This is a genomic window from Mesoflavibacter sp. CH_XMU1422-2, assembly GCF_037029245.1.
GTDB lineage: Bacteria > Bacteroidota > Bacteroidia > Flavobacteriales > Flavobacteriaceae > Mesoflavibacter > Mesoflavibacter zeaxanthinifaciens.
Map to the genome: position 1 here is coordinate 1 of NZ_JAYMEE010000095.1, position 57,671 is coordinate 57,671.

51 protein-coding genes and 1 tRNA gene (1 of these 52 running past the window's edge) are annotated in these 57,671 nt (G+C 33.3%); 20 read left to right on the forward strand and 32 right to left on the reverse strand.

Annotated features, from left to right (window positions below; all coding sequences use genetic code 11):
- The 8 genes from WA340_RS14785 to WA340_RS14820 all read right to left on the reverse strand — a co-directional run.
- Positions 1 to 5,678: PKD domain-containing protein (locus tag WA340_RS14785; protein WP_442920780.1), on the reverse strand; the 5,678-nt coding region annotated here is incomplete at its 3' end.
- A 400-nt stretch (positions 5,679 to 6,078) separates the two neighbouring features.
- Positions 6,079 to 7,299, reverse strand: coding sequence for a site-specific integrase (locus WA340_RS14790; protein WP_336129646.1), 1,221 nt, complete (start codon positions 7,297 to 7,299; stop codon positions 6,079 to 6,081).
- A gap of 230 nt (positions 7,300 to 7,529) precedes the next feature.
- Positions 7,530 to 7,603, reverse strand: a tRNA-Asp gene (locus tag WA340_RS14795).
- 66 nt (positions 7,604 to 7,669) lie between these two features.
- Positions 7,670 to 8,599 carry a DUF58 domain-containing protein gene (locus WA340_RS14800; RefSeq protein ID WP_336129647.1) on the reverse strand — a complete coding sequence of 310 codons (930 nt, stop codon included), beginning with the start codon at positions 8,597 to 8,599 and terminating at the stop codon, positions 7,670 to 7,672.
- 79 nt (positions 8,600 to 8,678) lie between these two features.
- Positions 8,679 to 8,996: a thioredoxin gene (trxA, locus tag WA340_RS14805; protein WP_027880907.1), complete on the reverse strand. Its 318-nt coding sequence runs from the start codon at positions 8,994 to 8,996 to the stop codon at positions 8,679 to 8,681.
- A gap of 122 nt (positions 8,997 to 9,118) precedes the next feature.
- Positions 9,119 to 13,504, reverse strand: coding sequence for a DNA polymerase III subunit alpha (gene dnaE, locus WA340_RS14810; RefSeq protein ID WP_336129648.1), 4,386 nt, complete (start codon positions 13,502 to 13,504; stop codon positions 9,119 to 9,121).
- A gap of 153 nt (positions 13,505 to 13,657) precedes the next feature.
- The gene (locus WA340_RS14815; protein WP_027880905.1) at positions 13,658 to 14,107 is read right to left on the reverse strand and encodes a ferritin-like domain-containing protein; all 450 of its coding nucleotides are present in this window, start codon (positions 14,105 to 14,107) and stop codon (positions 13,658 to 13,660) included.
- Positions 14,108 to 14,333: 226 nt separating this feature from the next.
- Positions 14,334 to 15,884: a DUF6252 family protein gene (locus tag WA340_RS14820; RefSeq protein WP_336129649.1), complete on the reverse strand. Its 1,551-nt coding sequence runs from the start codon at positions 15,882 to 15,884 to the stop codon at positions 14,334 to 14,336.
- 185 nt (positions 15,885 to 16,069) lie between these two features.
- Here WA340_RS14820 and WA340_RS14825 point away from each other — a divergent pair, with 185 nt between their 5' ends.
- The 7 genes from WA340_RS14825 to WA340_RS14855 all read left to right on the forward strand — a co-directional run bounded on the left by WA340_RS14825 (position 16,070) and on the right by WA340_RS14855 (position 21,641).
- Positions 16,070 to 16,558 carry a 30S ribosomal protein S16 gene (locus WA340_RS14825; RefSeq protein ID WP_223077563.1) on the forward strand — a complete coding sequence of 163 codons (489 nt, stop codon included), beginning with the start codon at positions 16,070 to 16,072 and terminating at the stop codon, positions 16,556 to 16,558.
- Positions 16,559 to 16,627: 69 nt separating this feature from the next.
- The gene (rimM, locus tag WA340_RS14830) at positions 16,628 to 17,158 is read left to right on the forward strand and encodes a ribosome maturation factor RimM (protein ID WP_336129650.1); all 531 of its coding nucleotides are present in this window, start codon (positions 16,628 to 16,630) and stop codon (positions 17,156 to 17,158) included.
- Positions 17,151 to 17,864 (forward strand): tRNA1(Val) (adenine(37)-N6)-methyltransferase, encoded by a 714-nt coding sequence (locus tag WA340_RS14835; protein WP_336129651.1) that lies wholly within the window; start codon positions 17,151 to 17,153, stop codon positions 17,862 to 17,864. Before rimM ends, WA340_RS14835 begins: the two co-directional genes overlap by 8 nt.
- Positions 17,865 to 17,973: 109 nt before the next feature.
- Entirely contained in the window at positions 17,974 to 19,152 is a 1,179-nt protein-coding gene (locus tag WA340_RS14840) for an acyl-CoA dehydrogenase family protein (RefSeq protein ID WP_336129652.1), read from the forward strand.
- Between the two features lie 96 nt (positions 19,153 to 19,248).
- Complete coding sequence (locus WA340_RS14845; protein ID WP_336129696.1) at positions 19,249 to 20,037, forward strand: DUF3050 domain-containing protein; 789 nt, start codon at positions 19,249 to 19,251, stop codon at positions 20,035 to 20,037.
- A 2-nt stretch (positions 20,038 to 20,039) separates the two neighbouring features.
- Entirely contained in the window at positions 20,040 to 20,738 is a 699-nt protein-coding gene (locus WA340_RS14850; protein WP_336129653.1) for an SGNH/GDSL hydrolase family protein, read from the forward strand.
- A gap of 9 nt (positions 20,739 to 20,747) precedes the next feature.
- Positions 20,748 to 21,641: a metallophosphoesterase gene (locus WA340_RS14855; RefSeq protein ID WP_336129654.1), complete on the forward strand. Its 894-nt coding sequence runs from the start codon at positions 20,748 to 20,750 to the stop codon at positions 21,639 to 21,641.
- 56 nt (positions 21,642 to 21,697) lie between these two features.
- On the opposite strand, the gene WA340_RS14860 is transcribed toward WA340_RS14855, so the two are convergent.
- The 8 genes from WA340_RS14860 to trmB form a co-directional block, all read right to left on the reverse strand.
- Entirely contained in the window at positions 21,698 to 22,033 is a 336-nt protein-coding gene (locus WA340_RS14860) for a ferredoxin (protein WP_336129655.1), read from the reverse strand.
- A 32-nt stretch (positions 22,034 to 22,065) separates the two neighbouring features.
- Entirely contained in the window at positions 22,066 to 22,416 is a 351-nt protein-coding gene (locus WA340_RS14865; protein ID WP_336068400.1) for a four helix bundle protein, read from the reverse strand.
- Between the two features lie 35 nt (positions 22,417 to 22,451).
- Positions 22,452 to 23,504 (reverse strand): NAD(P)/FAD-dependent oxidoreductase, encoded by a 1,053-nt coding sequence (locus tag WA340_RS14870; protein WP_027880894.1) that lies wholly within the window; start codon positions 23,502 to 23,504, stop codon positions 22,452 to 22,454.
- A gap of 183 nt (positions 23,505 to 23,687) precedes the next feature.
- Positions 23,688 to 23,927 (reverse strand): NifU family protein, encoded by a 240-nt coding sequence (locus WA340_RS14875; protein ID WP_027880893.1) that lies wholly within the window; start codon positions 23,925 to 23,927, stop codon positions 23,688 to 23,690.
- Positions 23,928 to 25,067 (reverse strand): Mrp/NBP35 family ATP-binding protein, encoded by a 1,140-nt coding sequence (locus WA340_RS14880; RefSeq protein WP_336129656.1) that lies wholly within the window; start codon positions 25,065 to 25,067, stop codon positions 23,928 to 23,930.
- Between the two features lie 135 nt (positions 25,068 to 25,202).
- Positions 25,203 to 25,532 carry an MGMT family protein gene (locus WA340_RS14885; RefSeq protein WP_106679793.1) on the reverse strand — a complete coding sequence of 110 codons (330 nt, stop codon included), beginning with the start codon at positions 25,530 to 25,532 and terminating at the stop codon, positions 25,203 to 25,205.
- The gene (locus WA340_RS14890) at positions 25,529 to 26,158 is read right to left on the reverse strand and encodes a LysE family transporter (RefSeq protein WP_223077574.1); all 630 of its coding nucleotides are present in this window, start codon (positions 26,156 to 26,158) and stop codon (positions 25,529 to 25,531) included. Before WA340_RS14890 ends, WA340_RS14885 begins: the two co-directional genes overlap by 4 nt.
- 3 nt (positions 26,159 to 26,161) lie before the next feature.
- Positions 26,162 to 26,836, reverse strand: a complete 675-nt coding sequence (gene trmB, locus WA340_RS14895; RefSeq protein WP_027880889.1) for a tRNA (guanosine(46)-N7)-methyltransferase TrmB — start codon at positions 26,834 to 26,836, stop codon at positions 26,162 to 26,164.
- 209 nt (positions 26,837 to 27,045) lie between these two features.
- On the opposite strand from trmB, the gene WA340_RS14900 reads away from it, so the two are divergent.
- Positions 27,046 to 28,101: a glycosyltransferase gene (locus WA340_RS14900; protein WP_336129657.1), complete on the forward strand. Its 1,056-nt coding sequence runs from the start codon at positions 27,046 to 27,048 to the stop codon at positions 28,099 to 28,101.
- Here the strand turns inward: WA340_RS14900 and WA340_RS14905 are convergent.
- Together WA340_RS14905 and WA340_RS14910 are read right to left on the reverse strand one after the other, a co-directional pair.
- Complete coding sequence (locus WA340_RS14905) at positions 28,082 to 29,116, reverse strand: sensor histidine kinase (protein WP_304142770.1); 1,035 nt, start codon at positions 29,114 to 29,116, stop codon at positions 28,082 to 28,084. The two genes, WA340_RS14900 and WA340_RS14905, sit on opposite strands and share 20 nt — an antisense overlap.
- A 7-nt stretch (positions 29,117 to 29,123) precedes the next feature.
- Complete coding sequence (locus WA340_RS14910) at positions 29,124 to 29,807, reverse strand: response regulator transcription factor (RefSeq protein WP_336129658.1); 684 nt, start codon at positions 29,805 to 29,807, stop codon at positions 29,124 to 29,126.
- Between the two features lie 270 nt (positions 29,808 to 30,077).
- On the opposite strand from WA340_RS14910, the gene WA340_RS14915 reads away from it, so the two are divergent.
- Positions 30,078 to 32,153: a T9SS type A sorting domain-containing protein gene (locus WA340_RS14915; RefSeq protein WP_336129659.1), complete on the forward strand. Its 2,076-nt coding sequence runs from the start codon at positions 30,078 to 30,080 to the stop codon at positions 32,151 to 32,153.
- Between the two features lie 73 nt (positions 32,154 to 32,226).
- On the forward strand, positions 32,227 to 33,207 hold the full coding sequence (locus WA340_RS14920) for an acyl transferase (protein WP_336129660.1): 981 nt from the start codon (positions 32,227 to 32,229) through the stop codon (positions 33,205 to 33,207).
- A 211-nt stretch (positions 33,208 to 33,418) separates the two neighbouring features.
- On the opposite strand, the gene tyrS is transcribed toward WA340_RS14920, so the two are convergent.
- The gene (gene tyrS / locus WA340_RS14925; RefSeq protein ID WP_106679783.1) at positions 33,419 to 34,729 is read right to left on the reverse strand and encodes a tyrosine--tRNA ligase; all 1,311 of its coding nucleotides are present in this window, start codon (positions 34,727 to 34,729) and stop codon (positions 33,419 to 33,421) included.
- An 87-nt stretch (positions 34,730 to 34,816) separates the two neighbouring features.
- Here tyrS and WA340_RS14930 point away from each other — a divergent pair, with 87 nt between their 5' ends.
- Positions 34,817 to 35,824 (forward strand): NAD-dependent epimerase/dehydratase family protein, encoded by a 1,008-nt coding sequence (locus tag WA340_RS14930; protein WP_336129661.1) that lies wholly within the window; start codon positions 34,817 to 34,819, stop codon positions 35,822 to 35,824.
- Positions 35,825 to 35,834: 10 nt separating this feature from the next.
- Here WA340_RS14930 and WA340_RS14935 read toward each other — a convergent pair whose 3' ends face one another.
- The 3 genes from WA340_RS14935 to WA340_RS14945 are packed head-to-tail and all read right to left on the reverse strand — an operon-like array spanning position 35,835 to position 38,360.
- On the reverse strand, positions 35,835 to 36,275 hold the full coding sequence (locus WA340_RS14935; protein ID WP_336129662.1) for a DUF4296 domain-containing protein: 441 nt from the start codon (positions 36,273 to 36,275) through the stop codon (positions 35,835 to 35,837).
- A 6-nt stretch (positions 36,276 to 36,281) separates the two neighbouring features.
- On the reverse strand, positions 36,282 to 37,628 hold the full coding sequence (locus WA340_RS14940; RefSeq protein ID WP_336129663.1) for a dihydroorotase: 1,347 nt from the start codon (positions 37,626 to 37,628) through the stop codon (positions 36,282 to 36,284).
- A 6-nt stretch (positions 37,629 to 37,634) separates the two neighbouring features.
- Positions 37,635 to 38,360, reverse strand: coding sequence for a polyprenol monophosphomannose synthase (locus tag WA340_RS14945; RefSeq protein ID WP_336129697.1), 726 nt, complete (start codon positions 38,358 to 38,360; stop codon positions 37,635 to 37,637).
- Between the two features lie 108 nt (positions 38,361 to 38,468).
- On the opposite strand from WA340_RS14945, the gene WA340_RS15290 reads away from it, so the two are divergent.
- Positions 38,469 to 39,113: a DUF4271 domain-containing protein gene (locus WA340_RS15290; protein ID WP_442920781.1), complete on the forward strand. Its 645-nt coding sequence runs from the start codon at positions 38,469 to 38,471 to the stop codon at positions 39,111 to 39,113.
- Between the two features lie 22 nt (positions 39,114 to 39,135).
- Positions 39,136 to 39,885, forward strand: a complete 750-nt coding sequence (locus tag WA340_RS14950; protein WP_336129664.1) for a uroporphyrinogen-III synthase — start codon at positions 39,136 to 39,138, stop codon at positions 39,883 to 39,885.
- A gap of 81 nt (positions 39,886 to 39,966) precedes the next feature.
- Here WA340_RS14950 and pckA read toward each other — a convergent pair whose 3' ends face one another.
- Positions 39,967 to 41,583, reverse strand: a complete 1,617-nt coding sequence (pckA, locus tag WA340_RS14955; RefSeq protein WP_336129665.1) for a phosphoenolpyruvate carboxykinase (ATP) — start codon at positions 41,581 to 41,583, stop codon at positions 39,967 to 39,969.
- A 66-nt stretch (positions 41,584 to 41,649) separates the two neighbouring features.
- Complete coding sequence (locus WA340_RS14960; protein ID WP_106679769.1) at positions 41,650 to 42,039, reverse strand: DUF423 domain-containing protein; 390 nt, start codon at positions 42,037 to 42,039, stop codon at positions 41,650 to 41,652.
- Between the two features lie 109 nt (positions 42,040 to 42,148).
- Here WA340_RS14960 and WA340_RS14965 point away from each other — a divergent pair, with 109 nt between their 5' ends.
- Together WA340_RS14965 and WA340_RS14970 are read left to right on the forward strand one after the other, a co-directional pair.
- The gene (locus WA340_RS14965) at positions 42,149 to 43,513 is read left to right on the forward strand and encodes a saccharopine dehydrogenase family protein (protein ID WP_336129666.1); all 1,365 of its coding nucleotides are present in this window, start codon (positions 42,149 to 42,151) and stop codon (positions 43,511 to 43,513) included.
- Positions 43,514 to 43,728: 215 nt separating this feature from the next.
- Entirely contained in the window at positions 43,729 to 44,199 is a 471-nt protein-coding gene (locus tag WA340_RS14970) for an Lrp/AsnC ligand binding domain-containing protein (RefSeq protein ID WP_027880874.1), read from the forward strand.
- A gap of 178 nt (positions 44,200 to 44,377) precedes the next feature.
- Here WA340_RS14970 and WA340_RS14975 read toward each other — a convergent pair whose 3' ends face one another.
- The 3 genes from WA340_RS14975 to ald form a co-directional block, all read right to left on the reverse strand.
- A complete protein-coding gene (locus tag WA340_RS14975; RefSeq protein ID WP_336129667.1) occupies positions 44,378 to 45,085 on the reverse strand; it encodes a Bax inhibitor-1/YccA family protein in 708 nt (235 codons plus the stop codon).
- A 94-nt stretch (positions 45,086 to 45,179) separates the two neighbouring features.
- Positions 45,180 to 45,890 (reverse strand): zinc metallopeptidase, encoded by a 711-nt coding sequence (locus tag WA340_RS14980; RefSeq protein WP_240471271.1) that lies wholly within the window; start codon positions 45,888 to 45,890, stop codon positions 45,180 to 45,182.
- Positions 45,891 to 45,985: 95 nt separating this feature from the next.
- A complete protein-coding gene (gene ald, locus WA340_RS14985; RefSeq protein ID WP_336129668.1) occupies positions 45,986 to 47,086 on the reverse strand; it encodes an alanine dehydrogenase in 1,101 nt (366 codons plus the stop codon).
- 264 nt (positions 47,087 to 47,350) lie between these two features.
- Here ald and WA340_RS14990 point away from each other — a divergent pair, with 264 nt between their 5' ends.
- Both WA340_RS14990 and WA340_RS14995 read left to right on the forward strand, forming a co-directional pair.
- Entirely contained in the window at positions 47,351 to 47,638 is a 288-nt protein-coding gene (locus WA340_RS14990; RefSeq protein ID WP_106679761.1) for a GIY-YIG nuclease family protein, read from the forward strand.
- Between the two features lie 133 nt (positions 47,639 to 47,771).
- Positions 47,772 to 48,062 carry a GIY-YIG nuclease family protein gene (locus WA340_RS14995; protein ID WP_336129669.1) on the forward strand — a complete coding sequence of 97 codons (291 nt, stop codon included), beginning with the start codon at positions 47,772 to 47,774 and terminating at the stop codon, positions 48,060 to 48,062.
- Between the two features lie 469 nt (positions 48,063 to 48,531).
- Here WA340_RS14995 and WA340_RS15000 read toward each other — a convergent pair whose 3' ends face one another.
- Positions 48,532 to 51,507 (reverse strand): leucine--tRNA ligase, encoded by a 2,976-nt coding sequence (locus WA340_RS15000; protein ID WP_336129670.1) that lies wholly within the window; start codon positions 51,505 to 51,507, stop codon positions 48,532 to 48,534.
- A gap of 127 nt (positions 51,508 to 51,634) precedes the next feature.
- Here WA340_RS15000 and WA340_RS15005 point away from each other — a divergent pair, with 127 nt between their 5' ends.
- From WA340_RS15005 to WA340_RS15015, 3 genes are all read left to right on the forward strand, one after another.
- Positions 51,635 to 52,510, forward strand: coding sequence for a cell division protein FtsX (locus WA340_RS15005; protein WP_027880869.1), 876 nt, complete (start codon positions 51,635 to 51,637; stop codon positions 52,508 to 52,510).
- Between the two features lie 138 nt (positions 52,511 to 52,648).
- Complete coding sequence (locus tag WA340_RS15010; RefSeq protein WP_155912670.1) at positions 52,649 to 52,792, forward strand: hypothetical protein; 144 nt, start codon at positions 52,649 to 52,651, stop codon at positions 52,790 to 52,792.
- A gap of 40 nt (positions 52,793 to 52,832) precedes the next feature.
- Entirely contained in the window at positions 52,833 to 53,090 is a 258-nt protein-coding gene (locus tag WA340_RS15015; protein ID WP_027880868.1) for a DUF3098 domain-containing protein, read from the forward strand.
- Positions 53,091 to 53,098: 8 nt separating this feature from the next.
- Here the strand turns inward: WA340_RS15015 and WA340_RS15020 are convergent, their stop codons facing one another.
- The 4 genes from WA340_RS15020 to WA340_RS15035 form a co-directional block, all read right to left on the reverse strand.
- Positions 53,099 to 54,223 carry a glycerate kinase gene (locus WA340_RS15020; protein ID WP_304142822.1) on the reverse strand — a complete coding sequence of 375 codons (1,125 nt, stop codon included), beginning with the start codon at positions 54,221 to 54,223 and terminating at the stop codon, positions 53,099 to 53,101.
- Between the two features lie 3 nt (positions 54,224 to 54,226).
- Positions 54,227 to 55,933: a sodium:solute symporter family transporter gene (locus WA340_RS15025; RefSeq protein ID WP_336129671.1), complete on the reverse strand. Its 1,707-nt coding sequence runs from the start codon at positions 55,931 to 55,933 to the stop codon at positions 54,227 to 54,229.
- An 11-nt stretch (positions 55,934 to 55,944) separates the two neighbouring features.
- Positions 55,945 to 57,255: an MGH1-like glycoside hydrolase domain-containing protein gene (locus tag WA340_RS15030; protein WP_106679750.1), complete on the reverse strand. Its 1,311-nt coding sequence runs from the start codon at positions 57,253 to 57,255 to the stop codon at positions 55,945 to 55,947.
- Between the two features lie 84 nt (positions 57,256 to 57,339).
- Positions 57,340 to 57,671, reverse strand: the 3' portion of a protein-coding gene (locus WA340_RS15035) for a TonB-dependent receptor domain-containing protein (protein WP_304140723.1). It continues 2,335 nt past the right edge of the window; only the last 332 of its 2,667 coding nucleotides appear in the window; the start codon falls outside the window, past its right edge; its stop codon occupies positions 57,340 to 57,342.

Genomic DNA, 57,671 nt, shown 5'->3' on the forward strand with positions numbered 1-57,671 from the left:
ACAACTTCAAAGGTTACCGTGTCACCCACATTTGGTGTTGAACTACTTGCCGCACTTATACCCTTAGTTAACTCTAAATCGGATGTTTCAATTATGAATGTAGTTGTATCTTCATCATCGTCATCACCATTGCCATCTCCATCTTCATCTACTGTATTATCGGTGTTTGGGTCGCTATCTGGATCATCAAGATCACTAGCTGTTACTTGAACGGAATTGGTGTAATTTCCTGAATTATTAACAACTGCATCATAAGTTAATGTCATTGAAGCTCCATTGGCAATAGTTAAATTATTCCATTCAATAGAATTATTTCCAAAAAAATAAACTCCTGAATTAGAAATTGTACCTGGTACCAAATCAAACCCGCTAGGAAGTATATCTTGAATATCAACTCCTGTGGCATTCCCTGGCCCATTGTTTTCGACAAGAACACTAAAAGATACTATATCGCCTACAGATCCTGAAAGAGGGTTAACTGATTTTGTTATTTCTAAATCTGCTTGCTCTAAAGTAATTTGTGCATTATCTTCATCATCTTCACTCTGGTCACCGTCATCGTTATTTGGGTTACTATCTGGATCTGCTTGATCACTAGACGTAATTTCTGTGATATTTAAATATTCGTTTGATGTCCCTGTCGGTGCATTTACTAAAGCTGTAATATTTAAGATTGCTGGTGAACTTGTAGTTATTGTACCAATATTCCAAATTCCAGTTCCAGAATTATAATTACCTCCTGAATCATCAGATTGATAGGTGTAACCATTTGGTAACTGATCTAAAACATTAACATTTGTAGCTGTGTTTGCTCCAGTATTTGTTACAGTTATTGTAAACGTAACTAAATCTCCAACACTTACATTAGTTGGAGACACCGTTTTTTGTAATGATAAATCCGCAGATTGTATAGTTACTGAAGCTGAATCCTCATCATCATCATCACCGTTACCGTCACCATCTTCATCCACCGTTTCATCTGTTGCTGGGTCACTGTCTGGGTCTTGATTATCGCTGGCAATAATTTGAGAAGTGTTTATATATGAACCTGAAGCATTTACAGTAGCATCAAATGTTAAATTTAATATTGCTCCATTTGCAATACTCAAATTAGTCCAAGTAATAGTTTGCGTTCCTAAATTGAAAGAGCCCCCATTGGATACTGTCCCTGTAACTAATGAATACCCTAAAGGCAATATGTCTTCAACACTAACACCAGTTGCATCAGAGTTTGTAGCACTAGCATCATTATTAAAAACTGAAATTGTAAATGTTACTATATCTCCAACATTCACACTACTAGGCGTGACACTTTTTGTTAGCTCTAAATCTGAAATTGGCAGAATTGTTATTGTTACTTGGTCAGAAGCACTATTACATGTTCCATTTGAAACTGTCCATTCAAAAACATAAGTACCAACAGTTGTTCCCGTTACTGAAGTATTTGGATTATTATTATCTATAAAATTAACTGGGGTTGGTCCAGATACTTGCGTCCATGTTCCTTGACCAGCTGAAGCTGGAGTAGCTCCCAAAGTTACTGTAGAAAATTCAGGTAAGGATTGGTCAGGACCTGCATTAGCGCTTATAGGGTCTGAATATATAAGGATTTCCATAGTATCTACCGAGGTACAACCTCCTCCAACTGCAGTCCACGTAAACTCATAAGTTCCTTGTGAAAGTCCTAACACTAGACTGTTAGGGTTATTAGGTGCTGTAATGTTTGCTGGATTTCCAGCAGTTTGTGTCCAAGTACCCACTCCTTCTGCTAAAGGTGTTGCCGCAAGAAAGGCTTGAGTATTATCACAATACTCTTGATCTGGGCCTGCAATAGCTTGAGAAGGTGGTGTGCCTGTATAGGTTAAAGTTACAGTATCTGATTGTGGTGCACATAATGAAGGGTTGGTAAAAGTTGTTCCAGAAGATGGAGGAGGGTCGTTTGATACCGTCCATGTTAACACATATACATCGTCTAATCCATCATTACCAACATCGTCTGGAATATTGGACAACGTTGTTTGAGGGTTATTTGGGCTATCAATTACTACAAGTCCTCCTGAGGGATCATCGCCAGGATTGGCAAAAGTCCATACACCAAGACCAACAGTTGGTGTTGTTGCATTTAATTGTGTATTTTGTTGACAAGCTAGTGGCTGGTCAGGACCTGCATCAATAGGACCAGGAGCTTCAAAAACCTCTACCCTAACTATATCTGCATTGTCTGTACAAAAGCCAGACGCAAAATTTAATTCAAAAATATAAATACCTGGAACAGTTAAACCATTTACATCTGTTGATGTGCTATTGTTTGGTGTTGTAAAGGTAATCGTTGCTCCACCAGGTTGGGACAACAATCTCCATTCTGAAGTTACATCAACAGGTATTGCTAAATTTCCTGCAGTTAATGTAGCTGTAGTTGTGTCAGCCATACAGATATATTGATCTGATCCAGCATCAGCATCTTCACTTGGTCCATTACTAACAGTTACCGTGACTTGGTCTGAATTGTTACAAGCTGCCCCAGAACCAGTATAATCCGTTGCAAACTGATAAACATATTCATAACCTGGTTCAACTGGCGCATTAGCCGTATTACTATTACTTGGTGATTGCGTTGGGCTAAATGAACCTATTCCTAATGGGTTTGTAGTTGAAACTATTGTCCAAGTCCCAGTAGTACCCGGAGTAGCCTGAAGAAAAGTACTATTAACTTGACATAATTGCTGATCTGCACCAGCAGATGAAGGTGCATAGACCTCTACATTAATTTCATCTGTAGAATTTGGACATAAAGGAGAGCCGCTTACAGTGGTCCATCTAAAAACATATGTTCCTGTTGTTAATCCCGTAACATTAATAGAATTACTCCCTGGATTATCAATGTTTGGTGTATTTGGACCAGATATTACTGTCCATGAACCACTTTCAGCATTTGGATTTAATAAAGGATCAGCTGTTATAACCGTATTTGTAGCTGCACATATTACTTGATCGCCTCCTTGAATATTAGCAGGTGTTGGTGGTATTCCAACCTCTATAGTAACTTGATCTGGCGTTGCCGTTGAAACACAATTACCATAAGAAATTACCCATTCAAAAACATAAGTGCCATCTAAAAGATTTGAAAAGGTTGCTGTTGGGCTGTTTATATCATCAACTGTATAACCTCCTAAACCAGACACTAAATTCCATGTTCCAATTCCACCTAACGGAACTGGATCGGTCGCATTCATAGTAAAAGACAACAACACTGGATCTAGACACAAACTTTGGTCTGGACCAGCATCTACATTGGCACCTGTATCTGCAACAACTACCTCAACAGTATCTGTTGTTGCTGGACATGAATTTGGAGCAGGAGCAGAATAAGCAATTTCCCATTGAAATTCGTATTGCCCGTCAACCAACCCTGTTACTTCTGATGTTGGACTGTTTGGATTAGTAAATGTTACCGCAGATGGCCCAGAGATTTGAGTCCAAGTTCCTGTTTCATCTACATCGGGTGAATTAGCATTCAAATTCGGTAGGGTTGTTACACCAGAGCTAAAACAAAAATCTACTCCTGCATTCGCTATTGTTGGAGATTCATCAGCAGTTGTAGTTATAATAACCGTATCTGTTGCGGCAGGTCCGCAATTAATATAATCATTTAATACAGACCAGGTTAACGTATATACAGTTGAAGGAGAAGAAAACCCTGTTGCTATTGCATTTGGATCATTTACATCAGAAAACGTAACTCCAGGATCTGATGACGACCAAGTTCCCGTTTGACTATCTGCAGGAGGATCTGCCGCCAATTGTACTGGAGCATTAAAACACACTGTTTGATCTACACCTGCATTTACAGGATTGTTATCTAAAGGGGACACAAAAATACTAGTATCTGAAGTAGCTGGTGGTGTGCAATTTGGTCCAGCAGTAACTGTATATCTAAACACGTATTCTCCTGGAATAAGCCCAGATAACGTTGTTGTTTGCGCATAAATATCATTAATAGTCGCAGTGTTTGGTCCGGAAATTTGTGACCAAACGGAAGTTTCACCAGGTAATATAGCACTACCTGCCAATGAGCCTGACGTTTGACCACAAATAAATGTTTGATCAGAACCAGCATTAGACCCAGAAATAGGGTTAGAAACTGCAATAACAATATCATCGTTAGCTTGATTACAGTTTCCTACAAAAAGGTTTCCAGTTCTTATTCTTCTAAAATTTACAGTATAATTACCTGGAACATCAAAACTATTAATTGTTGCAGTTCCATTATTAGCACTTCCCAAATTAACATATGGTGTAGGAAATGTTAATGCAGAAGCACTTGGCCCACTCACAATACTATATTGGGTTCTATTTCCACTTGTCGAGGTATAAGGAACGTTAAACGATGTTTGACCACAAGCACCAAGAATTAAATCGTTACCAGAATCTACTAAAATGCTGATTGGGCTTGTATTATATATTATGTTTACCGTTGCACTAGATGTGCAACCAGTAATACTATTAGTTATTGTATATCTGAATTGATAAGTATTTGGAGCAACAAGACCAGTAACTTGGGTTGTACTGCTTGTTGGATCAACTATCGTTACTGCTGGGTTTCCATCTATTTGTTCCCAAAGAACAGTTTCATTGGTAAAATCTGGAGGAGACCCAATTAATGTTGTTTCTGTTACCGAGGCATCGCAAAACCTTTGGTTGTTATTTGTAGTTGTAGCTTGTGTTACGTCTTGTGTAGCAGGTGGTACGGTTATTGTCACTGTATCACTTCCATTGGCACAAGGTCCAACAACATCCCATCTAAAGACATAAACACCTTCTACCAAACCACTAACACTAGTAGTATTATTATTTGGGTTAGCAATACTCGGATTGGCAGGTCCACTTACAAATATCCATGTACCAACTTGACCATTTAAATTAGCACCTCCAAAGCTCCCATTTAAGTTTGTACTTTGAGAAACCGTATAACAATTAGTTAATGTTTGATCGGGACCTGCGTCGACTGGATCTACTCCACCGTAATTAGTAATTGTAATTTCTGAAAAACTTTCACAATATTGACCAGGCGCATATTCTGGCCCAGTAATTGTCCAACGTAAAACTGTTGTCCCTGCACTACCTTCTGGCAATGTTATTGTTGATGTTGCTGAATTTGGTTGGTTAATCACAACACCTGCTCCGTTTCCTCCTTGAACTGACCATTGACCAACTTCTCCTGCATTTCCAGGAGTATTTGCATTAATAATTAATGAGCCTGAGCTATCTGGACAAGAAGCCATATCTGTTCCAGCATCAGCAATAGTTATAGGTTGTACAGTTACTGAAACTGTTTGTATTGGTGTATCGCCATTAAAGCAGGTTGCTGATAATTGAAACACATAAGTATTTCCACCGGAAAAACCAGTTATAATAGGATCATCGATAGATGGATCACTAATGACTACAGACGGTCCAGCTATTTGAGTCCATGTTGGTCCTTCGGCATAAGTATCAGGTGAGTTACCATCTAATTGAAATGTATCATTAACACAAATTGTCTGGTCTAAACCTGCATTTATGGTACAGGATTGAGCATTTACTGTAGTAAAACTAAACAACAGGAATAGTGTAAAAAAAATAAGAGCTATAAAATTACTCTTATTTGTCATTTTTTTGGTTAAGTAAGTATTGTACATTTATTATAATTTTGAGCGTTTTTTTATCAAATAACGAAAATAAAAATCCAAACATGATTTCTTATTTTGTAGCAAATATAATATATTTTTTCGATAAAAAGCAATTTTCGTCGATAAAATGTACATTTTATTAACAATTTAACTATCTTTTTTTAGTAATTAAATGAATAGATTGTACCAATTATAAAGACTAATATTAATCTAAGTGATTTTAACGTCTCTTTTGAAAACTAAAAGAGCGTAATAATTTCAATTTTAGAAAAACTCTACTAATTATTTAGAATTAAGACAAGAAAACATTATTAGATTTCATCGGGACTTAATTAATTAGCTTTAAATAATTTAAAACTTAAATGTGTGAAAATTAAAAATTCATTTTAAAAACACTTATAATTTAAAATCACTTCAATATTGATTTGAGTTTTGCCATATCTTGACTCACTTTTTTTTCCACAACTCTAGCATAGATTTGGGTTGTTGACAGTTTTGTATGTCCCAAAAGTTTTGAAACGGTTTCTAAAGGTACACCTTTACTTAATGTTACTGTTGTAGCAAAGGTGTGACGTGCCATATGAAAAGTAAGATTTTTCTTGACACCACACAGGTCGGCTATTTCTTTTAAATAACTATTTAGTTTTTGGTTTGAAAGCTTTGGGAGAAGATTTCTACTACTATGAGTTCTGAGGTGGTCTTTATACTTATCGATTAAGATTTGTGCTTGATTTAATAATGGAATTTTAAAAGGTGTACCTGTTTTAACCCTAGCTGCCATTATCCACGGTTTACCATCTATTCCTATTACAATGTTATCTTGGGTCAACTTTACAATATCACTATATGATATACCGGTATAACAACTAAAAACGAATAAATCTTTGACAACAACTAAACGTTCTATTGAAGAGCTCAAGTCCTCAACGCTCTTTAACTCTTCGCTTGTCAAGAACTCACGCTCTTTTTTATCAATCTTCATTTTAAAATTGATAAAGGGATCTCTATCCAACCATTCCATTCGATATGCGAGGGTTACCATTCTACGAAGACGTTTTATATGTTTCATAGCGGTGTTATTACCAATTTTACTATGTCCTGGTTTCGGAATATAAGAGCGCAGAAAATCTTCAAAGCCAATAACAAAACTATAATCTAGTTTAGAAAGAAAAATATCAGTCTCCTTGTATTCTTTTATAATATACTCTAACATATATCTTTGGCTAGTTTTATATTGACCCAATGTATTTTTATGCAGTTTGTGCTGCATCTTTTCATTATAATAATCAATAAGATTTTGAAATGAAAAACGTTTTTTGTCTTCGCCCAAAAATCTGGCTTTGACCATTTGAGAAGTAAATGGTTTTTCTTCCTTTTGTAAGTCCTCGTATATTCTATAAATCTTTGATTGTACCTCGTTCAAATAAAGATTGAGAATACGTGAATCTTTACCTGTTCCGTTGGCTCTTTGGGTTTTCTCATTCCAAGTAGTAATTTCAATTTTCTGTTTAAGGCTAATGTTTACGCGCTTGCCATTTTGGGTAAGTCGAACGTAGATATTTGCCTTGTTGTTTACGGCACGTTTACCGTACACCCAAAACAGTACTGAAAATGTTGATGAAGTTCGCATAGTTGTCGTCTTTTAATGGTTAAACATTGCTGGACGAAAGTCAAATCAACTATCTTAACTATGAGTAAGTTACGTTATTCTGTCAACATATTTATGATAAAGAAGATATGTTGACGATTTGTGACCTTTTAGATGCAAATGATATCAAATTATATGATTGCTCTAAAAAAATAAAACCTTGTAAATCATAGGATTTACAAGGTTTTGAGGGATTTTGATTTCCGATTTAGCGGTCTGGACGGGATTCGAACCCGCGACCCCCTGCGTGACAGGCAGATATTCTAACCAGCTGAACTACCAGACCGTTGCTTTATTGCGAGGGCAAATATACACTGCTATTTTAATTTCTCAAATATTTTTCGTGTTTTTTTTAAATAAATTTTTGCCTTTGGATCATATAGGTTGTCAAAACATCATTAAAACCTTGATTTACATCAGATTGCACATATTTAATTTTATACTGCAAACACTTTAATTTTAATTGTTTAAAATACTCTTCTACTATTTTATTATAATTTTCTTTAACAGAATCAGCATATAAGTTAATATATTGACCTGTTTCTACATCAATAAAGCATTTTGGTTTATTATCAAAATTAAAATTTAGTTCTTTTTTGCTATCAAAAACATGAAAGAGTACTACTTCATGCTTATTGTGTTTTAAATGCCTAAGTGCTTCAAATAACTTCTGTTCATTAGTTTGTGTTTGAAACATATCTGTAAAAAGAAATATTAAGGATCTTCTATGTATTTTTTCTGCTATTTGATGAAGAAGCGTAAATGTTTCTGTTTTCTTAATTTTTTGTTTTTTTTCTATAGTCTTTTCAAGTTGGTGTATTAACATTTGATGATGCCTTTCACTTCCTTTTTCTGGCGCATAAAAATCATAAACGTCACTATAAATACTTAATCCAACAGCATCTCTTTGTCGTTTTAAAATATGCATTAATGATGCGCTTGCTAAAGCTGAAAATGCAATTTTATTTAAGTTATTAATCGAAAAATTAGATAGGATTGGATAATGCATTGAACTACTGTTATCTAATATTATGTGACATCTTAGGTTAGTTTCGTCATCAAAACGTTTTGTGTATAACTTGTCTGTTTTTGCAAACAGTTTCCAATCAATATGCTTAGTGCTTTCTCCTTGATTGTATATTTTATGTTCTGCAAATTCTGCAGAAAAACCATGAAACGGACTTTTATGCATACCAGATATAAAACCTTCTACTACTTGTTTTGCTAGATGTTCAAGGTTTTTAAATCCGCCTGCTTTATTTAGTTCGTTTTGTAATTTCATGATTTTTAAATTTCATCTAAAATAAAAAAAGGTTTGCCATTAAGACAAACCTTTCATTTTAATTTATTTATAATTTGGATTATAATAAAGAGTCTAATGCTTCTGCATAAGCATTTTTAGGTGCTACACCAACCTGACGTCCAACTACTTCTCCATTTTGAAATACTAATACTGTTGGAATGTTACGTACACCATATTTTGCTGCAAACTCTTGATTTGCATCTACATCTACTTTACCTATAACAGCTTTACCTTCGTATTCTGTACTTAATTCGTCAATAATTGGTCCAACCATACGACATGGTCCACACCAAGCAGCCCAAAAGTCTACCATTACTGGTTTGTCGCTGTTTAATACTTGCTCTTCAAAAGTTGCATCTGTAATTTCTAATGCCATAATAATATAATTTAATTGTGTTTTTAATACGTGTTAATATGCAATATTAGTCAAAAAAAATGCTAAATCTTACAGCATAACAATTTGTTTTGATTATTACTGTATTAGTTTGAGTTATGTTGTTAATTTAATTTAAAATACACTTGTTCATTTTCTAATTGATCTAAAAGCTCTTGACTTACTTTCACTTTTTGTTTACGGCTAGACATATTCAATTTTACTTGATCTCTGTTATCGTAAACAACAAAATTTAAAGCTTGATTACCTGGATGAAGATTAATCAAATCCTTTAAACGTTGTATTTTTTCTACATCTAAATCTTTTATATTTAATTGAATTGAAAGCTTTTTAGCATAACTTTCTAAAACATCTTGTAGTAATTGAAAGTTATTAAATTGAAGCCTAGGGTCGCTTTTTTTACCTGTGTCTTTGTTTACCCAACCTTCGCGTACAAATACCTTGACGTAAACAAAATTATTTTGAAGTAAAAAATGTCTAAATTTTAAATATTCCTCACCAAATATTCTGAACTCGTAAGTATCTGTATAATCTTCTACAGTAAATAATGCCCAACCTTTACCTTGTTTACTTACACGGTGTTGCACATCTGTCACAACTCCTCCAAAAGTCATTTCTCTATTTACATATTTTTCAAGATCGTTAAATACCGATAAATTAGCATTACAGAAGGTTTTCATTTCTATTTTAAAATCATCTAGTGGATGTCCAGAAATATAAACTCCTACTACTTCTCGCTCTTTAGCTAGCTTCTCCATGGTTCCCCAAGTTTCACATTCGGGAATTGTTGGTTCTTCAATTTGGACTTCACTTTCACCTCCAAAAAGACTTACTTGAGCAGAATTTTCGTTTTCTTGATGCTTTGCTCCATATTTTATAGCCTTTTCTAAAAAGGTTAAATCACCACCATCTTTATAAAAATATTGTGCTCTGTGGGTATTTCCTAACTCATCAAATCCACCTGCTAATGCTAGATTTTCAAACGCTTTTTTGTTAGCTGCTCTTAAATCAATACGCTTTGCTAAATCAAATATTGAAGTATATGGTCCGTCTTCCTTTCTATTTTCTACAATCGTTTTTACTGCTCCGTGACCAACACCTTTAATTGCTCCCATACCAAAACGTACCGCATTATCTTTGTTTACCGAGAATTTATAAAACGATTCGTTTACGTCTGGTCCTAAAACCTGCAATTTCATTCGTTTACATTCTTCCATAAAGAAAGTAACTTGCTTGATATCGTTCATGTTATTAGACAGCACTGCAGCCATATATTCTGCTGGATAATGTGCTTTTAAATACGCCGTTTGATAAGCAATCCAAGCATAACATGTAGAGTGAGATTTATTGAAGGCATAACTTGCAAATGCTTCCCAGTCTTTCCATATTTTTTCAAGTTTTTTAGCATCATGACCATTAGCACTTGCTTGTTCGATAAACTTAGGTTTCATTTTATCTAGTACCGCAATTTGCTTTTTACCCATTGCTTTACGAAGGACATCGGCTTCACCTTTTGTAAAATTAGCTAGCTTTTGAGACAAAAGCATTACTTGCTCTTGGTAAACTGTAATACCGTAGGTTTCTTTTAAGTATTCTTCCATTGCTGGCAAGTCATACTCGATATCTTCGTCGCCATGTTTTCTTCTTACGAAACTTGGTATATATTCCATTGGTCCTGGACGATATAATGCATTCATCGCAATTAAATCGTCAAAAACCGTTGGTTTAAGGTCTTTTAAGTGTTTTTGCATTCCAGGAGATTCATATTGAAATACTCCAACTGTTTCTCCTCTTTGGAATAATGCGAAAGTTTTTTCATCATCTAAAGGAAAACTTTCTGGATCTAACTGAATATTATGTTTTGCCTTAACAATTTTTACAGTATCCTTAATTAGTGTTAATGTTTTTAACCCTAAAAAGTCCATTTTTAAAAGTCCTGCACTTTCTACAACCGAGTTATCAAATTGTGTAACGTATAAATCTGAATCTTTTGCTGTAGATACTGGTACAAACTTGGTAATATCGTCTGGTGTAATAATTACACCACATGCATGTATACCTGTATTTCTTACAGAGCCTTCTAACGCTCTTGCTGTATTTACTGTTTCGGCTTCAAGATCTGATCCTTCAGAAATATTTAAAAGTTGGTTTATTTTTTCTAAATCTTCAGACCTGAATTTTTGTCCAAATTGTTTTTCATCTAAACCAAAAATCTTGTTTAGTTTAGACATATTTGGGATTAATTTTGCAATTCTATCTGCATCAAAAAGTGGCAAATCTAGTACACGAGCTGTATCACGAATACTACTTTTTGCCGCCATAGTACCATAAGTAATGATTTGTGCTACTTGATTTGCTCCATATTTATCGATAACGTAATCCATTACTCGGCTTCTTCCTTCATCATCAAAATCGATATCAATATCTGGCATACTAATACGATCTGGATTAAGAAAACGCTCAAAAAGTAGATTGTACTGTATTGGGTCTATATTGGTAATCCACAAACAGTAAGCTACAACAGATCCTGCTGCACTACCACGACCTGGACCAACGGATACATCCATTTTTCTTGCTTCACGAATAAAATCTTCTACAATTAAGAAATATCCTGGATAACCTGTGTTTTCTATAACTTCAAGCTCAAAATCTAGACGTTCTTTAATATCTTCTGTAATTTCGCCATAACGCTTTTTTGCTCCTTCGTAGGTTAAGTGTTTTAGATAGGCATTTTCTCCTCTTTTTCCACCATCGACCTCATCTTCTGGATGCTTAAATTCTTCTGGAATATTAAATGCTGGTAACAAGACATCTCTTGCTAACTCAAAAGGTTCTATTTTATCTACAACTTCTTGAATATTACTTATTGCCTCAGGAATATCTTTAAATAACTCCTTCATTTCGTCTGCTGACTTAAAGTAATATTCTTGATTTGGTAATCCATAACGATAACCACGACCACGTCCTATTGGTGTTGATTGCTTTTCGCCATCTTTCACACATAATAAAATATCATGCGCATTAGCATCGTCTTTTTTACCGTAGTAGGTATTATTAGTGGCTAGTAATTTTATATCATGTTTTTTAGAAAACTCGATTAGTGTTTGATTAACACGGTTTTCGTCCTCTTGACCATGTCGCATTAACTCGATATACAAGTCGTCTTGAAATGTTTCTTTCCACCAAAGCAAAGCTTCTTCAGCTTGAGCTTCACCTACATTTAAGACTTTACTTGGCACTTCACCGTAAAGGTTTCCTGTTAAACAAATAACGTCTTCTTTGTATTGTTCTATTAATTTTTTATCAATACGCGGTACATAATAAAATCCATCTACAAACGCGTGGGACGAAAGTTTTGCAAGGTTATGATATCCTTTTTTATTTTTTGCAAGCAGTACTATTTGGTAACCGTTATCTTTTCTTGTTTTATCTGTGTGATCTTCGCAAACAAAAAACTCGCAACCTACAATTGCTTTAATTTGATTTGCTACTGGTGGTTTACCTTGTTGTGCTGCTTCTTCATTTTTTGCTTTTACAGATTTATTATGTCCATTTACAGCTTTTACAAAATGAAATGCTCCCATCATATTTGCATGATCTGTAAGCGCTACTGCGGGCATTTTATGTTCTGCCGTTAGATTGACTAAATCTGAAATACTTATTGTTGATTGAAGTATCGAAAATTGAGAGTGATTATGCAAGTGTGCAAAGTCTACAGATTTAAGATCTTCAATGTTTTCTTTTATTTCTGCTGAAGAAATTCCGCTAGATTCCTGCTTTTTTAATTGTTCACGGATTTTATCACTTTCTCTTTTAAGATTTAAGTGTTTTAATCCTATTAGCTGAATAGGTTGCGGATTTTCTTTATTGAAACGCTCAAAATAATCTGGTTGAACGTCTAATTGTTCTTTTGTGTATTCTTTGCGTCTAACAAGCTCTAAAAAACAACGTGTTGTTGCCTCTACGTCTGCTGTTGCGTTATGTGCTTCGGCAAATGGTTGGTTAAATAAAAATTGATGTAACTCGGTTAAAGTTGGTAATTTAAATTTACCTCCACGTCCGCCAGGTATTTGGCAAAGTTGTGCTGTTGACTCTGTACATGTGTCTAAAACGGGTAATTCTTGCAGAGGATTATCTACGCTTTCGCGGACAAACTCTGCTCCCATAATATTTAAATCAAAACCTACATTTTGACCGACAACAAACTTTGTTTTACTTAAAGCTTCATTAAATTTTTCTAAAACTTCTACTAAAGGAACACCTTGCTGTTGAGCCAACTCTGTTGAAATACCATGTATACGCTCGGCATCATACGGAATATCAAACCCATCAGGTTTAACTAAATAATCTTGATGATCAATACAGTTACCCATCTGGTCATGTAATTGCCATGCTATTTGGATGCATCTAGGCCAATTATCTACATCTGTAATTGGTGCATCCCAACGTTTTGGTAATCCGGTAGTTTCTGTATCAAATATTAAGTACATTAAGGTATTTTTAGATGTTTTGTTGAAAATTTTAGAGCTTATAAATGTACGTAGAAATTTCTCTTTTTTAAAGTGAAGTTATAAACAATTATACACAAAAAAATCCAGTATGATTATACTGGATTTTTTGATTTTATGTTAAGCATTTAAGTGTTATGACACTAACTCTTCATGTACTTTTTCTGTATTAATTGCTGCTTGTATAGAGTTGCGATGTCTAAAAATTAGCTCGTCAATTGTTGGTGGCAAGTTATTTTCTTTCATTAATTTATCATACTCTTCTAAGCTGGCTTCTTCACCTCTAATGGCTTCTTCTAATATTTTTTCTTCATTATTTGAAGATAATGCTGATTTTAAACTCATCCAATTTCTATGTACAGTTCCTTTAAATGTGCCAGAATCTTCTGGTACCTCGCCATATCTTAAAATCTCTGTTCTTAATTCTTTAGCAAATTGGCTGCGCTCTGATGCTCTTCTCTTAAAGAAGATTTTTAAATTTTTGTCGTCTACATTAGACATTGCGTTTAAATACCCTTTTTCGGCATCGTAATTTTTTACTAGTAGTTCATTTAATTTTTCTGAAATTTCTTCACTATAACTCATAATATCTTTTCATTTTAAATTTCAATAAATTATTTATAGATGTGTATTGTTTCGCATCTTCAATTATAAAGATATAATGAATTACTAAGCATACCAAGCGTTTAACAAGGTTTATGATTGCCTTAAGATTTGTTAACACTAGACTAATATTTTAATTTTCAATCTGTTTTAAAACAAAAAAGGAGCTTTAATTAAAGCTCCTTTTTTTTATAAGTGTACGATGTTATTAATTTGCATCTAAATAATCTGGTGCAGAATCTGCATCGGAGTTTTGTGCGTCATCTGGGTTACCATCTCCGTTTGGATCTGGGTTTTCGTCTGCTGTTGGCACGCCATCGTTATCATCATCATTATCTAAATAATCATCCATTCCATCTGAATCAAAATCTTGAGAATCTATTGGATTACCATCTCCATCATCATCTATAAACTCGTAAATAGTTAAGATGGTATCTCCGTCATCATCATTATCTAAGTAATTAGGTGTTCCGTCGTTATCTGTATCAATCATTCCTTCATAAACAGTAAAAACACCATCGCCATCATCATCTTGGTCTAGGTAATTAGGTATACCATCTCCATCTGTATCATCGTTTAATGGGTTACCGTCTGCGTTAATATCTTCGTCTGCTAATAAAATACCATCATTATCTTCATCTAAATCTAAATAATCTGGTATTCCATCCATATCTGTATCTGCAGCGTTACCATCTGCATCAAGGTTTAACTCGTCGTTTGTTAAAATACCGTCATCATCATCGTCTTCGTCTAAATAATCTGCATTTAAATCTCCATCTGTATCATCATCTGTTAAATCTCCATTATTATTAAGGTCTTCAATTGAATTTGGAACACCATCTCCATCATCATCACCACAATCTAAGCTATCTATAGCTGCTTGTAAATCTCCGTTTGGATCTCCGCAAGTGTCAATTTGTTCGTTTAGGTATTGAATATATCTTGTACACATATCAATAGTATTACCTAAAGTAGCATTATTGTAATCTGATTGTGCTGTTGCGGTATTATCACTTATTTGCTCACAAGTTAATTGACAATTATTTACTGTTAGTTGATCAATTGTTTCTTGTATCGTCCCGTTTACATCTCCACAAAATTCTATTTGAGTATACAATGCGTTTACATATGCATTACATAATTGTTCAAAAACAGCACTTTCCATTAAATCTGCGTTATTATACGCTATCATTGCTTGTTGCACTTGTTCTTCAGCATCTACACAAGTAAAATAATTAGTTGTAGGTCCTGTTGTAAATGGTATATTATTAAAAACACCTTCTGAAAACCCTACAGAATTTAGACCTGTTGGATTAAATGCATTAAAATAAAATCTTCCTGAAAGCGTGCCTTCTTCTAAGCTACCAGCTGTAATACTTATCATTCCATCTGGACGATATACTTGTACGCTTTCATCTGGAATTTTATTTGTTGACCATAATACGTTATTTTCATCTATAAAATTAGCAAATGAAGCATTGTATTGCATATCGTAACATGATCCTTGACCTACACTAATAGCTCCTGTACAGCTAGTAGCATCTTGCGGATAGGCTACTAACGTAATTGTTTCTAAAGATGTAGATCCTTCTATAGTTATAACACCATTCTCATCTACCTGAGCTGAGTAAATATTTGCATTAAACAAAACACCATCGCCTTCTCTTTGGGCTTGAAATGTGGTTATTTTAAACTCATTTTCTTCGCTACAACTAAACATTAATAAAACCGTTATAGCTAATGCAATTACTTTTCTCATTCTTAAATCTTTGATAAATTATTGATGTTATATGTGCCTAATAATAATCTAGACATACTATCCTTCAAAAATAGAATAATTTTTCATTATAAATAATTGAAATTTAAAGTATCGCTTAAAAAAAATATAGTATCTTTGCAAACTTATTAATAACAGAGGTCGAGAACCTCACAAATTAATTTTTTATGCCAGTAAAAATTAGATTACAAAGACACGGTAAGAAAGGGAAACCTTACTACTGGATCGTAGCAGCAGATGCTAGAGCAAAAAGAGATGGTAAATACTTAGAAAAAATAGGTGCTTACAATCCAAACACTAACCCAGCAACTATCGATTTAGATGTTGATGGTGCAGTAAAATGGTTACAGAATGGTGCACAACCAACTGATACAGCTAGAGCTATTTTATCTTACAAAGGAGCTTTACTTAAAAACCATTTAGCTGGTGGAGTTAGAAAAGGCGCTTTAACTGAAGAACAAGCAGAAGAGAAATTTAATGCTTGGTTAGATGAAAAAGCAGGAAAAGTTGATGCTAAGAAAGAAAACTTAGCTAAAGCTGAAGCAGATGCTAAAGCAAAAGCTTTTGAAGCTGAAAAAGCAGCTAACGAAGCGCGTATTGCAGCAGCAGCTCCTGTTGTTGAAGAAGAAGCTGAAGCTTCAAACGAAGAAGAATAAAAAATATTTTTTTATACTTTTAAACTCCGATAGTCGCTATCGGAGTTTTTTATGTTTAAAACTTTCCTTATGGATATAAATGAATGCTTTTACGTTGGTAAAATTGTAAAAAAATACAGTTTTAAAGGAGAATTACTAATAAAATTAGATACTGACGAGCCTGAACAATTTGAAAACCTTGAGTCTATACTTATTAACTTAAGAGGTAATTTAGTACCTTTTTTTATAGAAAGTTCACAACTACACAAATCTGAATTACTACGTGTTAAATTTGAAGAAGTAGACACAGAAGATGATGCAGATAGCTTAATGAAAAGCGAGTTATACTTACCATTAAGCTTTTTACCAGAGTTAGAAGATGACAAATTTTATTACCACGAAATTATAGGTTTTGAAGTTGAAGATAAGAACTTTGGAAACGTTGGGATAATTTCTGGTGTAAATGATAGCACAGCTCAAGCACTGTTTGAAATTGACAGAAATGGGATAGAGATTTTAATCCCGATGAATGACGAGTTTATCACCAAAGTAGACAAACCCAACAAAACCATTTTTGTAGAAACACCAGAAGGACTAATAGATCTTTACATTAATGAATAACCCTTTTCAATTTAAGCAGTTTACAGTTAAACAAGACCAATGCGCCATGAAAATTGGTACAGATAGTGTTTTACTTGGTGCTTGGACACCATTAAAAGACAATCCATTTTCTATTTTAGATATTGGTGCTGGTACAGGAATTTTATCTTTAATGTTAGCCCAACGCAGTAACGCACAAGTTATCGACGGTTTAGAAATAGACGAAAATGCATATGAACAGTGTGTAGACAACTTTGAAAACTCTCCTTGGTCAGACCGATTATTTTGTTATCATGCCGATTTACAAGAATTTGCCGAAGAAATTGAAGACAAATATGATCTAATAATTAGCAATCCGCCGTTTTACGCAGACCATTTTAAAACCGATAACAAGCAACGTGACATGGCGCGCTTTCAAGATGCGATGCCTTTTGAACATCTTGTGGTTTGTGCTGCTCATCTTTTGGAAGACAACGGAAGATTTTCAGCAATTATACCTTTTAGTGAAGAAGACCGATTTATCAATCTTGCTCAAAAAGTAGGATTATTTCCTAACCAAATCCTTAACGTAAAAGGTAATCCAAACGCTGATATAAAAAGAAGTTTGATTAGCTTTAGTTTCCACGAAAGTGAAATACAAAAAGAAGAATTAACTATAGAAACCCAAAGACATCAATACACAGAAGACTACATAAATCTTACTAAAGATTTCTACTTAAAAATGTAGTTTTAATTGGGCAATGAAAACGATTTCGTTATTTTTGTTAACTATAAAATTGTAAACAATATACTGTTACAGATATCATTAAGCAACAGTTTAAAACTATACTTATCTAATGAAACCAGATTTATTTGAAGCTCCAGATTACTTAAATCTTGACGATTTATTAAACGACGAACATAAATTAGTACGCGATGCTGCTAGAGAATGGGTTAAACGTGATGTTTCTCCTATTATTGAAGAGTATGCACAAAAAGCAGAATTCCCAGAACAAATTATTGGTGGATTAGCCGAGATTGGTGCGTTTGGACCATATATACCTATGGAATATGGTGGCGCAGGATTAGACCAAATTTCTTATGGTTTAATCATGCAAGAGATTGAACGTGGCGATTCTGGTGTACGTAGCACTGCTTCTGTACAATCGTCTTTAGTAATGTATCCTATTTTTAAATATGGTAACGAAGAGCAACGTAAAAAATACTTACCAAAATTAGCTTCTGGAGAATGGATGGGTTGTTTTGGTTTAACCGAGCCTGATCACGGATCTAATCCTGGCGGAATGGTTACTAATTTTAAAGATATGGGTGACCATTATCTTTTAAATGGTGCTAAAATGTGGATTAGTAACGCACCTTTTGCACAAGTTGCTGTTGTTTGGGCTAAAAATGAAGAAGGTCGTATACACGGTTTAATTGTAGAGCGTGGTATGGAAGGATTTTCTACTCCAGAAACTCACAACAAATGGTCGTTACGTGCAAGTGCAACTGGCGAGCTTATTTTTGATAACGTAAAAGTGCCAAAAGAAAATTTATTACCTAACAAATCTGGACTTGGCGCACCATTAGGTTGTTTAGATTCTGCAAGATATGGTATCGCTTGGGGCGCAATTGGTGCTGCAATGGATTGTTACGATACAGCATTAAGATACAGTAAAGAGCGTATGCAGTTTGGTAAGCCAATTGGACAATTTCAATTACAACAAAAAAAGTTAGCCGAAATGATTACTGAAATCACTAAAGCACAACTATTAGCTTGGCGTGTTGGTGTGTTACGTAATGAAGGTAAAGCAACATCTGCTCAAATTTCTATGGCTAAACGTAATAATGTAGATATGGCAATAAAAATTGCTCGTGAAGCTAGACAAATGTTAGGCGGAATGGGTATTACTGGAGAATACAGCATTATGCGTCATATGATGAATTTAGAAAGTGTAATTACTTACGAAGGTACACATGATATTCATTTATTAATCACAGGTTTAGACATCACTGGATTAAATGCTTTTAAATAAGCTATAGATTTTACATTTCTATAAATAGTTAATAAATATAAAATGCACCTTAATTTTAGAGGTGCATTTTTTATTTTTGTTAAAAATGAAAATGCTATGACTATTAATGATATTGAAAAATCAATTGATCCTCTTAAAAATCAATTGCTTAATCACAGTTTATACAACAAAATAAAATCTTTAGAAGATCTAGAAATCTTTTTACAACATCATGTTTATGCTGTTTGGGATTTTATGTCGCTACTTAAAGCACTGCAAAATAAACTAACTTGTACTACAATACCTTGGTTGCCTACAAAACACCCAGAAACAAGATATTTAATTAACGAAATTGTTCTTGCCGAAGAAACAGACGTAGATAGTAATGGTAATCATAAAAGCCACTACGAAATGTATCTAGATGCTATGCAAGCCTGTGGCGCTTCAACTACTAATATAGAAACGTTTTTAGAAACTTCAGAAAGTTTAGGTAACATATTTGTTGCAATAAGAAATAGTGATTTACCTCAATCGCTAAAGGACTTTTTAGAGTTTACGTTTAATGTTGCTATCGAGGGTCAACCTCATCAAATAGCTGCTGCGTTTACATTTGGTCGCGAAGATTTAATCCCGAATATGTTTACTGAAATTTTAAAAAATTTCCAGCAAAACTTCCCTGAAAAAGACCTTTCTAAATTAGTGTATTACTTTGAAAGACATATCGAATTAGATGCTGACGAACATGGTCCTATGGCGCTTCAAATGATAGAAGAGCTTTGTGAAAATGATGAGAAAAAATGGAAAGAAGTTGAAGACATCTCAATAGAAGCTTTACAAAAACGAATCGCACTTTGGGATGGTATTGAAAACGCAATTTTAGAAAGCAAAGAAGTTGTATCTTTATAGTTATGAAACAATTAACGCTTTTTATTTCTGTTATTTTTATATTGTTTTTGTGCTGTAACGCAACAGATAACAATCAATCTAACAATATTGAAACACTACAACCAACCAATTACAAACTATTGTCTTTAGGTGATAGTTACACGATTGGAGAAAGTGTTTGCGAAACGTGTCGCATTCCAGAGCAACTTAAAGACAGCTTAATTAATAATACAGAAAATACTGCTTTCAATTTAAAGGTTGTAGCTACAACAGGATGGACCACAACAAATTTACTAAACGGACTTAGTAACGAAAATCTACCAAACAACTACGATTTAGTCACCTTACTAATTGGTGTAAATAATCAATATCAAGGAAAAGATTTTTCAATTTATGTAACCGAATTTCCAGAACTAGTTGATATTGCAATTACAAAAGCAAAAGGCGATAAAAATAGAGTTATTGTCGTTTCAATTCCTGATTATGCGTTCACACCTTTTGGAAACGGAAACACAACTATTTCTTCAGAAATTGACGCCTATAACGCTTTCGCGGAAAATTATTGCAACGCTAATAACATTAATTTTGTAAACATTACAGACATAACCAGAAACGGTTTAGAAGACACAGATTTAGTTGCTTCTGATGGTTTGCATCCTTCCGAAAAAGCCTATAGTTTATTTGTAGAACGTTTATTACCTTACGCTTTAGAAAAACTTTAGCGTAAGATTATGTTTTCAGCAAAGAAAAGATTAGACCGAGCTTATCAAAACGCTCACGTTGTTCCGTTTGATGACGACTCAAAATTTATACTATTTAGCGATTGTCATCGTGGTGATAATAGTTTTGCAGACGACTTTGCCAATAATCGAAACATCTATTACCACGCATTAAAACACTACTACGTTGAAGGTTTTAATTATGCCGAACTTGGTGATGGTGATGAGCTTTGGGAAAACATTTCTTTCTCCTCCATTTTAAACGCTCATAAAAACGTTTATGAATTAATGCAACTGTTTCATAAAAAGAACCGTTTGCATATGATTTGGGGAAATCATGATATGGTGTATCGTAATCCTGATACAGTCAAAAAAAACCTATCTACCTACTTTGACCCAAAAGTTGGTGAAGATGTAGAACTTTTTGGCGATATTAAATATCATGAAGCTATAATTTTAAAACACAAAGACACTAATCAAGAGATTTTTTTAACGCATGGTCATCAAGCAGATTGGTGGAATTACAACTTCTGGAAATGGAGTCGGTTTTTAGTTAGAATTTTATGGAAACCATTAAATGTTATGGGAATTGCAGATCCAACAAGTCCTGCAAAAAACTATAAAGAATTAATTAAAGTAGAACGTCGTACCAAAAAATGGATTACAGACAATAACAATCTAATGACCATTGTTGGTCATACACACAGACCGCGTTTTCCTGAACCTGGTGACATTGCTTTTTTTAATGATGGTAGTTGTGTACATCCTAGAAGCATCACTGGTATTGAAATAGAAAATGGCGCTATATCTTTAATAAAATGGCAAATTGCTACTAAAGAAGATGGCACGCTTCAAATTGTAAGAGTATTATTAGAAGGACCAAGAAGATTGATAGATTATAGATAAAAAAATTCCTGCATAAAGCAGGAATCTATTTATAAAATTGAATTTCAATTAAAAAATTAACTTTCAGGAGCAAGCTCTACTTCTAAGCCTTCAATTTCTGGCGTGATTTGTATTTGACAACCTAATCTTGAGTTATCTTTTACGTAAAACGCTTCGCTTAACATTGCCTCTTCGTCATCTTGCATTTCTGGTAATTCGGTATCGCTTAAAACATAACATTGACAACTTGCACACATAGCCATACCACCACAAATACCAATAGTACCTTCTGGTGCTAGCTCGTAACTACGTACAACTTCCATTAAATTCATTGCCATATCTGTTGGTGCTACAACTTCATGTACAACACCATCACGATCTGTAATTTTAATATTAATGTCTTGATTTTCCATTAAAAAAGTAATTAGTAGTTAGTGGTAAGTAGTTAGTCCTTAATAGATTTAATCAAACCACGTAACATTTTTGAAATTTCATTAGTGTTTTCAATAAGGCTATTAGCCTTATTTTCATTTATATAATTTAGTCGAACAGAAAGATATAACATAGATCTAACTTCACTATTTGATGACAGTGAAAAATATAGAAATCTTTTAAAATCTGCGTTTGAATTTCTGTCAAAACCTTCAGCTATATTATTTGATATAGAAACAGCAGCTCGTTTAATTTGATCTCTAAACGAGAAGTCTTTATTTTCTTGAAAATGAGCATAAATTTCTACAGCTAAATCTTGAGACTTTTGCCAAACTAACAATTCTTCAAATTTTAAAACAGCCATAAAACTTTATACTTATTCCTTGAAACTTTCTACTCTTACTCAATCTTTTTCACTACTGCTTTTGGTGCTTCTTTACGTGTTCCATCAAAACCATCTACTCCTGCAACAGTTGTATACTTTAACACATAACGTTTACCTGGATTAATAATTTGATAAGCAGATTGACACATTAAAGTTGCTTCATGAAAACCACAAAGTATTAACTTTAACTTACCAGGATATGTGTTAACGTCTCCAATAGCATAAATACCAGGTATGTTTGTTTGATAATCTAACGCATTGTTTACTTTAATGGCATTTTTCTCTATTTCTAATCCCCAATTTGCAATTGGTCCTAATTTTGGAGACAAACCAAATAAAGGCACAAAATGATCACATTCTTTTTTGTAAGTTTTAGCGTCTTGCTTAATGGTTACCGCTTCTACTTTGCCATCACCTTCTATACCTATTACTTCTGCTGGAGTAATTAAATTAATTTTTCCTGCAGATTTTAATTCTTGTACTTTTTCTACTGAATCTAAATGACCTCTAAACTCATTACGTCTGTGTATTAAAGTAACCTCTTCTGCTACATCACTTAAAAAGATACTCCAATCTAAAGCAGAGTCGCCTCCACCAGCAATAACTACCTTTTTACCACGGTATAGTTCTGGTTCTTTAATCATGTACTCTACACCTTTATCTTCGTAATCTGCTAGATTATCTATTAAAGGTTTACGTGGCTCAAAACTACCTAATCCACCTGCTATTGCCACAACTGGTGCATGGTGTTTTGTTCCTTTGTTTGTAGTTACAATAAAAGTTCCGTCGTCTTGTTTTTCTATAGTATCTGCACGCTCTCCTAACGTAAAACCTGGCTCAAACTGTTTGCATTGTTCCATTAACTTGTCGGTTAAATCTCCTGCTAAAATTTCTGGATATGCTGGTATATCGTAGATTGGTTTTTTAGGATATAACTCTGAACATTGTCCACCTGGTTGTGGTAATGCGTCTATTAAATGACATTTTAGTTTTAATAATCCTGCTTCAAAGACTGCAAATAGACCTGTTGGTCCTGCACCTATGATTAGTATATCTGTTTTAATCATTTTTTAGATTGTTTTGTGCAAATGTAAAAGGTTAATGTGTTGTGGCTTATGACTTTTGTCAGCTTTACGCTTGCGTTAGCGATAGTAGTGGCATCCTTTTTTTGCTAACTGTACTTTGATTTTTAGTCTATAGGTAGTTGCAAAAAAAGATATAACGGATAGCGCGACCCTTGTGGTAACGCCCTAAACACCAACGTTTGTGACTTTTTCTATCTGTGGAGCGTATTTTTTTATAGTCATCTCTACACCAGATTTTAAAGTCATTTGGTTGACACTACATGAGGTACATGCACCTTGAAGTTGTACGATAACCTCGTTATTTTCTATAGAGATTAACTCTATATCTCCGCCATCATTTTGTAAAAATGGACGAATTTCTTCTAGAGCTTTTTCTACGTTTGTTTTTAGTTCTTGTGCTGTCATTTATTTTTTATTTACCGCAGAACAACCTGCCATAGTTGTAATTTTTATCGCTTCGGTTTCTGGTAAGTTTTCGTTACGATTTACCACTTCTTGCACGACGTTTTGTGTTAGTTTTTCAAAAGCTTTCTCGGTTGGTGTTGCGACTTGCATTGCTGCTGGACGACCAACATCTCCTGCTTCTCTAATACTTTGTACTAAAGGAATTTCTCCTAATAATGGCACATCTAAATCTTCTGCTAGATGTTTTGCTCCTTGTTTACCAAAGATATAGTATTTGTTGTTTGGCAACTCTTCTGGTGTAAAGTAAGCCATATTTTCTATAATTCCTAAAACAGGTACGTTTATACTGTCTTGTTGGAACATAGCCACGCCTTTTTTAGCATCTGCTAAAGCTACGTTTTGTGGTGTACTTACTACTACTGCTCCTGTAATTGGTAAAGATTGCATAATACTTAAATGAATGTCTCCTGTTCCTGGTGGCAAGTCTAATAGTAAGAAATCTAGCTCGCCCCAAGCAGCATCAAATATCATTTGATTTAATGCTTTTGCAGCCATAGGTCCGCGCCAAATTACAGCTTGGTCTGGTTTTGTAAAAAAGCCTATAGATAATATTTTTACACCGTAATTTTCTACAGGTTTCATTTTGGATTTACCGTCTACTGTTACAGATAATGGTTTTTCCATTTCTACATCAAACATAATTGGCATTGATGGCCCATAAATATCTGCATCTAAAACACCTACTTTAAAGCCCATTTTTGCTAACATAATTGCTATGTTAGCGGTAACTGTAGATTTACCTACACCACCTTTACCCGATGCTACTGCAACAATATTTTGAATACCTGGTATTGGTTTTCCTTTAATGGTGTTTGCTTGTGGTTTTTCTGGCGCGTCTACCTTTACGTTTACTTTTATTTTTGCTTTTTCGTACACATGTTTGTGTATGGCTTGCAAAATTTCAACTTCTGTTTTTTTACGTGCTTGTAATGATGGGTTTTTTATTGTAATATCTACTATAACTTCGTCTCCAAAAGTAACTACGTTAGTTACAGATCCGCTTTCTACCATGTTTTGCCCTTCTCCTGGTACTGTTATAGTTTCTAGTGCTTTAAGTATATCTTGTTTGCTTAACTTCATCTTTAAAATATTGTGCTAAAAATCAATTTTTTAACGTGTTTTATAAAGGCTATTTCTAAAATGCAAATATACTACTTATTAAGTGAAGTTAAGCTGTTGTTATTGCAAGTTTTTTTATGGTGAAATAAGGGAAATTTATAAACTTTTAGAAGGATCCCAAAACACCATTTCAAAATTTTGAATTTGGTTATCTTTCACCTTAACACCTTCGCTTTCTAACAGCTGTTGCATTAGGTTAGTACCTTCAAAATGATGTTTGCCGGTTAGCAAACCTTTTCTGTTAACTACACGATGTGCAGGTACATCTTTGTTATGAGAGCCATTCATAGCGTAACCTACTAATCTTGCGCTTCTTTTTGCTCCTAAATAATTTGCAATTGCACCGTAAGATGTTACTCTTCCATAAGGAATTTGTCTTGCGACCTCATAAACCTTCTCGTAAAAACTTAAGGTTTCTGGTTTCATAAGTCTTTAATGATATTAATTAGCGTGACTACAGCTATAACAGCAGTGATGATACCGATACTAAAGTTCATGTTTTTTTGAGACTTTATACGTTTGCTTTTAATTTTTTCGAATAAAAACACATACACATAAAGCATTACAAAAGTACCAGTTGCTGCTCCTGCAACATAAGATGCAATACCAGTTTTATCAAAAGTTAACCATCCAAAACCTGCTAAAGTCAAACTCATATAAGCTTGGTAAGGTATTGGGAAAACGTTTAAAGCAGATAACAGCATACCATAGAAAAAACGACTGTGTTTACTGCGTCTGGTTTGTTCTATTTTGGGTTGTGGTTTCTTTTTAGCTAAAACAAAAAAGTAAATTGCGATTAACACAAAAAGTACAAAAGCAACACGTTGAAGTATTTTTATTATCTCTGGATGCTTACTTAAATACCTTGCAAATATTACTGCTATTAAGGTTTGAAAAATAACAACAATACAAACGCCAACAGAAAAAACCAAACCACGGTTATAGCCTTCTTTTAAGCTAATTTTTGCTGCTGTCATATTAAGCAAACCTGGTGGTATAACACCTACTAATGCAATAATTAGACTTAAGAAAAATGTAATTGTAAGGCCCAAAGGTTATTTTATTTTGAATCTAATATACGTAATTGGTTTGTTTTGTTCTAAATATTGACCTTCGTAAAAGGTTTGTATACTTGTAACTTCTTCTGGACTTCCTTCTTGTCTATACACATCGTTGTTAGAGTACAACACTTCATGCCCTTCTCCATGTAACAGACCTAAGGTGTAACCATGCATAAACTCAGAGTCGGTTTTTAGATTCATTACGCCATCTGGTTTTAATACTTTTTTGTAGCGTTTTAAAAACTCAGAATTGGTCATGCGGTGTTTTGTACGCTTATATTTAATTTGTGGATCTGGAAAGGTGATCCAAATTTCATCCACTTCGTTTTCTGCAAAAACATATTCTATTAATTCTATTTGAGTACGGATAAATGCAGCGTTTGGTATGTTTTCTTCTACTGCTGTTTTTGCGCCTCTCCAAAAACGTGCGCCTTTTATATCTATCCCTATAAAGTTTTTATTTGGATATTTTTTTGCTAAAGCAACTGTATACTCGCCTTTACCGCATCCTAATTCTAGAACAATTGGGTTATTATTTTTAAACACTTGTGCATTCCATTGTCCTTTGTATTGGTAATCCATATCTACCAACTGACTTCTTGTTGGTTGAAATACATTATCAAATGTTTCGTTTTCTTGAAATCGTTTTAATTTGTTTTTGCTTCCCACTTGTTTTAACAATTTGTTATTTCCGGCGTAAAATTAAGGAAATATACCTTAGTACTATTATACTTATCTTTGAAATTAGCTTTTTTGCGTTAAGGATGGAAGTGACATCCTTTTTTTGCTGCCATATATGGCAAAAAAAGATATAACGGACAGCCTGACCACTTGCACTGAGCGTAGTCGAAGTGTGTGGTAACGCCCAAATTTTTATAATGAAAAAAAGAATTCTTGTTGCGCCTCTTAATTGGGGAATTGGTCATGCTACACGTTGCATACCTATTATTAATGCGTTAATTGAACACAATTTTGAACCTGTTATTGCTTCTGATGGTGCTGCTTTAGCACTGCTTAAAAAAGAATTTAAACAGGTTGTCTTTATCGAGTTACCTGCTTACAATGTTACTTATTCTAGATCCAAATCTAGCTTTAAATGGCGCCTTTTTAGACAACTACCTAAGATTAAAAAAGCTATTTTAAAAGAACATTTAGCGATTAAAAAAATTGTACACGATTATGCTATTGAAGGTATAATCTCTGATAACAGAATGGGTGTGTATTGTTCTAAAATTCCGTCGGTATTTATTACTCATCAGCTTAATGTTTTAAGCGGAATGACCACAAAATTAAGCACCTCTTTACATGATTATTATCTAAAAAAGTTTGACGAATGTTGGGTGCCAGATTTTGAAAACACACCTAATTTAAGTGGTAAATTAGGACATGATTTTACTACTAAACTTTTACCTATTAAATATATTGGCGCATTAAGCAGGTTAGAAAAAACACATATCCCTTCTAAGTTTGATATCATGGTCCTGTTATCTGGTCCTGAGCCACAACGTGGATTATTAGAGCAAAAATTATTTAAAGAATTAGCAGACTATAATGGTAATATATTATTTGTAAAAGGTCAGATTGAAGGTGAGCAACGTATTGAAACTAAACAACAGTTTACCATTTATAATTTTATGACTTCTGCAGATTTACAAACAGCTTTAAACAGTTGTGATTTGGTAATTTCTAGATCTGGATATACTACTGTTATGGACTTAGCTAAGTTAGGTAAAAAAGCATTTTTTATACCTACACCAGGACAGTTTGAACAAGAATATATAGCCCAAAATTTAAACGAACAAGGTATTATACCTAGTTGTAACCAAAAAGAATTTTCTTTAAAACAGCTTGAAAAGCTAGATGATTTTACTGGATTTAATGCTTTAGATTGTAATACAGATTTTGAAAGTTTGTTTAAGCTTTTTCAAGCGTAAAAGAAAACTCGCTACCTACGTTTACTTCACTTTCTACGTAGATTTTTTCATCGTGAGCTTCTATAATATGTTTCACTATAGATAATCCTAAACCAGATCCGCCTTCTTTACGCGATCCACTTTTGTCAACTCGATAAAAACGCTCGAAAAGTCTTGGTAAATGTTCTTTACCTATACCTTCGCCATTATCGGTCACTCTTACTATAACTTTGTTTTTAATAAGCCTTTCTATACTAATCTCTGTAGTACCGTTTTGATGGCCATATTTAATAGAGTTTACTACTAAGTTGGTTAGCACTTGCTGGATACGCTCCTCATCACCTTTTACCAGTATTGGTTGTTTGTAGTCCATATCAAACATTAGGCTAATTTTTTTCTTAGCAGCTTTCATTTCTAGTAAGTCAAAAACACTTTTTACTAAATCTACAATATCAAAAGTGGTAACATTAAGTCGTAAATCTCCTACTTCTAATTTGGTAATCATATCTAGGTCTTTTACGATATATATTAATCGTTCTACACCTTTGTTGGCTCTTTCTAGATATTTTTCGGCTACGTTTTTATCTTTCATTGCGCCGTCAAGCAATGTTTCTATATAGCCTTGTACTGTAAATAATGGTGTTTTAAGCTCGTGCGATACGTTACCCATAAACTCTTTACGGTATTCTTCTCTAACCTTTAAAGTTTCTATCTCTAACTTTTTGTCTTTGGCATATTTATCTATTTGCCTGGTTAGCGTAGCCATATCTGTAGTAATACTATGCCTTCTAAAACTGGTAGACTCTAACAAAGTTAGGTCTTTGTAAATTTTGTTTATTCTTTTATAAATAAACTTTTCTACTCTATATTGAATAATTAAAAAGGAAAATGAATATGTAAAAAAAGCAAAAAACAGTATGTGTAATATGTTTATTGTATAAAACAAATACAAAAAAACACTCATTAAGAGCGTTAAAAATACGGTGATTAAAAACGAAGTTTTTAATGCAAACTTGTATGTTTTTTTTAGTTTCAAATAAAAGTTATTCTACAAATTTATAGCCAACACCTTTTACGGTTTTAAAGCTATCGTCGCCAATTTTTTCTCTTAGTTTTCTTATGTGTACATCTATGGTACGTCCGCCAACTACGACTTCGTTACCCCAAACGCGATCTAAAATATTTTCTCTTTTAAAGACTTTACCTGGTTTTGATGCCAACAAAGATAAGAGTTCAAATTCTTTTCTTGGTAAAATAATCTCTTCGTTTCCTAAAATAATCTTGTATTCGTCTCTATTAATGGTAAGTTTACCAATTTTTATAACCGATTGGTTAGTATCTTCAGATTTTAATCGTCTTAAAAGTGCTTTTACTTTACTTATTAACACTTTTGGCTTAATTGGCTTAGTAATATAATCGTCTGCACCAGCATCAAAACCTGCTACTTGAGAGTAATCTTCTCCTCTTGCGGTTAAAAATGTAATAATTGTGCTGCTTAATTCTGGTACTTTTCTAATAGCTTCGCAAGCTTCAATACCATCCATTTCTGGCATCATCACATCTAATATAATAAGGTGTGGTTTTTCTTTTTTTGCTTTTTTAACAGCTTTAATACCGTTATCTGCAGTAATGACTTGGTAACCTTCTGCACTTAAATTATAGCCTACTATTTCAAGAATATCTGGCTCGTCGTCTACTAAAAGAATTTTAATATCTTTCTTATTCATCAGAATGACTTTGTGTTAAAATAATAACGTAAAGATAAAATTATTAAAATTAAATTATCTATTTAATCCATTGATAACAATTAAATAACATTAATTACAACTTATAACCTAACCTAAGGTTTTAGGTTTATGTAATTTACAATCTTTTGCTTACTAAGCATTTAAAACTTTATGTTATATAATTGTAAAAAATGTTATTAGCTTCTTAATAGTTACTTGTAAGACAAAAATCTGTGTATATTTGTAACACACAATATATAACTATTAATTATGAAAAAAATTTACTTTTTACTTTTAACGGTTTTAATGACTGCGACTTCTTTTGGTCAAGTCTTTATTACTGAAATTGCTGACCCTAACAACAACTCAGAAGCTAGATTTATTGAGCTTTATAATGCTGGACCTACAGATGTAGATTTCACAGAAGGTAACGGATGGCAAATTGACAAATACACAAATGCCTCTGCTTCTGTTTCTACCACCTTAGATTTAACAGGAACTATACCTGCTGGAGGTTTTTACGTTATTGGATACGATAACACTCCTGGTACTTTCAACACTGTTTACGGATTTGCTGCAGATCAATTAGATGCTGTTAATAATGGTGTTGTAGGTAGTAACGGTGACGATGATTTAGTTTTAGTTGACGGTACAGATACAATTATTGACTTCTTCGGTGTTCCTGGGGATAATTCAGGAACTTGTGCTGAATATGAAGACGGTAGAGCAGAACGTTCTCCTGCTGTAACTATGGGTAATGCTACTTTTGATGAGTCGGAATGGAATGTTTGGGCTGATAGTGCTGTTTCTGGCTGTACAAATCACACTTTACAAACTCAAGACGCACCTGCTTCTTTTGATCCAGGTTCTTGGATTGGAACAGCTACTGGTCCAGTTGTAACTATTGACTCTGACATTACAGGTTTAGACTACTTTGAAGGTAATGGTCCTTCTGCTGAACAAACTTTTTCTGTATCAGGTATTAACTTAACAGGAAACCTAGATGTTACAGCTCCTACAAATTTTGAAATATCTTCTACTTCTGGATCTGGATTTGGAAGTTCTGTTTCATTAACGCCTTCTGCTGGTTCTGTAGCTTCTACAACTCTTTATGTAAGATTAGTTAGCGGTTTATCTGCAAACACATATTCTGATGTTTTAACTGCATCTTCAACTGGTGCTACATCTGAAACTATTAATGTTTCTGGTGAAGTTTCACCTTCTACTCCTCAATTTAATGTATTAGGTACTCCTGGAGACATGAATTATGGATTAGGTAACGGTCCTTCTAATGAAGAATCTATATTTGTAGAAGGATTATTTTTAACTAATGATATTACAGTAACTGCGCCTACAAACTTTGAAGTATCATTAACTTCAGGTACTGGTTTTGGAGCTTCTGTTACCGTACCACAAGTTAGTGGAACAGTTGCTAACACAGAAGTTTTTGTAAGATTAGCTTCTGGATTAACTGAAGGTGCTTACAGTGGTAATATTACTGTATCTTCTTCTCCTGCTGCAGATCAAACTGTTGCTTTAACTGGTAATGTATTTGGAGCAGCTACAAACGCATTAGTTTTAGTTGGTGTTTATGACGGTCCTTTAACTGGAGGAACTCCTAAAGGAATCGAATTAATAGCTTTAGCAGATATCCCAGATTTAAGCGTATTTGGTATTAGTTCTATTACTAATGGTGCTGGTTCTTCTGCCGGTACAGTTGAATATAATTTCCCTGCAGATGCAGTTTCTGCTGGAGATAGAATTTTCTTAGCAACTGAGTCTACTGGTTTCAATTCATTCTTTGGAATGATGCCTACGTATACAAGTGGTGTTGTTGGAATTAATGGAGATGATGCAATTGAGTTATATGAAGGAACAACAATTATTGACACTTTTGGAGATGTAAATATGGATGGAACTGGAGAAGCATGGGATTATGAAGATGGTTGGGCATACAGAGTTGATGCTACTGGTCCTGATGGCGGTTTTGTTTTAGCTAACTGGACGTTTAGCGATGCTAATGCTTTTGATGGAGAAACAGATAATAGTACAGCTGCTACACCTTATCCGATAGCAACTTATACTAATCCTGTATTATCTAACGCTACATTTACACAAGCTAACTTTAGCATTTACCCTAACCCAGTAAATACAGGTTATGTAAACATCAAAACAACGTCTAACAGCGCTGTAAATGTAACTGTGTTTGACTTATTAGGTAAAAAAGTAATCACTAAAACATTAAGCAACAACAAATTAAATGTATCTAGCTTAAAGTCTGGTGTGTACTTATTAAACATCGAACAAAACGGAGCATCTACGACTAAAAAATTAGTTATTGAGTAATCCTTATTTGATATAAATTTTAAAAGCGTTGCTATTGGCAACGCTTTTTTATTTTCTATACTTTTGTAATCCTATGATAAATACAAAAGACATCTTTAACATTACTACAGAAGAGGCGTTTAAAACACATGCTTTAAACGTGTTTAAATTTCAGTATGAAAACAATAGCGTGTATCGTTCTTTTTGTGATTTATTGTACAAAAACCCAAGTGATGTTACAGCACTACATCAAATACCGTTTTTACCAATTCAGTTTTTTAAATCGCACGACGTTTTAAGCGCTAACACACCAACCGAAATTACTTTTTCTAGTAGTGGTACTACAGGACAAATAACAAGTAAACACCATGTTACCAATTTAAAGGTTTACGAAGACAGTTTTAAAAAAGGATTTGCACATTTTTATGGTAATGTAGAAGATTATACCATCTTGGCGTTATTACCTAATTATTTAGAACGCGAAGGATCGTCTTTAGTCTATATGGTAGATCATTTAATTAAAGACTCTAAACAGCCAAAAAGCGGATTTTATTTAAATAATTTAGACGAATTAAAAGACACTTTACTTCAACTTGAAGATGAAGGTAAAAAAACACTACTAATTGGCGTGTCTTTTGCGCTTTTAGATTTGGTAGAGCGTTATCAATTCGACTTAAAAAATACCATTATTATGGAAACTGGTGGTATGAAAGGTAAACGCAAAGAAATAATTAGAGAAGAGTTACATCAACTTTTAAAATCTGGTTTTGGTGTTGACCAAATACATAGCGAATATGGCATGACCGAACTTTTAAGTCAGGCGTATTCTAAAGGTAATGGTGTGTTTAACTGTCCACCTTGGATGAAAATTTTAACTAGAGATACCGAAGATGCTTTAACCGTTTTTGATACCAAAAAAACAGGAGGCATCAATGTTATAGATTTAGCTAATGTTAACTCGTGTTCTTTTATCGCTACTCAAGATTTGGGTAGACAACTACCAAACGGTAATTTTGAAATTATAGGACGTTTTGATAATAGCGATATTAGAGGTTGTAATCTAATGGTGTTGTAAGGACAAGTTACCACATACGACAAACTATAAATGAAAAAGAAAAATTAGATTTAGTTGATTAGCTAATTTTTGTAAAAAAAAAGCCTGTTTTCAAACTATTGAAAACAGGCTTTTAATTTTATTTATATTTTTTAAGTATAGTGTTAGGTCTAGCGCAGTCCAGACCTTTTTTAATTTATTTAAGACTTCTCGACTTCGCTCTAAGCGACAATTAAACCACTTTTATAATAAAGGTCTTTTTCTTACCTCTATTAATTACAACATACTTATCGTTAATTAAATCTTCTGTCGTTATGGTATAATCTTCACCAACTTTGTCTTTATTAACAGCTACCGAGTTTTCTTTTAACGCACGACGTGCCTCGCCATTACTTGCTAAAAAATTAGTCTCGGCTGACAGTGCTGCAATCATATCTAAACCAGCGTCTATTTTATCTTTACTTACCTCAGCTTGTGGCACACCTTCAAAAACATCTAAAAATAAACTTTCGTTTAACTGTTTGATATCGTTTTTAAAGTCTTTACTAAACAAGATTTGAGATGCTTTTACAGCATTTTCGTATTCTTCTTTACTGTGCACAAAGGTTGTAACTTCTTCAGCTAATTTTTTCTGTAAAGCTCTAAAACCAGGATTCTCTTTATGTTCTGCAATTAAAGTATCTATCGTGTCTTTATCTAAAAACGTAAAGATTTTAATGTACTTTTCTGCATCTTCATCTGTAGTATTTAACCAAAACTGGTAGAATTTATACACGCTAGTTTTATCGGCATCTAACCATACGTTACCACCTTCACTTTTACCAAATTTAGATCCGTCTGCTTTTGTAATTAATGGGCAAGTCATAGCGTATGCTTTTGCGGTATCGTCGCCAACATTCATACGTCTAACAAGTTCTGTTCCTGTAGTTATGTTTCCCCATTGGTCACTTCCACCCATTTGTAATTTACAACCCATGGTTTTGTGTAAATGGTAAAAATCGTACCCTTGGATTAATTGGTAAGTAAACTCGGTAAAGCTCATACCAACGCTACCTTCTTCGCCACTAAAACGCTTTTTTACAGAGTCTTTTGCCATCATGTAGTTTACGGTAATACGCTTACCAACATCACGTGCAAAATCTATAAAGCTAAAGTTTTTCATCCAATCATAGTTATTAACTAAAACTGGTGCGTTTTTTTCTGTAGAGTTAAAATCTAAAAAGCGAGACAGTACGCTTTTTATACCAGCTACATTATGGTTTAGTGTTGCTTCGTCTAATAAGTTACGCTCGTCACTTTTACCAGAAGGATCACCAATCATACCCGTTGCACCACCAACTAAAGCAATTGGTTTATGACCTGCTTTTTCTAAATGCACTAACAAAATAATTGGCACTAAACTACCTATGTGTAAAGAATCTGATGTTGGATCAAATCCAATATAAGCAGTAGTCATTTCTTTATCAAGTTGCTCTTCTGTTCCAGGCATGATGTCGTGTACCATACCTCTCCAACGTAATTCTTCTACAAGTGCGTTTGCCATCTTAAATTATTTTATTTAATGAAGCCACAAAGATAAAAATAGTGCCATAAAATCTGTACAATATCTTATATTTATTACTTTAGTAGCATGATTTTAGTCACAGGAGGAACGGGATTAGTTGGCGCACATTTGTTGTTTCATTTATTAAATGAAAACCAGCCAATACGTGCTATTTATAGAAATGAAAAAAAGTTTGATACCGTTAAACGTATTTTTGGCTATTACACCAACAATGCAGACACTTTATTTGATACTATTGAATGGGTTAAAGCAGATCTAAACAATATCCCACAACTTACCGAAGCTTTTAAAGACATAACACACGTGTACCATTGTGCCGCATTTGTAAGTTTTGAACCTGATAAGTTTAATTTGTTACAAAAGACAAATATAAAAGGTACCGCAAATATTGTTAACTTTTGTATTGATCATAAAGTTGAAAAACTATGTTACGTTAGCTCTATTGCTGCTTTAGGCGCTTCTTTAAACAAGGCTATTACCGAAGACACCGAATGGAATAATGAAATTGACAACAGTGTTTATGCCATTACTAAATATGGTGCAGAACTTGAAGTTTGGCGCGGTACACAAGAAGGTTTGGATGCTGTAATTGTTAATCCTGGTGTTATTATTGGACCTGGTGTTTGGCGCTACGGTAGTGGTAGTTTAATAAAAATGATTTACAACGGACTAAAATATTACACCACTGGATCTACTGGTTATGTTGATGTTAATGATGTTGTAAAAGCAATGATACAACTTGTAAAAAGCGATGTAAAAAACGAACGCTATATTCTAGTTTCTGAAAACTTATCTTTTAAAGATTTTTTTACCAAAACCGCTAATTATTTAGGTGTAAAACCGCCACAAAAAGAAGCTAAACCTTGGTTATTAAATATTGCTTGGCGTTTGGATTGGCTAAAACATAAATTAACCAGAAAACGCAGAGTCTTATCTAAGCAAACCGCAAATAGCGCAGTTACAACAACTATTTACAGTAATAATAAAATTAAAGACGCTATAGGTTTTGAGTTTTTACCAATGGATAAAAGTATAAAGACTACGATTAGTTTTTTTAAAAACGATTTAAAGTAAAGTTTAAAACTTAATTAGTTTCTTTTTTAAGAAGATTTTGGTCTAGTTTTAACTCTGCTTTCTTTAACTCTTTTTTCTCCTTTTCCTTTTTTTTCTTTTCTTTATTTTGAATGGCTTTATACTTATCTCTTAGCTTTGTAACACTGTCTTTTACTCTATCGTAAATTTTGTCATAGACTTTTATATCATGAGAATAGTAAGTGTTGCTATTAACAAATTGCATACTATCTATGCCATGTTTTTTATAAATATACTCAACTGGTTTTATACCATTATTTTCTAGTATACGCTTATTTATTCCTTTAGCAGAAGACATAATAGAAATCTCTACCAAAACATCAACCATTTTATCTTCAGAGAGTAAATCTTTTGGTTTTTCTGGTTTTTCTATATCATAACAAGACACAAACAGTGTCAAAACTAAAAGGTATAAAAGGCTACTGTGTTTCACTATAAATTATCTATCAAAAGTTAATCGTTTTGCATACTTGGTATCATAAAACTTGAAGTTTTTGTATGCTAAACCACCGTTTATAAACGTATGGGTAATCCTAGATTTAAATGTAGTACCTTCAAACGGAGACCAACCACATTTATATAAAATGTTTTCTTTTTTAACGGTCCAAGGGTTATTTAAGTTAACGATTACTAAATCTGCGTAATAGCCTTCTTTTATAAAACCTCGTTTTTCTACATCAAATAAAATTGCAGGATTGTGACAAAACTTTTCTACAATTTTCTCAATTGAAATATCACCGTCGTGATGCATTTCTAATAATGCAGGTAAAGCGTGTTGTACTAATGGTCCGCCAGAAGGTGCTTTTGTGTAGACATTAGATTTTTCTTCAAATGTATGAGGTGCATGGTCTGTTGCAATAACATCTATTTTATCATCTAAAAGCGCCTTTAATAATTGATCACGATCTTTTTCTGTTTTTACAGCAGGATTCCATTTAATTAATGTTCCTTTTTCGTCATAATCTTTATCGCAAAACCATAGGTGATGTATACAAACTTCGGCAGTAATTTTTTTATCCTTTAATGGTATGCTATTATCAAACAGCTCGGTTTCTTTTCCTGTTGATAGGTGAAACACGTGTAATCTTGCGCCTGTTTTCTTTGCTAATTCTATTGCTTTAGAAGACGATAAATAACATGCATCTTCACTTCTAATTATTGGATGAAAGTGTACAGGAATATCATCTCCGTAACGTTCTTTATAAATCTCTAAATTGGCTTTAATTGTAGCTTCGTCCTCACAATGTACAGATATTAAAAGGTCTGTACTTTTAAAGATTTTTTCTAAAACTTCTGGATTATCTACAAGCATATTTCCTGTTGATGATCCTAAGAATAATTTTAATCCTGCAACTTCTTTTTTATTGACTTTAAGGATTTCTTCTAAATTATCATTTGTACCACCAAACATAAACGAGTAGTTTGCCAAAGATGTTTTTTCTGCACGGTCAAATTTATCGTTTAACGCTTCTATAGTTGTAGTTTGCGGGTTGGTGTTAGGCATTTCTATAAACGATGTAATACCACCAGCAATTGCAGCTCTAGATTCGGTTTCTATATTTGCTTTATGGGTTAAACCTGGTTCTCTAAAATGAACCTGATCGTCTATTGCACCTGGTAATACGTATTGTCCTTCTGCATCAAATACATTAACATCTGCAGATTTTGGACTTATAGATGGTGCTATTTTTGTAATAATTTCGCCTTCTATTAAAATGTCTCCGTTAACGATTTCTCCTTCGTTTACGATTTTTGCATTTTTTATTAAAGTGATTTTTTGATGCATAATGCTTTATTTCTTTTTAAATATACTTTTTATTTTCATAGCAATCACTCCAAAAATGGCTTCGGATATGATGCTAGAACTTAATTTAGATTCGCCTTTTATTCTGTCTACAAAAATAACAGGTATTTCTACGATTTTAAAACGTTTTAAATATGCTTTAAATTTCATTTCTATTTGAAATGCGTACCCTACAAACTTTATATCTTCTAAGTCTAGTGTCTCTAAAACTTGTCTTTTATAACATACAAAACCTGCTGTTGCGTCTTTTATACGCATTCCTGTTATAAATCTAACGTAAAATGATGCTCCATAAGATAAGATTATACGACCTAATGGCCAATTTACAACATTTACACCTTTAACATATCTTGATCCTATTGCAATGTCTGCGCCATCTACATGGCATGCTTTATATAGTTTTTCTAAATCTTTTGGGTTGTGAGAAAAATCTGCATCCATTTCAAAAATGTAATTGTATTCTTTTTCTAAAGCCCAATAAAACCCATGTATGTAGGCTGTACCTAGTCCAGATTTTTCTTTTCTAACAGACAAAAACAACTTGTCTTGATAGTGTTTTTGAAGACGCTGTACTTTTTCTGCAGTTCCATCTGGAGAATTATCATCTACCACTAAAATATGGAACTCTTTTTTTAAATTGAAAACAGCTTTTATAATTGCTTCTATATTTTCAACTTCGTTGTACGTTGGTATAATGACAATCGCGTCTTGCATTAATTCTTTTAAAAATTTAGGCAAATGTACATTTTATAGGGTTAAATGTTTATAAAAAAACCTTAATAATTGCCATTTTTTTGCTTTAAAAAGTAATAATTTTACCACGTGATTAGAGAAATTATAAATACAGATATTATTACACTAATATTTATAGTGTGCTTAATTTGTATTGCCTTAAGTAAATTAATCTACACAAAACGTTTCGAGATTTTTTCTTACTTAGTTGTTAATAACCGATACACAAAGTTATTTTCAAAAGATCAGCATTTTATTGAGCTTTTTGATGGCATACTGTTTATAAACTTGTGCCTTAATGCCGCTATCTTTTTTTACTTGTTTATAAACAACTTTGTTGGCGAGACGATTTCGCAATTACTAATCTTAAAATATGCACTTTTAATAGCTTGCTTTTTTATAGTAAAAGTACTTCTAGAACGTTTATTATCTAGCATTTTTGAGATAGAATTGCTTATTAAAGATTATCTGTTTACTAAAACTAGTTACAGAAATTATCTAGGTTTATTGTTACTACCAATTAATGCAATATTAATATACTCGGTCACTCCAAATCTTAATACACTGATTATTATAAGCTTGCTAGGGTTAACTGTTTTTAGTTTAGGTTTATTAACTTTTTTTAAAGCTAATCTTAATGTATTTAAAAGAAGTATGTTTTATTTTATTTTGTATCTTTGCGCTCTCGAAATCGCACCTTACCTTATTGTTTATCAATTTATAGCAATAAAATAGGCCTAAAAATTTAAAGATACTTATGAAAGTGAAAACCATTTTAGTCTCGCAACCAGAACCTAAAATTGAAAATTCGCCATACTTTGATCTTTCAGAAAAGCAGAAAGTTAAAATTGATTTTAGACCTTTTATTCACGTAGAAGGTGTATCTACTAAAGAAATTAGACAACAAAAAGTAGATTTGACTAAATACACTGCAATTATCCTAACCAGTAGAAATGCAGTAGATCACTTTTTTAGAGTAGCCGAAGAAATGCGCTTTAAAGTACCAGATACAATGAAGTACTTTTGCCAATCTGAAGCTGTAGCTTTTTACTTGCAAAAATACGTAGTTTACAGAAAACGTAAAATTTATGTAGGTAAACGTACTTTTGCAGAGCTTTCGCCATTAATCAAAAAGTATAAAGACGAAAAATTTTTATTACCAACAACAGACAAGTTAAAGCCAGAAGTACCAACCATATTAGATGGACTTGGTGTAGATTGGAAAGAAGCTATTTTTTACAGAACTGTAATTAGTGACCTATCAGACTTAGCCAACGTGTACTATGACATATTAGTGTTTTTTAGTCCATCTGGTATCGAGTCTTTATTTCATAATTTTCCTGACTTTAAGCAAAACGATACAAGAATTGCTGTGTTTGGTAATACTACCATTAAAGCTGTTGAAGAAAAAGGGTTACGTGTAGATATATCTGCACCAACACCAGAAACACCTTCTATGACTATGGCTTTAGAAAAATACATTAAAGAAGTAAATAAAGGAAAGTAAAAACTTCTCTTTAAACAGTATAAAAAAAGCGCTATCTAAATAATTTAGATAGCGCTTTTTTACTTTAACACTTGGTTTGTATTACTCAGCATAACGTTGCGGTCCGCCACGTCTAATTTCTTCACTTGCGTAAGATTCAAACTTTTCAAAGTTAGTTCTAAACGCATTAGCTAGTTTAAAAGCTGTTTTGTAATATTCTTTATCATTATTCCAAGTTGCTCTTGGACTTAAAACTTCTGTTGGTACACCTGGACAACTTCTTGGTTGCGCTACACCAAATACAGAATGAATGTGATAATCGTTATAATTGTATAAACCTAAATCACCATTTAATACCGCATTAATCATAGCTCTAGTGTATTTTAGTTTAATTCTGCTTCCTACACCATAAGATCCGCCAGTCCATCCAGTATTAACTAGCCAAACGTTTACGCCAGCTTCTTTCATCTTTTTACTTAACATCTCTGCATATTTTGTAGGATGTAAAGGCATAAAAGGAGCTCCGAAACACGCTGAAAAACTTGGTACTGGTTCTGTAATACCTGCTTCTGTACCTGCTACCTTAGCTGTGTAACCTGATATAAAATGGTAAGCAGCTTGTGCTGGTGTTAATTTTGAAATTGGAGGTAATACACCAAAAGCATCTGCAGTTAAGAAGAATATGTTTTTAGGGTTTTTACCAATAGACGGTTTTTGGATGTTATCAATATGATAAATTGGATAACTAACACGTGTATTTTGTGTGATTGAAGTATCTGCAAAATCTACAACGCCATTATCATCCATAATAACATTTTCTAAAATTGCACCTCTTTTTATTGCTCTAAAAATATCTGGTTCTTTTTCTTCAGAAAGATCAATTACTTTAGCATAACATCCACCTTCAAAATTAAACACAGAGTTTTCTGATGTCCAACCATGCTCATCATCTCCAATTAATTTTCTATTTGGATCTGCAGACAATGTTGTTTTTCCTGTTCCTGATAAACCAAAAAAGATAGCTGTTTCATCATTTTCTCCTACGTTAGCACTACAGTGCATTGGCAACGTATTTTTAAACACAGGTAAAATAAAGTTTAAAGCAGAAAAAATACCTTTCTTAATTTCTCCAGTATAACCTGTTCCACCAATTAAGGCTATTTTTCGTGTAAAATCTAAAATAGCAAAGTTATGTTGACGTGTTCCATCTACTTCTGGATCTGCCATAAAACCTGGTGCATTTACTACAGTCCATTCTGGAGTAAAGTTATTTAACTCTTCTTCTGTTGGTCTTAAAAACATGTTATAAGCAAACATGTTACTCCAAGGTAATTCGTTAATTACTCTAATATTTAGTTTGTAATTATCATCTGCGCAAGCATACGCATCTCTTACAAAAACTTCTTTATCAGAAAGGTAAGCGGTTACCTTATCATATAATTTCTGAAATTTATCCGAATCAAACGGAATATTAATATCTCCCCACCAAATTTTATCTTCGGTAATACTATCTTTTACAATAAAACGATCTTGAGGAGAACGACCTGTAAACTCTCCAGTATTAATTGCTAAAGCTCCAGAAGATGCTTCTACTCCTAAACCTTTTTCTATAGTTACATCATGTAATTGATCAGGTGTTAGTTGATATTGTACTTGTGCATTTTTGATTCCGTACTGTTCTAACGAAATCGTTTTCGTGGATTGTGTATGGTTTACCATAATTTGTTTGTGTTGTTTAAAGTGCAAAGGTAAAATTTAATATAAATTAACGCTAAGTAAAACTTGTTAATTCTCTTTATATTTTAAAAAGTTTATTAACAATATAGCCCATGACGCGATTAACAAAGCGCCACCTATTGGTGTTATTAATGCAATTTTGCTAAAATCAAAACCTGTTAAATCATTTGTAGCTAGACCATATATTGAGCCTGAAAAAAAGATAACACCTACAAATACTAAATAAAATATTGTTGATTTTGTTTTTTCTGAAATCTTATCAATAAGTCCTATAAATAACAAGAATAATGCGTGATACATTTGATAACGTACACCAACTTCAAAAGTTTGCAATTGCTCTGCATCTAAAACTTCCTTTAATCCATGAGCCCCAAAAGCACCAATTATAACGCTTGTTAAACCTAAAAATGAAGCTAAAATTAGAATTCTTTTATTCATAATAATTTAATCTTAACACAAAAATACAGTAAGTATTTATTAAATTCGTATAAAAATATAAGATACTTTAAAAATATTACATAAAAATTAAAAATAGTTAATAACCTTTATGCGACATATATTAGTTATAGGTTCCGGAAAATCAACCTCTTACTTATTCAAATATTTATTAGAACAATCTGAAACTGAAAATCTGCACATTACCGTTGGTGATTTAGACATTGATAATGCTAAAAAAATGATTGGTAATCATAAAAATGCTACAGCTATAACTTTAGATGTCTTTGATAAAAACTCTAGAGAAGATGCTGTTAAAAAAGCAGATATTGTTATCTCTATGCTACCTGCAAGATTTCATATAGAAGTTGCTAAAGATTGTGTGACCTACGGTAAAAATATGGTTACAGCATCTTACATAAGTGACGAGATGCAAGCTTTAGACCAACAAGTTAAGGATAAAGGTTTAGTTTTTATGAACGAAATTGGTGTAGATCCTGGTATTGACCACATGAGCGCTATGCAAGTGATAGACCGTATTCGTGATAAAGGCGGAAAAATGATACTATTTGAATCATTTTGTGGCGGACTTGTAGCACCAGAAAGTGATAACAATCTTTGGAACTATAAATTTACTTGGAATCCAAGAAATGTTGTTGTTGCCGGACAAGGTGGCGCAGCAAAATTTTTACAAGAAAACACCTATAAATACATTCCTTATCACAGATTATTTAGACGTACCGAATTTTTAGAAATTGAAGGTTTTGGACGCTTTGAAGCTTATGCTAATCGCGATTCTTTAAAATACCAAAGCGTTTACGGATTAGATAATATCAGGACATTATACAGAGGTACAATGCGTCGTGTAGGATTTTCTCGTGCTTGGCAAGCTTTTGTGCTATTGGGCATGACAGACGATAGCTACACCATAGATGATAGTGAAAACATGAGCTACCGCGACTTTGTAAACTCTTTTTTACCATACAGTCCAACAGACTCTGTAGAACTTAAATTTAGACACGCATTAAAGATAGACCAGGATGATATGGTTTGGGACAAGTTTGTAGAGCTTGATATTTTTAACCCTAATAAAATGGTCGAACTTAAAAAAGGAACACCAGCTCAAATCCTTCAAAAAATACTAATGGATAGCTGGACACTAGCACAAGAAGACAAAGATATGCTAGTGATGTATCACAAATTTGGATACGAGTTAGATGGCAAAAAACACCAAATAGACTCAACAATGGTTTGTTTAGGCGAGGATCAAACCTACACAGCTATGGCAAAAACCGTAGGCTTACCCGTTGCAATAGCTACATTAGCCATATTAAATAAAAAAATTACTACACCAGGTGTACAACTTCCAATAAATAAAGAAGTGTACACACCAATTCTTGAAGAATTAGAAAACTACGGTATTATTTTTAAAGAAACCAAAGTACCTTATTTAGGGTATAATCCTTTAAATATTTAAAATTATTATAGCGTTACCGTACCGAACAAATCGGTACGGTCGGGCTAGGAATTTATACAGAGCGGAGTCGAAGTATTGCAATTCCTCGCTCGTACCTCGCTGTGGGATTTACATTACTATCCCTAACGCGCTAGCCAAAGGTAATTACACAAAATAAAGTTTTAGTTTAAAACAAAATACTTACTTTTATCTTTTAAACTATAAGCTTAAATCTTTTGAAAACTTCAAATAACAATATTATCATAGACGGTATTGACAAGAAAATATTACGCGCACTTATGGAAGATGCCCGTACACCTATATTAGAAATTGCTAGACAAGTTGGTATTTCGGGCGCTGCAATACACCAACGTTTACGTAAGCTAGAAAAATCTAAACTTATTGCTGGATCTAAATTTGTAATAAATCCTAAAGTTTTAGGCTATACTACTATGGCGTTTGTTGGGATTTATTTAGATAAAGCCATTAGTAATCCGCAAGCTGTAAAACAATTACAAAAAATACCTGAAGTTATCGAGTGTCATTATACTACAGGTAATTGGAGTATTTTAATTAAGATTCTTTGTAAAGACAACTCGCATTTAATGCACTTATTAAATAGTCAAATTCAATCTATAGAAGGTGTTTCTAGAACAGAAACGTTTATTTCTTTAGATCAACAGATAGAAAGACAAATTAAAATCTAAAACGATACAATTTTATTATAAAAGAGAATAAAAGAACACCTCAAAATATTAAAATTTTGAGGTGTTTTTTTGCGTTAAGGATTGAGCAACTGTCGGAGCACATCTTTGATTGCGACTTGCGAAAGCCTGACGCACTTTTGCCATTAAAAGCAAAAGTGTGTAACGCCCAAACATTAATCTAGTCTCTGGACATAAATAATTGAAGTATATACCAAAACAATAACATTACTGAAGCAAATATACCCAAAGCGGCTCCTACGTATTGATCACCAGTATATTCATATTTTACTTTAGATGTTTGATATAAAATTGCTGCTCCTGCAAACACAACCATTCCTACAGAAAACCATAGTCCTAAATCAAAACCAAAAATAGTTCCTGCAACGATTAATCCAATAGCTACAAAGCTTCCTATAACCAAACCTGTTTTAAGGAAAGAAAAATTCTTATTTGTCATGAATACTGTTGCTGTCAAACCTGCAAAAAGGCAAAGTGTAATTATTGCTGCTTGAGTTAACATTTCTGATCCTGTAGAATGATATGCCGCAAGATATATCATTGGTAAAAAAATGATTGCTTCTAAAAGCACATATAGCCCTAATCCTAAGTATTGGGTTTGTTTTGAAGGATTATGAGCAAGTTTATCTGCCATACTACTTCCAAACCAAAAAAGACCCAAGACTATTAACCAAGAAAAGCTACTTCCAAACATAAGGTTAATTAACGAAATAACTGCATCTTCAAACATACCTATAAAGATATACTCTAGTAATACAAAACCTAAAATTGCAAATGCAACGTGAGTATAAGTTTTACGATAAAAAATAGCTTTTTCACTACCTTCTAAATTGCCAACTAATATTGGACCTTGAATTTGATTTTCCATATAAAAATTGTTGTTTAATTAGATTTTAAATATAAACAAAAAAGCCGAAGAAATCGTTTTTCTTCGGCTTGATTTATAGTCAAATAATATTTATTTAATCTCGACTTCCAAATACTTGTAATGCCCAATATAATAATGAGGCTAAAGCACCAATTGCTGCAACTAAATAGGTTCTTGCTGCCCATTTTAAAGCATCTTCACTACCTTTATATTCTTCTGGAGTTACCATATTTTTAGCTTTTAACCATGCTAATGCGCGGTTACTTGCATCATACTCAACAGGTAAAGTGATAAAACTAAATAAGGTAGCAAATCCCATCATAATTAATCCAGCAACTGCTACATAAAAACCACTACCGCCTAAAGCATTAGATGCCATTAATACTATACCACCAATTACAACCCATTGTGACATACTTGATGTGACTTGTACAATAGGAACTAATTTAGATCGCATCGTTAGATATTGATACGCTGTAGCATGTTGTACAGCGTGACCAACTTCGTGAGCAGCTACTGCTGCTGCTGCTGCGTTAGCATGATTGTATACTACTTCGCTTAAATTTACTGTTTTATCTACCGGATTGTAATGGTCTGTTAATTGACCTCTTGTAGAAATTACTTTTACATCTTGTATACCATGATCGGCTAACATTTTTTCTGCTATTTGAGCGCCTGTCATTCCGTTACGTAAATGTACCTTAGAGTAATGTGCAAATTTTCGTTTTAATTGACTACTTACCATACCACTTATTAATGCAATAACACCTATTAGTATGTAGTAACCCATGTATCCTGTAAACATGTTTTTCTCTTTTTAATGTTAATGACTTAAATATAACAAAAAGTAAGCCAATTTAATGTTAGGTAATTTTGTCAGAAAAACAATGTCAGTTCTTTTTAAACTGCATCAACAGACCAGTTAAAAGCTTCTGCGATTTCTTGATAAACAATTTTTCCGTTAACAACATTTAATCCTTTTGCTAACATTTTATCATTTTCGCAAGCTTTTTTCCAACCTTGATTGGCCAATCGTAAAACGTAAGGTAAAGTTACATTTGTTAGAGCTAAAGTTGAAGTGTATGGTACTGCTCCTGGCATATTTGCAACGCAATAATGCACAACATCATCTATAATATAAGTTGGTTCTTCATGCGTGGTTGGTTTTGAGGTTTCTACACAACCACCTTGGTCTACTGCAACATCTACGATAACTGTTCCTGGGCGCATTTCTTTTAACATATCTCTGGTAATTAAGTTTGGTGCTTTTGCACCTTTTAATAATACACCACCAACAATTAAATCGTGATCTTTTATACGTTTTCTTATATTAAATTCGCTAGAAAACTCTGTAACCACATGATTTGGCATTACATCATTTACATAACGTAGTTGTTTCATGTTTATATCCATAATAGTTACGTGTGCGCCTAATCCTGCAGCCATTTTTGCGGCTTGAATACCAACAACTCCAGCTCCAAGAACTAAAACTTTTCCTGGCGGAACACCTGGTACACCACCTAAAAGTACACCACGACCTTTAATGGGTTTTTCTAAATATTTGGCACCTTGTTGTATTGCCATACGTCCTGCCACTTCAGACATTGGTGTTAATAAAGGTAATGATCCGTCGGTATCTTCTACAGTTTCGTATGCTATACAAACCGCTTCGCTTTTTAACATTGCTTTAGTCAGTGCTTCACTAGACGCAAAATGAAAATAAGTAAATACCACATGATGCGATTTTATAAGCGGATACTCTTCTGCAATTGGCTCTTTAACCTTAACAATCATATCACTTAAAGTATAAACTTCTTCAATAGTTTCTAAAATTGTTGCACCAACATCTTTGTAATCTTGATCAAAAAAACCGCTACCAAAACCGGCATCTTTTTGCACATAAACAGTGTGATTGTTCTTGATTAATTCGAAAACTCCAGCTGGTGTCATACCTACTCTATTTTCGTTGTTTTTGATTTCCTTTGGAATACCGATTTTCATTTTTTTATTGAATTTGAAGATTATAGCGTATGAAAATTACAATGAAATTTTTAGCTATCCCAAAGAGAATGATGTGTTTACAGGATTTTTATGGAATTGATATTTTGACGGATTTATTTTGAAAAATTAGCATTTTTTGTTCTCGATACAACGCTCCTTTGGTCGCATCACTCGAACTGACGTATTGTAAATATAGTTCTCGTCACTTCGAGTGATTTGTGAGGTACGATCAAATTGTATCGAGAAGTTTTATATCTTTTAATCATGAAAATCTCATATGTTTATATTTTGAAATGTTCTGATAATACCTACTATACAGGAATTACTTCTAATTTAGAACAACGGATTACAGAACATAAGTTTGGTAAACACATTGAAAGTTACACCTATAATCGAAGACCTATCGAACTTAAGTTTTATGCTGAATTCACTGATATAAGTATAGCAATCCAAACTGAAAAGCAAATAAAAAAATGGTCTAAAGCGAAAAAAGAAGCATTGATTAATGATGAATTTGAAAAGCTTCCTAATTTGGCTAAAAAGAAATTTTAAATAATTAGTTCTCGATACAACGCTCCTTTCGTCGCGTCACTCGAACTGACGTATTGTAAATATAGTTCTCGTCACTTCGAGAGATTTGTGAGGTACGAGCAAATTGTATCGAGAAGTTTTATATCTTTTATACATGAAAATCTCTTATGTATATATTTTAAAATGTTCTGATAATACCTACTATACAGGAATTACTTCTAATTTAGAACAACGGATTACAGAACATAAGTTTGGTAAACACATTGAAAGTTACACCTATAATCGAAGACCTATCGAACTTATGTTTTATGCTGAATTCACTGATATAAGTATAGCAATTCAAACTGAAAAGCAAATTAAAAAATGGTCTAAAGCTAAAAAAGAAGCATTGATTAATGATGAATTTGAAAAACTTCCTAATTTGGCTAAAAAGAAATTTAAATAGCTAGTTCTCGATACAACGCTCCTTAAGTCGCGCCACTCGAACTGACGTATTGGTATTAAACCTATCTTCACTTCGAGTAATTTGTGAATTAAGAGCAAATTGTACCTAAAAGTCTTAACTTCTTTTAAACTCAATTTACTCTATATATTTCAATAAGTTCTCGATGCAACGCTCCTTACGTCGCGTCACTCGAACTGACGTGTTGGGATTAAATCTATCGTCACTTCGAGTAATTTGAGAGATACGAGCAAATTGTATCGAGAAGTATAAAAAAAGCCTTCAAAAATTATTGAAGGCTTTTTGGTATTTTTTAGTCATGTCATTTCGAATTCACGTGAGACATCGCACACGATATGTAATAATTATGTGATTTCTCCTAGCGTCGAAATGACTCAACTTTTTCTTATTTAAAACTCCTATGAACTCAGTGTGACAATTTGTATTAAAAGATTCCTGCTTTTGCAGGAATTTATCCTACGATATTCACAATTTTACCTGGTACAATAATTACTTTTTTAGGTGTACGACCTTGTAATTGTTCTTGTGTTTTTTCGTGAGACATAACGGTTTTTTCAATCTCATCTTTGCTCATATCTAACGGTAATTCAAGTGTAAAACGCATTTTACCATTAAACGAAATTGGATAATTCTTACTGCTTTCTACTAAATGCTTTTCTTCAAAAACTGGGAAAGGCGCTGTAGAAATTGACATTTCATTACCTAATTGATGCCATAACTCTTCTGCAATATGTGGCGCGTAAGGCGATACTAAAATTAGTAATGGCTGTAAAATATCACGACTTGTACATTTTTGCGCTGTTAGCTCGTTAACCGCAATCATAAAAGTAGATACCGATGTATTGAAAGAGAAATTCTCTATATCTTCTTCTACCTTTTTAATGGTTTTATGTAAGGTTTTTAAGTTGTCTTTTGTAGGTTCTGCATCGGTAATTTTTAAACCGTTATCGTCTACGTATAACTTCCATAATTTTTTAAGGAAACCATGCACACCTGTAATACCTGCAGTATTCCAAGGTTTTGCTTGCTCTAACGGACCTAAAAACATCTCATACAAACGTAAGCTATCTGCACCGTAATCTTCACAGATTTGATCTGGATTAACCACGTTGTATTTTGATTTTGACATTTTTTCGACCTCTCGATTTACTTTAAAAGTACCATCTTCTTCAGTAATAAAAACTGCATCTTTAAATTCTGGACGCCAATTTTTGAATGCTTCGGTATCTAATTCATCTGAAGCGTTAACGAAAGAAACATCTGCGTGAATTTGTCTAAAAGTAACTTTACTAGTATCATTCACACCTTTATCAGAACATTCATTCTTAAATTCTTCCCATTTAGAACTTTCAGATGAAATATAATCACTGCTATTTATAAGATCTGATGATAGATAAATCCCAAGTCCTTTACCATCATGAATTGCTTCAAATACAAAAGCACTAGTCCCAAGTATCATTCCTTGGTTTATTAGCTTTTTAAAAGGCTCATCTACGTTTACAAAATGTCTATCTTTTAAAAATTTAGTCCAAAAACGTGCATACAATAAATGTCCTGTAGCGTGCTCGCTTCCACCAATGTATAAATCTACATTTTCCCAGTAGTTAAGCGCATCTTCGGTTGCAAATGCGTTACCACGATTGGCTTGTTCTTCCATATATCTAAAGAAATACCAAGAACTTCCTGCCCAACCTGGCATGGTGTTAAGCTCTAAAGGATAAATACCGTTATGAGATTCCTCGTCAGTCGTTCCTCCTTCTGTCGGAATGACAAGATCGTTAGATACAATTTTGTTATTTTTTGTGTCCCAAGCCCAAACATCTGCACGACCTAATGGTGGCTCGCCAGTTTCGGTTGGTAGATATTTTTCTACTTCAGGTAAGGTAATTGGCAAATGTTTTTGGTCTATCATTTGTGGCATACCATTAACATAATACACTGGGAAAGGTTCTCCCCAATAACGCTGACGACTAAATACTGCGTCACGTAAACGGTAGTTGGTTTTTCCTTGTCCTTGTCCTATTTGTTCTAGCTCAAAAATAGCACGTTTGGTTGCTTTTTTGTAGTTCATTCCGTTAAGGAAATCGCTATTAGCAATCACGGTTTTTTCTTTATCTGCAAACGCTGCTTCGCTTATGTCTACACCTTCAAAAATATTTGGGATTTCGATATTAAAATGTTTTGCAAAATCATAATCACGTTGGTCGCCACAAGGTACAGCCATTACTGCTCCTGTACCATAGCTAGCCAATACGTAATCGCCAATCCAAATTGGGATTGGTTCTTTAGTAAACGGATGCTCTGCATACGCACCTGTAAATGCACCAGAAATGGTTTTTACATCTGCCATACGGTCGCGTTCGCTACGTTTTGCAGTTGCTTCGATGTAGGCATTTACCTCATCTTTTTGTTCTGGTGTTGTAATTTTTGAAACCAAATCGTGCTCTGGCGCTAAAGTCATAAAACTAACACCAAATATAGTATCTGGTCTTGTGGTGAAAACTTCTATAGTTTCGTTATGATCTTTGACGTTAAAAGTTACAGAGGCTCCAACCGATTTACCTATCCAGTTACGCTGACTTTCTTTTAACGCATCTGTCCAATCGATGCTATCTAAACCTTGTAATAATCGCTCTGCATACGCCGAAATACGCATAGACCATTGTGTCATTTTTTTGCGCACTACAGGATGACCGCCACGTTCTGACACGCCATTTACAATCTCGTCGTTAGCTAAAACGGTTCCTAAAGCCGGACACCAATTTACTTCAGTTTCGGCTAAATACGTTAATCTGTATTTTAATAATATGTCTTGTTGTTTTTCAGAAGAAAAGGCTTGCCATTCTTCAGCAGAAAATGTTTCAACATCTTCATCACAAACAGCGTTTACGTTTGTATTTCCTTCAGAAGAAAAAAGCGTTTCTAATATTGAAATGTCTTCAGCTTTATCTGTATTTACGTTATACCAAGAGTTGAACAGTTGAATAAAAATCCACTGTGTCCATTTGTAATATTCTGGGCTTGATGTGCGTACTTCGCGAGACCAATCAAAAGAAAACCCGATTTTGTCTAGCTGTCTTCTGTAGGTTGCAATATTAGTTTTGGTCGTAATTGCAGGATGCTGTCCGGTTTGGATGGCGTACTGTTCTGCGGGCAACCCAAAGCTATCATACCCTTGCGGATGCAATACATTAAAGCCTTTATGACGTTTGTAACGCGCATAAATATCGCTAGCAATATACCCTAACGGATGCCCAACATGTAATCCTGCTCCAGATGGATAAGGAAACATGTCTAACACGTAATATTTAGGTTTTTCGCTGTTCCCTTCGACTCCGCTCTGGGCAGGATTTTCGGCTTTAAAAGTTTCGTTTTTGGCCCAATACTGTTGCCAATGGTCTTCTATCTTTTTAAAATCGTATTGCATCTTGTTGTTTTTCGGCTTATAAAAGGGCAAATTTAAACTTATTATAACAATGTTGAAAGTTTAAACGTTGTAAACATTAAGCAATCCAAAATATTTATATTTTTACGGTATAATCTAACATCGTTTTATGAGTTCATCTTTTGACAGATATCAAAAAAGACGTTTAATTTCGTCTTATTTTTCAGTTGTAATTAGCATCGCTTTAGTACTTTTTCTATTAGGAATTGTTGGCTTTTTATTGCTTAACGCGAAAAAAGTAACCGATTTTATGAAAGAAAACGTAAACGTCACGGTATACTTAAAAGACACTGCTAAAGATGTTGAAATAAAACAACTTGAAAAAAGTCTAGCGCTTGCAGACTATGTAAAAACAACCGATTTTGTATCAAAAGACGACGCTGCAGAAGCAATGAAATCTGAATTTGGTGATGATTTTATGGATCTTGTTGGTTATAATCCTTTACAAAATAGTATTGATGTAAAGTTGAAAGCCGATTTTTTAACTAATGAAAAATTAGAAGAATTAACTGCTTTAGCTCAAGAAAAAAGCTTTGTAGACGAAGTTAAATACGACGAAAGTCTTGTTGAACTTATTAATAGCAACGTTAAAAAAATAAGCTTTTGGGTGTTGTTACTTAGTGCTATCTTCACTTTAATTGCTGTACTTTTAATTAACAGTTCTATTAGATTATCTGTTTACTCTAAACGATTTACCATTAAAACTATGCAAATGGTTGGCGCTACAAAAAGCTTTATACGCAGACCTTTTGTTTGGAAAAGTATAAAACTTGGTATTCTTGGTGCTGTTGTAGCATTAATAGGACTTGGTTTTGTTGTTTACTACGTCGATAAAATGTTTCCAGAATTAGCACTTAGACAAAGTTTAGTCTTAATTGGCGGTTTATTTTTAGCCGTTTTCTTATTAGGGATTATTATCACTTGGATAAGTACACATTTTGCTACACAACGTTTTTTAAATTTAAAAACTGACCAGTTGTATTAAACAACTTTAACAGCTTTTAACGTTAGCGTTAACAATACTTCACACAATAGCACGTTATCTTTACTTAACCAAAAAATTAAGTGCGACTGACCATACCATTACATTAACAAATTTAATTAATCCCTAAAATTAACGGTTATGAAAAGAGTAACGTTTGTATTGATAGGTCTTATAGCAATTGTAATTTACATTGCCAAAGCAAAACCAGAAGCTAATAATAAAGTAGCACAAGTAGAAAAGGTAAGTCCAAAAAAACATACCATTAAACATATATATGATTAATTTAAAAAGTTTAAATTTGTCTTATAAATAATAAATCATCGTGGGCGAAAGTAAAAACAAGAACAAAAACAATCTTAAAACCGAATTGGTTTTTAAAAAACACAATTATAAGTTTATGTTTATAGGTCTTGCACTTATGGCACTTGGATTTATACTTATGTCTGGCGGTGGAAGTGATGACCCTAATGTGTTTAACCCAGAAATTTTTAGTTGGAGACGCATTAGACTAGCACCAACATTGGTTATTATTGGTCTTGGCGTACAGGTTTATGCAATACTATCTAAGCCTAAAAATTAATCTACCCTTTATAATTTTGATTTAAGTATAAAATCTTTAGTGATTTGATTTAAATAAGTCTCTGTGTTTACTAAAGCATCTTCAAAGTTTTTTGCTTTATCCATGATGGATGCGCTGTATTGTATGCCTATTTTTTGAAGTGCCTCTTGATTTAAATCTACACTACCACAAAATGTTGCTACTTTAATCCCTTTTGGTTTTGCAGATTTTAAAATTCCATCTATTGCTTTACCAGAAAGTGTTTGACTATCTAGCTTGCCTTCACCTGTAATAATCCAATCTGAATTTTTTATTTTATTATCAAAATCGGCTATTTGTTTTACTAATTCTATTCCTGGTGATAGTGTTCCGTTTAAAAAAGTAACGCAACCTGCACCCATTCCGCCAGCTGCTCCTGCTCCAGAAATGTCTTGAACATTTGTATTGAAATGAGCGTCTAAAACTTTTGAAAAACTTTGAAGACCTTGATCTAAATATTCAATATCACTTTTTGAAGCACCTTTTTGTTTTGCGTAGACATGTGCTGCACCATTTGTACCAAAAAGCGGATTAGTGACATCGCATGCTATTAGTATGCTAACTGATTTTAATTGTGGATCTACATGCGTATCATCAATAGATTTAATATTTATTAGCTCGCTACCAATTGGCTTCACTTGGTTATTAGTTTCATCTAAAAAACGATATCCTAAAGCGGTTGCCATACCAATACCGCAATCGTTAGTAGCACTTCCACCAATTCCTAAAATGATGTGTTTTGCTCCTTTATTAATCGCATCGAGAATTAATTGTCCGGTACCAAAGGTTGTGGTATTCATACAATTTTGCTCTTCTGGTTTTAAAAGCTTTAAACCTGATGCTTCAGCCATTTCTATAAAAGCTGTTTTAGACTCTTCGGCATATAGATAGTTTGCCTTTACCTTATTAAATACCGGATTATTAACTTTAACTTCTATGTTGTTTCCGTTAAGGTAATAATTAACAACTTCAATAGTACCATCTCCTCCATCTGCTAATGGTACGTTAATAACGTCTGCATTGACGGTTTGCTTTAAAATTGGCGCTACGATGTTACAAAACTCTAAGCCTGTTAATGAGCCTTTATACTTGTCTGGTGCTAATACAATTTTCATTTTTTAGCTTAAAATGTTAGGTAAAAATGAACTTATTACAAGTATAAAAACAAAGAATGAAATTAGTATAATACTTTCCTTTTTAAATAGGTCTTTAAAGCTAACTTTATAGTCCATCTCTATTTGTTTTGCAGGTATTTTATGGGTTAATTTACTCACTAAAACAGCTACTAAAATTGCTATTATAAATCCTGTAAGATTGTACCAAATCCAAAAAATATCTGGCACATTATTATATCCTACATCTGCTAGTGCTAGATGAATAGAACCTTGACCCGAATAAAACTGACCTTGTGTAAAAAAGTAGACTAACTCTGGTAAGTATTTAAAAATAAGGTTTACTGTTACCGATGTTATAATAGCAGCATTCATACCAATATGATTAACTTTTTTAAAGAATATTGCAATAACAAAAGCGGCTAATATTGGTCCATAAAACAAGGATGTAATAGCATTAATAAGCTCTATAACTGTGCTTTGGCTATTACCAAAAAGATATGCTGCAAGTATACAAACTACACCCCAAAAAACAACAAGCCCTTTAGATAACACCATATAGCGTTTTTCGGACAGCTTGTTTTTTCCGCTATTAAAAAAATCTTCGATAGTTACAGCACTTAAAGAATTGATGGTAGAACTTAACGAAGACATTGCTGCAGATAAGATACCAACCATTAAAATACCGATTAGTCCGTTTGGCAAATATTTGGTAATAAATACAGGCATCATTAAATCTGGTTTTATACCAGAAGCTTCATATTCTGCAGGATAATGCACACGCGTTGTTTCTTGTATGCTTTGGTAAAACTCTGGAATATTACTAACTAAATAGCCAATAATTAATCCCATAATACAGTATACCAATACTACGGGAAATCTTAGCAGTCCATTAGCCATTAAAAGTTTTCTAATTGTACCTTCGTCTTTTGCAGATAATAAGCGTTGTGCTTGGGTTTGGTCTGTACCGTAGTACGATAAATACAAAAACAAACCACCTAAAAGCATTGGCCAAAAGCCATATTCTTCACCTTGGAAAATTCCTAAATTAGACAGGTCTATCACCTGTAATCTTTCGGTATTAAAACCTGTAAATGTTCCCGTATCTTCCATTAAGGAATAACCAACAATAAGGCAAATTATTAATCCTGAAAACAGAATTATCATTTGTATTGCATCGCCCCAAACAACAGCTTTCATACCACCTTGATACGAATATATTAGAGTTACAATACTTATAATAATTAACGTCCAATGGAAACTTATACCTACTACAGCTTGTATAATTAACGCCATAGTAAACACCATTACACCAGTTCCTAAAGCTCTACTAATTTGAAAAACAACACTAATTAATTTTCGAGTGGATTTAGAAAAACGACGTTCTAAATATTCATAAATACTAACAATACCAGATTTGTATAAAGGTGGAATTATGAAAAACATTATACCAATCATAGCTAGAGGAACACCAAACTCAAAGGTTAACCATTTTAATCCTCCGTTAGCTTTTAAACCAACAAAAGCTGGTGCTGAAATAAAGCTAATGGCAGATAATTGGGTTGCCATAGTTGATAAACTTAGTGGAAACCAACCTAAGCTTTTTCCTCCTAAAAAATAATCTTTAGAATCTTTATTTTCTTTGAAGAAATAGCCCATAGCCACAAAACCTATGAGGTAAACAATTATAATGGTGTAATCTAGCCAATTCATTTAGTTGCTTTTTAGTCTTTTAATAAATCTAGTAATAATGCTGCACTCCAAGAAAAGTTATTTCCTCCGTAACCAGCATGTTCTGTTACAGATTTTCTAGAATCGAAATATTCATAAAAACCATATTTTTCGATTAGTGTTATAGAATCTTCTTTTACACGATTAGCAATATCTGTAAAACCATAATTATTTAGTCCGTTATAAAGCATCCAGTTAAGGTTTATCCAAATTGGTCCACGCCAATATTTTTTTGGGTTAAATCTATCACTTTCTGGGTCGAAAGATGCACAAAGATAACGGTCTTCTCCTCCAAACTTTTTGATTAGCGTTTTTACCATTACCTCAGCGTGTTCTTTTGTTGGTATATTGGAAAATAAAGGTGCAAAAGATGAAGACGAAAGATGTTCTATCTGCTTTTCGTTTCTTAAATCGTAGTGTACGTAACCTCCTAATTTTTCGTTATAAAGCTTTTCGTTAAATCTTGTTATTGCCTTTTCTTGCCAAGCTTTTAATGTACTTATTTTATCTTCGGAATCGCCAATCATTTCATACAATTCAATTAATGCTTCGTTAGATTTAATAAGCATAGCATTAAATAATGGGTCTTGCACTAAGAATGGTGATAATTCTGCAATTTTTGCATCATCGTAATTATGCGCTTTTGCAATTTCAATTAAATGAAGATAGTAATCATACTCTCTATTTGTTGGTCTTTGCGCAGCATCGACGTGAGTGGTATCTCGTCTTTCAAACTTATAGTTTGGCGGATCCATAGTCTCCCAAATATCGTCCCAAATTGGTGAATTGTCTGTACCAGATTCCCAATTATGATATATGAAGACCAATCCTTCTTGATTTGGGTCTCTGTGGTTGTAAAAATGTTGATGGTTAAAGAAAACTTTGTCTATGTTTTGCTTAATAAAATTTAGCATATCCTCTTTATCATCTACAATATCATAAATTTCTTTAAGTACAAATCCTAATACTGGCGGTTGTGTCATACCAGTAGTTCTATGACTTTTTGATGCTAATGGATGAAGTTTTGATAAGTGAAAATCTGGACCTGGAAAATAGGTATCACTATCGTTATGAAATACGATGTGAGGAATAAATCCATTTTCCCATTGTGCGCTTAATAACGCTTCTATTTCTCGTTTTGCTTTGTTACTATCGTAATGGGCAAATCCGATAGCTATGAAGCCTGAATCCCAATTCCATTGAAAAGGATATAAGCCTTCACAAGGTATTGTAAATCCTTTATCTTCATTAAAATTAGTATCAAGAATATGTTTTGCTTTTTCTTGTAGGTTGTCTTTACTCATAGTTTGGTTTAATATAAAAATTGTAAAAAAAGCATCGGCATTACGATAAATAATACCAATGCTTTAAGACATAATTAAATAATTTTAGAAATTAAATGTAGTGGTAATAAATAATCGTCTTGGTAATATTGGTCTTCCGTAAAAGAAGTCACCATCTGCAGATTGTCCTGCAATACCAGCTCTTGGATTTCCTTCTGTAAGTCCAGAACTATCAAATAAGTTAAATACAGAGAATCCTACTCTTAAATTACTATTGTCTTTAGTTTTAAAAGTATATCCTGCACCTAATCTTGCTATAGTGATTGCGTCTAACTCTACGTTATTAGTATCGTCTGTAAATTTTGCACCAGTATGGTTAAGAGAAAATAAAGCGTCAAATTGGCTATTGTCATAATTTAGAGCAAACGACCCTAAAA

Bases quoted from the DNA above. Each gene is read 5' to 3' on its own strand.
- WA340_RS14790 (WP_336129646.1), bottom strand. From the start codon at position 7,299: ATGCGAACTTCATCAACATTTTCAGTACTGTTTTGGGTGTACGGTAAA.
- WA340_RS14800 (WP_336129647.1), bottom strand. From the start codon at position 8,599: ATGAAATTACAAAACGAACTAAATAAAGCAGGCGGATTTAAAAACCTT.
- trxA (WP_027880907.1), bottom strand. From the start codon at position 8,996: ATGGCATTAGAAATTACAGATGCAACTTTTGAAGAGCAAGTATTAAAC.
- dnaE (WP_336129648.1), bottom strand. From the start codon at position 13,504: ATGTACTTAATATTTGATACAGAAACTACCGGATTACCAAAACGTTGG.
- WA340_RS14815 (WP_027880905.1), bottom strand. From the start codon at position 14,107: ATGAGTTATAGTGAAGAAATTTCAGAAAAATTAAATGAACTACTAGTA.
- WA340_RS14820 (WP_336129649.1), bottom strand. From the start codon at position 15,884: ATGAGAAAAGTAATTGCATTAGCTATAACGGTTTTATTAATGTTTAGT.
- WA340_RS14825 (WP_223077563.1), top strand. From the start codon at position 16,070: ATGCCAGTAAAAATTAGATTACAAAGACACGGTAAGAAAGGGAAACCT.
- rimM (WP_336129650.1), top strand. From the start codon at position 16,628: ATGGATATAAATGAATGCTTTTACGTTGGTAAAATTGTAAAAAAATAC.
- WA340_RS14835 (WP_336129651.1), top strand. From the start codon at position 17,151: ATGAATAACCCTTTTCAATTTAAGCAGTTTACAGTTAAACAAGACCAA.
- WA340_RS14840 (WP_336129652.1), top strand. From the start codon at position 17,974: ATGAAACCAGATTTATTTGAAGCTCCAGATTACTTAAATCTTGACGAT.
- WA340_RS14845 (WP_336129696.1), top strand. From the start codon at position 19,249: ATGACTATTAATGATATTGAAAAATCAATTGATCCTCTTAAAAATCAA.
- WA340_RS14850 (WP_336129653.1), top strand. From the start codon at position 20,040: ATGAAACAATTAACGCTTTTTATTTCTGTTATTTTTATATTGTTTTTG.
- WA340_RS14855 (WP_336129654.1), top strand. From the start codon at position 20,748: ATGTTTTCAGCAAAGAAAAGATTAGACCGAGCTTATCAAAACGCTCAC.
- WA340_RS14860 (WP_336129655.1), bottom strand. From the start codon at position 22,033: ATGGAAAATCAAGACATTAATATTAAAATTACAGATCGTGATGGTGTT.
- WA340_RS14865 (WP_336068400.1), bottom strand. From the start codon at position 22,416: ATGGCTGTTTTAAAATTTGAAGAATTGTTAGTTTGGCAAAAGTCTCAA.
- WA340_RS14870 (WP_027880894.1), bottom strand. From the start codon at position 23,504: ATGATTAAAACAGATATACTAATCATAGGTGCAGGACCAACAGGTCTA.
- WA340_RS14875 (WP_027880893.1), bottom strand. From the start codon at position 23,927: ATGACAGCACAAGAACTAAAAACAAACGTAGAAAAAGCTCTAGAAGAA.
- WA340_RS14880 (WP_336129656.1), bottom strand. From the start codon at position 25,067: ATGAAGTTAAGCAAACAAGATATACTTAAAGCACTAGAAACTATAACA.
- WA340_RS14885 (WP_106679793.1), bottom strand. From the start codon at position 25,532: ATGAAACCAGAAACCTTAAGTTTTTACGAGAAGGTTTATGAGGTCGCA.
- WA340_RS14900 (WP_336129657.1), top strand. From the start codon at position 27,046: ATGAAAAAAAGAATTCTTGTTGCGCCTCTTAATTGGGGAATTGGTCAT.
- WA340_RS14910 (WP_336129658.1), bottom strand. From the start codon at position 29,807: ATGAATAAGAAAGATATTAAAATTCTTTTAGTAGACGACGAGCCAGAT.
- WA340_RS14915 (WP_336129659.1), top strand. From the start codon at position 30,078: ATGAAAAAAATTTACTTTTTACTTTTAACGGTTTTAATGACTGCGACT.
- WA340_RS14920 (WP_336129660.1), top strand. From the start codon at position 32,227: ATGATAAATACAAAAGACATCTTTAACATTACTACAGAAGAGGCGTTT.
- tyrS (WP_106679783.1), bottom strand. From the start codon at position 34,729: ATGGCAAACGCACTTGTAGAAGAATTACGTTGGAGAGGTATGGTACAC.
- WA340_RS14930 (WP_336129661.1), top strand. From the start codon at position 34,817: ATGATTTTAGTCACAGGAGGAACGGGATTAGTTGGCGCACATTTGTTG.
- WA340_RS14940 (WP_336129663.1), bottom strand. From the start codon at position 37,628: ATGCATCAAAAAATCACTTTAATAAAAAATGCAAAAATCGTAAACGAA.
- WA340_RS14945 (WP_336129697.1), bottom strand. From the start codon at position 38,360: ATGCAAGACGCGATTGTCATTATACCAACGTACAACGAAGTTGAAAAT.
- WA340_RS14950 (WP_336129664.1), top strand. From the start codon at position 39,136: ATGAAAGTGAAAACCATTTTAGTCTCGCAACCAGAACCTAAAATTGAA.
- pckA (WP_336129665.1), bottom strand. From the start codon at position 41,583: ATGGTAAACCATACACAATCCACGAAAACGATTTCGTTAGAACAGTAC.
- WA340_RS14960 (WP_106679769.1), bottom strand. From the start codon at position 42,039: ATGAATAAAAGAATTCTAATTTTAGCTTCATTTTTAGGTTTAACAAGC.
- WA340_RS14965 (WP_336129666.1), top strand. From the start codon at position 42,149: ATGCGACATATATTAGTTATAGGTTCCGGAAAATCAACCTCTTACTTA.
- WA340_RS14975 (WP_336129667.1), bottom strand. From the start codon at position 45,085: ATGGAAAATCAAATTCAAGGTCCAATATTAGTTGGCAATTTAGAAGGT.
- WA340_RS14980 (WP_240471271.1), bottom strand. From the start codon at position 45,890: ATGTTTACAGGATACATGGGTTACTACATACTAATAGGTGTTATTGCA.
- ald (WP_336129668.1), bottom strand. From the start codon at position 47,086: ATGAAAATCGGTATTCCAAAGGAAATCAAAAACAACGAAAATAGAGTA.
- WA340_RS14990 (WP_106679761.1), top strand. From the start codon at position 47,351: ATGAAAATCTCATATGTTTATATTTTGAAATGTTCTGATAATACCTAC.
- WA340_RS14995 (WP_336129669.1), top strand. From the start codon at position 47,772: ATGAAAATCTCTTATGTATATATTTTAAAATGTTCTGATAATACCTAC.
- WA340_RS15000 (WP_336129670.1), bottom strand. From the start codon at position 51,507: ATGCAATACGATTTTAAAAAGATAGAAGACCATTGGCAACAGTATTGG.
- WA340_RS15005 (WP_027880869.1), top strand. From the start codon at position 51,635: ATGAGTTCATCTTTTGACAGATATCAAAAAAGACGTTTAATTTCGTCT.
- WA340_RS15010 (WP_155912670.1), top strand. From the start codon at position 52,649: ATGAAAAGAGTAACGTTTGTATTGATAGGTCTTATAGCAATTGTAATT.
- WA340_RS15020 (WP_304142822.1), bottom strand. From the start codon at position 54,223: ATGAAAATTGTATTAGCACCAGACAAGTATAAAGGCTCATTAACAGGC.
- WA340_RS15025 (WP_336129671.1), bottom strand. From the start codon at position 55,933: ATGAATTGGCTAGATTACACCATTATAATTGTTTACCTCATAGGTTTT.
- WA340_RS15030 (WP_106679750.1), bottom strand. From the start codon at position 57,255: ATGAGTAAAGACAACCTACAAGAAAAAGCAAAACATATTCTTGATACT.